Source organism: Amycolatopsis rubida (assembly GCF_900115345.1).
In the GTDB taxonomy this organism is placed as follows: Bacteria; Actinomycetota; Actinomycetes; order Mycobacteriales; family Pseudonocardiaceae; genus Amycolatopsis; species Amycolatopsis rubida.
This window is the reverse complement of sequence record NZ_FOWC01000004.1, coordinates 56,271-113,941: the sequence shown is the minus strand read 5'-3', so window position 1 is coordinate 113,941 and position 57,671 is coordinate 56,271. Positions and strand designations below refer to the sequence as shown.

Annotated in this window: 49 protein-coding genes and 2 tRNA genes (2 of these 51 cut by a window edge); 31 read left to right on the top strand and 20 right to left on the bottom strand. The window is 69.5% G+C overall.

The window, feature by feature from the left end; translation table 11 throughout:
• The 4 genes from BM362_RS18160 to BM362_RS18145 form a co-directional block, all read left to right on the top strand.
• Positions 1-754: the 3' portion of an ABC transporter ATP-binding protein gene (locus tag BM362_RS18160; RefSeq protein WP_067583170.1), read on the top strand. Its footprint begins 35 nt before the window's first position; the window shows 754 of its 789 coding nt (coding positions 36-789); its start codon lies beyond the left edge, outside the window; the stop codon is at positions 752-754.
• 16 nt (positions 755-770) lie between these two features.
• Positions 771-1,751 carry an ABC transporter substrate-binding protein gene (locus BM362_RS18155; protein ID WP_244287217.1) on the top strand — a complete coding sequence of 327 codons (981 nt, stop codon included), beginning with the start codon at positions 771-773 and terminating at the stop codon, positions 1,749-1,751.
• A gap of 210 nt (positions 1,752-1,961) precedes the next feature.
• On the top strand, positions 1,962-3,626 hold the full coding sequence (gene cimA / locus BM362_RS18150; RefSeq protein WP_093573936.1) for a citramalate synthase: 1,665 nt from the start codon (positions 1,962-1,964) through the stop codon (positions 3,624-3,626).
• Positions 3,627-3,904: 278 nt separating this feature from the next.
• Complete coding sequence (locus tag BM362_RS18145) at positions 3,905-4,675, top strand: fumarylacetoacetate hydrolase family protein (protein ID WP_067583162.1); 771 nt, start codon at positions 3,905-3,907, stop codon at positions 4,673-4,675.
• 539 nt (positions 4,676-5,214) lie between these two features.
• Here BM362_RS18145 and BM362_RS18140 read toward each other — a convergent pair.
• Positions 5,215-6,453, bottom strand: coding sequence for an FAD-dependent oxidoreductase (locus BM362_RS18140; RefSeq protein ID WP_067583159.1), 1,239 nt, complete (start codon positions 6,451-6,453; stop codon positions 5,215-5,217).
• Between the two features lie 1,284 nt (positions 6,454-7,737).
• Here BM362_RS18140 and BM362_RS18135 point away from each other — a divergent pair.
• From BM362_RS18135 to BM362_RS18125, 3 genes are all read left to right on the top strand, one after another.
• Entirely contained in the window at positions 7,738-8,484 is a 747-nt protein-coding gene (locus BM362_RS18135; protein ID WP_425285714.1) for an HAD family hydrolase, read from the top strand.
• 49 nt (positions 8,485-8,533) lie between these two features.
• Positions 8,534-8,605 (top strand) — tRNA-Gln (locus BM362_RS18130).
• Positions 8,606-8,693: 88 nt separating this feature from the next.
• Positions 8,694-8,766 (top strand) — tRNA-Glu (locus tag BM362_RS18125).
• 105 nt (positions 8,767-8,871) lie between these two features.
• On the opposite strand, the gene BM362_RS18120 is transcribed toward BM362_RS18125, so the two are convergent.
• Positions 8,872-9,927: an FAD-dependent monooxygenase gene (locus BM362_RS18120; RefSeq protein ID WP_093573934.1), complete on the bottom strand. Its 1,056-nt coding sequence runs from the start codon at positions 9,925-9,927 to the stop codon at positions 8,872-8,874.
• Between the two features lie 85 nt (positions 9,928-10,012).
• Here BM362_RS18120 and BM362_RS18115 point away from each other — a divergent pair, with 85 nt between their 5' ends.
• Positions 10,013-10,501 (top strand): TetR family transcriptional regulator, encoded by a 489-nt coding sequence (locus tag BM362_RS18115; protein WP_093573933.1) that lies wholly within the window; start codon positions 10,013-10,015, stop codon positions 10,499-10,501.
• Here BM362_RS18115 and BM362_RS18110 read toward each other — a convergent pair.
• The 6 genes from BM362_RS18110 to BM362_RS18085 form a co-directional block, all read right to left on the bottom strand.
• Positions 10,498-10,998 (bottom strand): MarR family winged helix-turn-helix transcriptional regulator, encoded by a 501-nt coding sequence (locus BM362_RS18110; protein WP_067583148.1) that lies wholly within the window; start codon positions 10,996-10,998, stop codon positions 10,498-10,500. The two genes, BM362_RS18115 and BM362_RS18110, sit on opposite strands and share 4 nt — an antisense overlap.
• Before the next feature lie 156 nt (positions 10,999-11,154).
• Positions 11,155-12,063, bottom strand: coding sequence for a glycine betaine ABC transporter substrate-binding protein (locus tag BM362_RS18105; protein WP_093573931.1), 909 nt, complete (start codon positions 12,061-12,063; stop codon positions 11,155-11,157).
• A 33-nt stretch (positions 12,064-12,096) separates the two neighbouring features.
• Positions 12,097-12,981 carry an ABC transporter permease gene (locus tag BM362_RS18100; protein WP_093573930.1) on the bottom strand — a complete coding sequence of 295 codons (885 nt, stop codon included), beginning with the start codon at positions 12,979-12,981 and terminating at the stop codon, positions 12,097-12,099.
• Positions 12,974-14,200, bottom strand: a complete 1,227-nt coding sequence (locus BM362_RS18095; RefSeq protein WP_093573929.1) for a quaternary amine ABC transporter ATP-binding protein — start codon at positions 14,198-14,200, stop codon at positions 12,974-12,976. The genes BM362_RS18100 and BM362_RS18095 overlap by 8 nt, the downstream gene beginning before the upstream one ends.
• A 762-nt stretch (positions 14,201-14,962) precedes the next feature.
• The gene (locus tag BM362_RS18090; RefSeq protein WP_093573928.1) at positions 14,963-15,583 is read right to left on the bottom strand and encodes an HU family DNA-binding protein; all 621 of its coding nucleotides are present in this window, start codon (positions 15,581-15,583) and stop codon (positions 14,963-14,965) included.
• A gap of 783 nt (positions 15,584-16,366) precedes the next feature.
• Positions 16,367-17,068, bottom strand: a complete 702-nt coding sequence (locus BM362_RS18085; protein WP_009074079.1) for an IclR family transcriptional regulator — start codon at positions 17,066-17,068, stop codon at positions 16,367-16,369.
• A 145-nt stretch (positions 17,069-17,213) separates the two neighbouring features.
• Between BM362_RS18085 and leuC the strand changes: the two genes are divergently transcribed.
• The 3 genes from leuC to BM362_RS18070 all read left to right on the top strand — a co-directional run bounded on the left by leuC (position 17,214) and on the right by BM362_RS18070 (position 20,147).
• Positions 17,214-18,638 (top strand): 3-isopropylmalate dehydratase large subunit, encoded by a 1,425-nt coding sequence (leuC, locus tag BM362_RS18080; protein ID WP_093573927.1) that lies wholly within the window; start codon positions 17,214-17,216, stop codon positions 18,636-18,638.
• Between the two features lie 23 nt (positions 18,639-18,661).
• Positions 18,662-19,264, top strand: a complete 603-nt coding sequence (leuD, locus tag BM362_RS18075; RefSeq protein ID WP_067583138.1) for a 3-isopropylmalate dehydratase small subunit — start codon at positions 18,662-18,664, stop codon at positions 19,262-19,264.
• 241 nt (positions 19,265-19,505) lie between these two features.
• On the top strand, positions 19,506-20,147 hold the full coding sequence (locus BM362_RS18070) for an HU family DNA-binding protein (protein ID WP_067583135.1): 642 nt from the start codon (positions 19,506-19,508) through the stop codon (positions 20,145-20,147).
• Between the two features lie 757 nt (positions 20,148-20,904).
• Here the strand turns inward: BM362_RS18070 and BM362_RS18065 are convergent.
• The 3 genes from BM362_RS18065 to cofC are packed head-to-tail and all read right to left on the bottom strand — an operon-like array spanning position 20,905 to position 24,924.
• Entirely contained in the window at positions 20,905-21,852 is a 948-nt protein-coding gene (locus BM362_RS18065) for an NUDIX hydrolase (protein WP_067583133.1), read from the bottom strand.
• Positions 21,849-24,236, bottom strand: a complete 2,388-nt coding sequence (locus BM362_RS18060; RefSeq protein WP_198545375.1) for an RNA degradosome polyphosphate kinase — start codon at positions 24,234-24,236, stop codon at positions 21,849-21,851. Before BM362_RS18060 ends, BM362_RS18065 begins: the two co-directional genes overlap by 4 nt.
• Before the next feature lie 55 nt (positions 24,237-24,291).
• A complete protein-coding gene (gene cofC, locus BM362_RS18055) occupies positions 24,292-24,924 on the bottom strand; it encodes a 2-phospho-L-lactate guanylyltransferase (protein WP_093573926.1) in 633 nt (210 codons plus the stop codon).
• A 116-nt stretch (positions 24,925-25,040) separates the two neighbouring features.
• Here cofC and BM362_RS18050 point away from each other — a divergent pair, with 116 nt between their 5' ends.
• From BM362_RS18050 to BM362_RS18040, 3 genes are all read left to right on the top strand, one after another.
• The gene (locus BM362_RS18050; protein WP_093573925.1) at positions 25,041-25,778 is read left to right on the top strand and encodes a lysophospholipid acyltransferase family protein; all 738 of its coding nucleotides are present in this window, start codon (positions 25,041-25,043) and stop codon (positions 25,776-25,778) included.
• Positions 25,778-26,803, top strand: a complete 1,026-nt coding sequence (locus BM362_RS18045; RefSeq protein ID WP_093573924.1) for an NAD(P)H-dependent glycerol-3-phosphate dehydrogenase — start codon at positions 25,778-25,780, stop codon at positions 26,801-26,803. The genes BM362_RS18050 and BM362_RS18045 overlap by 1 nt, the downstream gene beginning before the upstream one ends.
• 408 nt (positions 26,804-27,211) lie before the next feature.
• On the top strand, positions 27,212-27,694 hold the full coding sequence (locus tag BM362_RS18040; protein ID WP_067583121.1) for a cysteine dioxygenase: 483 nt from the start codon (positions 27,212-27,214) through the stop codon (positions 27,692-27,694).
• 30 nt (positions 27,695-27,724) lie between these two features.
• Here the strand turns inward: BM362_RS18040 and BM362_RS18035 are convergent, their stop codons facing one another.
• The 3 genes from BM362_RS18035 to BM362_RS18025 are packed head-to-tail and all read right to left on the bottom strand — an operon-like array spanning position 27,725 to position 29,914.
• Positions 27,725-28,711, bottom strand: a complete 987-nt coding sequence (locus BM362_RS18035; RefSeq protein WP_067583504.1) for an asparaginase — start codon at positions 28,709-28,711, stop codon at positions 27,725-27,727.
• A gap of 10 nt (positions 28,712-28,721) precedes the next feature.
• Complete coding sequence (locus tag BM362_RS18030) at positions 28,722-29,543, bottom strand: class I SAM-dependent methyltransferase (protein ID WP_093573923.1); 822 nt, start codon at positions 29,541-29,543, stop codon at positions 28,722-28,724.
• Positions 29,540-29,914 (bottom strand): VOC family protein, encoded by a 375-nt coding sequence (locus BM362_RS18025; RefSeq protein WP_067583115.1) that lies wholly within the window; start codon positions 29,912-29,914, stop codon positions 29,540-29,542. The genes BM362_RS18030 and BM362_RS18025 overlap by 4 nt, the downstream gene beginning before the upstream one ends.
• A 138-nt stretch (positions 29,915-30,052) precedes the next feature.
• Here BM362_RS18025 and BM362_RS18020 point away from each other — a divergent pair, with 138 nt between their 5' ends.
• Both BM362_RS18020 and BM362_RS18015 read left to right on the top strand, forming a co-directional pair.
• Positions 30,053-30,754 (top strand): response regulator transcription factor, encoded by a 702-nt coding sequence (locus tag BM362_RS18020; RefSeq protein WP_067583112.1) that lies wholly within the window; start codon positions 30,053-30,055, stop codon positions 30,752-30,754.
• Positions 30,751-32,202, top strand: coding sequence for a sensor histidine kinase (locus BM362_RS18015; protein WP_093573922.1), 1,452 nt, complete (start codon positions 30,751-30,753; stop codon positions 32,200-32,202). Before BM362_RS18020 ends, BM362_RS18015 begins: the two co-directional genes overlap by 4 nt.
• On the opposite strand, the gene BM362_RS18010 is transcribed toward BM362_RS18015, so the two are convergent.
• Positions 32,174-32,848: a pyridoxamine 5'-phosphate oxidase family protein gene (locus BM362_RS18010; protein WP_093573921.1), complete on the bottom strand. Its 675-nt coding sequence runs from the start codon at positions 32,846-32,848 to the stop codon at positions 32,174-32,176. The genes BM362_RS18015 and BM362_RS18010 overlap by 29 nt on opposite strands.
• A gap of 89 nt (positions 32,849-32,937) precedes the next feature.
• Between BM362_RS18010 and pdxR the strand changes: the two genes are divergently transcribed.
• The 4 genes from pdxR (at position 32,938) to BM362_RS17990 (ending at position 38,387) form a co-directional block, all read left to right on the top strand.
• On the top strand, positions 32,938-34,308 hold the full coding sequence (gene pdxR / locus BM362_RS18005) for a MocR-like pyridoxine biosynthesis transcription factor PdxR (RefSeq protein WP_067583105.1): 1,371 nt from the start codon (positions 32,938-32,940) through the stop codon (positions 34,306-34,308).
• Positions 34,309-34,413: 105 nt separating this feature from the next.
• Positions 34,414-35,700 (top strand): serine hydrolase domain-containing protein, encoded by a 1,287-nt coding sequence (locus tag BM362_RS18000; RefSeq protein ID WP_244287197.1) that lies wholly within the window; start codon positions 34,414-34,416, stop codon positions 35,698-35,700.
• Between the two features lie 131 nt (positions 35,701-35,831).
• Entirely contained in the window at positions 35,832-36,929 is a 1,098-nt protein-coding gene (locus tag BM362_RS17995; RefSeq protein WP_067583103.1) for a D-alanine--D-alanine ligase family protein, read from the top strand.
• A 117-nt stretch (positions 36,930-37,046) separates the two neighbouring features.
• Positions 37,047-38,387 carry an MFS transporter gene (locus tag BM362_RS17990; RefSeq protein ID WP_093573920.1) on the top strand — a complete coding sequence of 447 codons (1,341 nt, stop codon included), beginning with the start codon at positions 37,047-37,049 and terminating at the stop codon, positions 38,385-38,387.
• Here BM362_RS17990 and BM362_RS17985 read toward each other — a convergent pair.
• Both BM362_RS17985 and BM362_RS17980 read right to left on the bottom strand, forming a co-directional pair.
• Positions 38,368-38,907, bottom strand: a complete 540-nt coding sequence (locus tag BM362_RS17985) for a DUF3515 domain-containing protein (RefSeq protein ID WP_093573919.1) — start codon at positions 38,905-38,907, stop codon at positions 38,368-38,370. The genes BM362_RS17990 and BM362_RS17985 overlap by 20 nt on opposite strands.
• A 19-nt stretch (positions 38,908-38,926) precedes the next feature.
• Complete coding sequence (locus BM362_RS17980; protein ID WP_009074118.1) at positions 38,927-39,160, bottom strand: Lrp/AsnC ligand binding domain-containing protein; 234 nt, start codon at positions 39,158-39,160, stop codon at positions 38,927-38,929.
• A gap of 137 nt (positions 39,161-39,297) precedes the next feature.
• On the opposite strand from BM362_RS17980, the gene BM362_RS17975 reads away from it, so the two are divergent.
• The 5 genes from BM362_RS17975 to BM362_RS17955 all read left to right on the top strand — a co-directional run bounded on the left by BM362_RS17975 (position 39,298) and on the right by BM362_RS17955 (position 42,885).
• The gene (locus tag BM362_RS17975) at positions 39,298-40,257 is read left to right on the top strand and encodes a thiamine-phosphate kinase (protein ID WP_067583096.1); all 960 of its coding nucleotides are present in this window, start codon (positions 39,298-39,300) and stop codon (positions 40,255-40,257) included.
• A 20-nt stretch (positions 40,258-40,277) separates the two neighbouring features.
• The gene (locus tag BM362_RS17970; RefSeq protein WP_067583500.1) at positions 40,278-40,766 is read left to right on the top strand and encodes a GNAT family N-acetyltransferase; all 489 of its coding nucleotides are present in this window, start codon (positions 40,278-40,280) and stop codon (positions 40,764-40,766) included.
• Positions 40,767-40,783: 17 nt separating this feature from the next.
• Positions 40,784-41,314 carry a gamma carbonic anhydrase family protein gene (locus BM362_RS17965; RefSeq protein WP_067583093.1) on the top strand — a complete coding sequence of 177 codons (531 nt, stop codon included), beginning with the start codon at positions 40,784-40,786 and terminating at the stop codon, positions 41,312-41,314.
• A 31-nt stretch (positions 41,315-41,345) separates the two neighbouring features.
• Entirely contained in the window at positions 41,346-42,023 is a 678-nt protein-coding gene (locus tag BM362_RS17960) for a uracil-DNA glycosylase (protein ID WP_067583090.1), read from the top strand.
• A gap of 73 nt (positions 42,024-42,096) precedes the next feature.
• On the top strand, positions 42,097-42,885 hold the full coding sequence (locus BM362_RS17955) for an alpha/beta fold hydrolase (protein WP_067583087.1): 789 nt from the start codon (positions 42,097-42,099) through the stop codon (positions 42,883-42,885).
• 53 nt (positions 42,886-42,938) lie between these two features.
• On the opposite strand, the gene rpmB is transcribed toward BM362_RS17955, so the two are convergent.
• On the bottom strand, positions 42,939-43,130 hold the full coding sequence (rpmB, locus tag BM362_RS17950; protein ID WP_009074135.1) for a 50S ribosomal protein L28: 192 nt from the start codon (positions 43,128-43,130) through the stop codon (positions 42,939-42,941).
• A gap of 134 nt (positions 43,131-43,264) precedes the next feature.
• On the opposite strand from rpmB, the gene BM362_RS17945 reads away from it, so the two are divergent.
• Positions 43,265-44,851 (top strand): DAK2 domain-containing protein, encoded by a 1,587-nt coding sequence (locus BM362_RS17945; RefSeq protein ID WP_093573918.1) that lies wholly within the window; start codon positions 43,265-43,267, stop codon positions 44,849-44,851.
• Positions 44,852-44,853: 2 nt separating this feature from the next.
• Positions 44,854-47,007 (top strand): ATP-dependent DNA helicase RecG, encoded by a 2,154-nt coding sequence (recG, locus tag BM362_RS17940; protein WP_067583081.1) that lies wholly within the window; start codon positions 44,854-44,856, stop codon positions 47,005-47,007.
• 93 nt (positions 47,008-47,100) lie between these two features.
• Here recG and BM362_RS17935 read toward each other — a convergent pair whose 3' ends face one another.
• Positions 47,101-52,260, bottom strand: a complete 5,160-nt coding sequence (locus tag BM362_RS17935) for an RHS repeat-associated core domain-containing protein (protein WP_093573917.1) — start codon at positions 52,258-52,260, stop codon at positions 47,101-47,103.
• A gap of 292 nt (positions 52,261-52,552) precedes the next feature.
• On the opposite strand from BM362_RS17935, the gene BM362_RS17930 reads away from it, so the two are divergent.
• A complete protein-coding gene (locus BM362_RS17930; RefSeq protein ID WP_232791694.1) occupies positions 52,553-53,089 on the top strand; it encodes a GNAT family N-acetyltransferase in 537 nt (178 codons plus the stop codon).
• A gap of 593 nt (positions 53,090-53,682) precedes the next feature.
• Here BM362_RS17930 and BM362_RS17925 read toward each other — a convergent pair.
• Positions 53,683-54,315, bottom strand: coding sequence for a TetR/AcrR family transcriptional regulator (locus BM362_RS17925; protein WP_093573916.1), 633 nt, complete (start codon positions 54,313-54,315; stop codon positions 53,683-53,685).
• A 31-nt stretch (positions 54,316-54,346) separates the two neighbouring features.
• Here BM362_RS17925 and BM362_RS17920 point away from each other — a divergent pair, with 31 nt between their 5' ends.
• From BM362_RS17920 to BM362_RS17910, 3 genes are all read left to right on the top strand, one after another.
• A complete protein-coding gene (locus BM362_RS17920) occupies positions 54,347-55,564 on the top strand; it encodes an erythromycin esterase family protein (protein ID WP_093573915.1) in 1,218 nt (405 codons plus the stop codon).
• Between the two features lie 174 nt (positions 55,565-55,738).
• The gene (locus tag BM362_RS17915) at positions 55,739-56,671 is read left to right on the top strand and encodes a S8 family peptidase (RefSeq protein ID WP_093573914.1); all 933 of its coding nucleotides are present in this window, start codon (positions 55,739-55,741) and stop codon (positions 56,669-56,671) included.
• Between the two features lie 142 nt (positions 56,672-56,813).
• A protein-coding gene (locus tag BM362_RS17910; protein WP_093573913.1) for a pyruvate carboxylase crosses the window boundary here: on the top strand, positions 56,814-57,671 show its 5' portion. It continues 2,520 nt past the right edge of the window; only the first 858 of its 3,378 coding nucleotides appear in the window; its start codon is at positions 56,814-56,816; its stop codon lies off the right edge, out of view.

The following is a 57,671-nucleotide window of genomic DNA, read 5'->3' as shown; positions in this document are numbered from 1 at the left end:
GGCCGGTCGCAAGCTGGTCGACGACGTGACCCTCGAAGCTCGGCAAGGCCAGTTCGTCGGACTGCTCGGCCCGAACGGCAGTGGAAAGTCGACGACCTTGCGCGCCGTGTACCAAGTGCTCAAGCCGTCAGCCGGGGCTGTTCTGGTCGACGGCCGGCCGGTGGACGGCATGGCACCGCGGAAGCGGGCGCGCGCGATCGCCGCGGTTGCGCAGGAATCGCACGCGGAGTTCGACTTCACCGTCGCCGAAGTGGTGGCGATGGGTCGGATGCCGCATCACGGCCTGCTCGACCGCATGAGCGCAGCCGACCACCAGTTGTGCGCCGACGCGCTGGCTCAAGTGGGCCTGGCGCACCTGGCCGAGCGAGGCGTGCTCACCTTGTCCGGCGGCGAACGGCAACGTGTGCTGATCGCGCGCGCACTCGCGCAGCAGCCCCGGATCCTCGTGCTCGACGAGCCGACCAACCATCTCGACGTCCGGCACCAGCTCGAAGTCCTCGCACTCGCTCGCACCAGCGGACCGACAGTGCTGGCCGCGCTTCACGACTTGAACCTGGCCGCCGCCGTCTGCGACATGGTGCACGTGCTCGACCACGGCCGCCTCGTCGCGAGCGGAACCCCGGCTGAGGTGCTCACGCCTGCGCTGCTCGCCGACGTGTTCGGGGTGCGCGGGCATGTGGTGCGACACCCCGCCACGGGCCGCCCGCAGTTGTTGTTCGACCTGCTCGAGTCCCAGGAGGACAGTCATGCGTAGGACAGTCGCGTTGATCGTGACGGTCGCCCTCGTCGCCACCGGATGCGGCGCTCAAGTGCCGGAAGGGGAGGGCGGAGCTGCCCCGGCCGGGTTTCCCGTAACGGTGACCAACTGCGGTTCGTCATTGACCGTGTCCAAACCTCCTTCCCGGGTCGTGACGAATGACATCGGCATCACCGAGCTGATGTTCGCGCTCGGCCTGGGCGACCGGATGGCCGGTTACGTGGTCGACAAAGGACAGTCCGGCGGCGTGGCCTCGTCGCCATGGAAAACCGATTTCGCCAAGGTGCCCAAGCTCGCGGAGAAGATCAACCGCGAGGTGGTGCAGGGCGCGGGAGCGGATCTCGTGTTCGCGGGCTGGAACTACGGCTTCTCCGAAGGAACCGGGTTCACCCCGGACTCCCTCGCGAAGCTGGGCATCTCCAGCTACTTGCTCACCGAGGCGTGCCGCAACGGCAATGGCAAGCAACGGGGCATTATGCGACCGCTCGACGCGCTGTACACAGATGTGCGCAATCTAGGGAAAATCTTTGGGATCAGTGATCGTGCAGAACGTTTGGTCGAAGAGTACCGCGCACGGGTCGCCGCTGTCACGAACGCGGTGCCGGCCGGACGGCCGAAACCCAAGGTGTTCCTCTACGACGACGGCCGTGACCAGCCATTCACCTCCGGACGCAATGCGGGTCCGGACGAAATCATCACCAAATCGGGTGGTGCCAACATCTTCGCGGACCTCAACGACAGCTGGACCAGTGTCAGCTGGGAAGCCGTGATCCAGCGCGCCCCGGACGTCATCCTCATCAACGACTACGGCGGCGAGGTCGGCAGCGTGGCCGACAAGGAGAACTTCCTTCGTTCGCGTCCTGGCCTGCGCGACATCCCGGCAGTGAAGAAAGGACGCTTCTTCGCGCTGCCGTATGCGGCTTTGGTGGAGGGGCCTCGAAATGCGGCAGCGGTCGAGGAATTCGGCCGCTACCTGGCGAGTCTGCCCGGCTGACGGCTCTCAGAAGGTGGGATGCTTCGCCCGGCGCTTGGAAGCCGGGCGAAGCTGTGGCATGATGGCCGACATGACCGCCATCTCCGTCATTATTGCCTTGCGCGCCGGATAGACGCTCCACAAGAGCTACCGGCGCGCAACCTCTCGCACCCATGCGGGAGGTTTTTTTGTTGCCTGGACCAGGTTCTGCCCCGCCACAAGGAGAACACCGTGACCTGCACGGAACCCGCCGGCACGCCGCTCGGCGATGCCTTCCACCTCTATGACACCACTTTGCGCGACGGTGCTCAGCGCGAAGGAATCACCTATTCCGTCACGGACAAGCTGGCCGTCGCGCGGCTGTTGGACGAGCTGGGTGTCGGGTTCATCGAGGGCGGCTGGCCGGGTGCGTTGCCGAAGGACACGGAGTTCTTTTCCCGCGCGGCACAGGGAGAATTGCCGCTCAAGCACGCTGCGCTCGTCGCATTCGGATCCACGCGCAAGGCGGGAACTTCGGCTGACAAGGATCCGCAGGTCCGCGCGCTTGTGGACTCGGCGGCCCCGGTCGTGACCTTGGTGGCCAAATCGGACCTTCGGCACATCGAGCGGGCGCTGCGGGTCGACGTCGACGAGGCATGCGCGATGGTGCGCGACACGGTCGCGTTTCTCGTCGGCGAAGGGCGTCGCGTTTTCCTTGACGCAGAACACTTTTTCGACGGCTATGCCTTCTCTCCCGAAACCTCGCTGCGGGTGCTCGACGCGGCGGCGCACGCTGGTGCGGACGTTCTCGTGCTGTGCGACACCAACGGTGGGCAGTTGCCGCTAGGACTTGCCGAAACCGTAGGCGAGATCAAGGAAAAGACCGGATTCCGGCTCGGAATCCATTGCCAGGACGACACTTCCTGTGCCGTGGCGAATTCTGTCGCCGCGGTACAGGCCGGCGCGACGCACGTGCAGTGCACCGCGAACGGCTACGGGGAACGGGCAGGCAACGCTGACCTGTTCGCCGTAGCGGGAAACCTCGTGACCAAGCTCGGAATGGAGGTCCTCCCGACCGGAGGAGCCGCCGAGCTCACTCGCGTCTCCCATGCTTTGGCCGAAATCGCCAACCTCGCACCCGACACCCACCAGGCTTACGTCGGGTCGTCCGCTTTCGCTCACAAGGCGGGGCTGCACGCGAGTGCGATCAAGGTGGATCCGTTGTTGTACAACCACATCGATCCGTCTTCCGTCGGCAACGGCATGCGAGTACTGGTCACTGAGATGGCCGGCAGGGCCAGTCTCGAGCTCAAGGGACGTGAACTCGGGGTCGACCTTGCCGGCCGGCCCGACGCACTCACGAACGCGGTGCGGAAGGTGAAAGAACTCGAATCGGAAGGCTGGTCGTTCGAGGCGGCCGACGCGTCGCTGGGGCTGTTGCTGCGCCGCGAGGTCGAGGAGGTTTCCGGCGAAAAGTCGGATCCGCCGCCGTTCGAGCTGGAGTCGTACCGGGTGGTGCTGGACCACCGCCCGGACGGCGAAGTCGTTTCCGAGGCGACGGTGAAGGTGCACGTCGCGGGCGAGCGAGTCATCGCGACCGCCGAAGGGAACGGCCCGGTGCACGCCCTCGACGCGGCGCTGCGCCAGGCGTTGACGCCGTATCTGTCCTGGTTGGACAGCATGGAGCTGGCTGATTACAAGGTACGGATTCTGCCGTCGAATCCAGGTACGGACGCCGTCACGCGGGTCCTTCTCGAAACTAGTGACGGCGAACACGAATGGACGACGGTGGGCGTGCACGGCAACATCGTCGAGGCGAGCTGGCTGGCGTTGTGCGACGCGTTGGTCCACAAGAGCCTGGCGGTCGCGTCGGTACAGTCGGTGCCCGAGCTGGGGGTGGTTGCTGTGGGCGGGTGATTCCGGCTTTCCGGGCGTGCGGCGTTGGGCTTTCGCGTCCGGCCTTCGTGTGGTGGGTATTACGGCTCACAATCGCGGTCGCCGTCGGCGGTTCGCGCTGGTGCTGCGACTGGGTGCTCGTGTGGTGGTTTCTTGCGGGTGCGAAGGGTCCGTTCGCGCCAGTTGTGGCACGGCCGGTCAGCTGGTGCGAGGGGTCCATTCGTGCGGAATAGAGCGAGGGGGACTGTCGTGCGCGCGCGGGGTGCGCGACAGTCGGTGGGGGTACGTAGACTGGTGGCGTGCGTCTAGCTCGTATTGCTCATCCCAGTGGTGTCGCGTTCGCTTCGATCGAGGGGAACGGCGACGATGCCGAGGTCCTGGAGATCGCGGAACATCCGTTCGGCCAGCCGAACTTCACCGGCAAGCGCTGGCCGCTGGCCGACGTCCGGCTGCTCGCGCCGATCCTGCCGTCGAAGGTGATCGCGGTCGGCCGGAACTACGCGAAGCACGCGGCGGAGTTCGGCAACGAGGTGCCGTCCGCGCCGATGCTGTTCATCAAGCCGTCGACGACGGTGGTCGGGCCGAACGCTCCGATCCGCCGCCCGTCGGACGTCGGGCGCGTCGACTTCGAGGGCGAACTCGCGGTCGTCATCGGACAGCCGGTCAAGAACGTGCCCGCGGCCCGCGCGGCCAGTGCGATCCTCGGCTACACGGTCGCGAACGACGTGAGCGCGCGCGACCTGCAGAAGTCCGACGGACAGTGGGGCCGGGCGAAGGGGTTCGACACGTTCTGCCCGCTTGGTCCGTGGATCGACACGTCGATCGACCCGTCCGACCTGGCGCTCCGCAGCGAGGTCGACGGCGAGCTCAAGCAGGACGGCCGGACTTCGGACCTTGTGCACAAGGTGCCCGAACTGGTCGAGTTCGTGTCGCGGGTGATGACGCTCCTTCCCGGTGACGTGATCCTCACCGGCACGCCGGAGGGAGTCGGACCGATCGTCAACGGGCAGTCGGTGTCCATCACGATCGACGGCATCGGGACTCTGACGAACCCGGTTCAGGACCTCTGAGCTGGCTGTCGCCGTTTTGTGGCGACAGCGGCTTGGCAGGGTCGGTTCGGGCGTTGCCGTTTAGTGGCGAATCCCTGGTCGGGGCTGTTTTCTGGCCGCCGGGGTGATGCTGCGGAGGCTTGGGCTGTAGCCGCTCGGGGGCGACCGGGTGGCTAGTGCCGAGGTTGGTGGCAGCCGTTGCCGTTGCCGTTGAACGGCGAGAGGTGATCGTTGCCCGGGTGGGGGCGGCGGGCTCTGTTGCCGTTGAGTGGCGAATGGTGGCTGGCGCTTCGTTTGGTGAGTGGTCGGCGTTGTTGCCTCGGAGCGGCGAACGACGATCGGTGCTTGAGTCAGCTAGGAGTCGGCGCTGTTGCCGGTTGGTGGCGAGAGCGCAGCTGATGGTCAGGTGGCGAGTCGGTGGCGCTGTTGCCGCTGGGTGGCGAAAACGCGTCGCCGTTGTCTGGCCTCGGCCCACCGGCGGGTGATTGCCGGTGGGCGGGTGCGTTGGCGCAGGCGCGAGGTGCTCGGCGTTGCCGTTTGGTGGCGAATCCGGTGGCGGCTTAGCGACTGGCCGGTTCTGCTGGGCGGCGGGCGAAGGCCGGAGCAGATTCCCGCCGGATGCCTACGCCGATGAGGTATGCCGGAACTCGAGAGAGTTTCGGGAAACGCTTGAGCAGGGCGATCAATTCCGGCGGGGGACCGTCGGCTCGGCCGGTCATTACAGGGCCCATCACGCGGCGGTGGAGAAGGCGTTGCAGCCCTTGGACGGCGACGGTCGGCAGGAGGCGACGGCGGCGGACGGCGGTGAGGTCCTTCTCGGTCGGGTTGCCTCGGAGGAGCGGCTCGGCCAGTAGCCTCGCGGCGGCGACGGCGTCTTGCACCGCCAGGTTGATTCCGACGCCGCCGACCGGGGACATCGCGTGGGCGGCGTCTCCTATGCACAGCAGGCCGTCGACGTGCCAGCGGTGCAGGCGGTTGAGGCGGACGTTGAGGAACTTGACGTCGTCCATGGACTTCAGTTCGTGTACTCGGTCGGCGAATTCCGGGCAGACCTCGGCGACGTCGCGGCGGAAGCTGTCGATGCCGGCTTCTTTCAGGTCTTTGCCCTTCGTCGCGAGGTAGGCGATCTGGTAGTAGCCCTTGCGCGGCAACGGCACTGCGAAGCGGTGGTTGCGCATCCTCGGTGTGAGCGTGGCCTGCTGTTCTTCGGCCTTCCGGGAGAGGCGGAACCACCAGGCGTCGAACGGGGTGTAGTACTCGCGCGGGGTGAGGCCGGCTGAGCGGCGGGCCAGGGACCAGCGGCCGTCGGCGGCGATGACCAGGTTGGCTTCGAGTTCGCCTTCGGTGCCGTCGGCGGTGCGGTAGCGGACTCCGGTGACTCGGCGGCCCGAACGGAGCAAGCCGGTCATTTCGGTTTCGAGCCGCAGGGTGAAGGTCGGCTCTTTTTGCGCTGTCTCGGCGAGCAGGTCCAGGAAATCCCATTGGGGGACCATCGCTACGTAGGGGCGGGGGACGTTCAGCAGCGACATGTCGGCGAGGGTCAGCGTGTCGCCGTCGGGGGTGGGGATTCCGACCGTGCTCACCTTGGTGTGCGGCAGCGCTTCGAATTTCTCGCCCAGGCCCAGTTCGTCCAGGAGCCTGAGGGTGGACGGGTGGACGGTGTCGCCGCGGAAATCGCGGAGGAAGTCTGCGTGCTTCTCCAGCACGGTTACCTCTACGCCTGCTCGGGCCAGGAGCAGTCCCGTCACCATGCCTGCCGGTCCGCCGCCGACGATGACGCAGCCCGTGTGCTCGGTCATTTTCTCCAGCTCCCCTTTTATTCATCATCTGTTGAATAAGGTGAGGATGCACCGTGGGCGGAGGGTGCGTCAAGTCGGCCGATGGGGTGGGTTTGCGGCCCTGGACTGGGTGCGTGTTTGGGGGAGCGGCAGTCGAGGTCGGAGTTGGCGGAGTCTTCGGGAGGGGCTTTGCGGGGTGCGGTGGGCGGCCTGTCAAGGGGTGGCGGGGAGTGGCTGTGGCATTGAGGTCTGGGGTGGTTGGGGCGGTTTCGGCTTGGCGAGAGAAGCGGGAACGGGGGACGGCGGGGGCAGGGGAGAACGGGGAAAGGGCGGGCGAGGTCGGGGAAAGGAGAGCGAGGGAGGGCAACGGGGACAGGGAGGCGGGCCGAGGAGAGGGCGAGCAGAGAAGGAGAGGGCGGGGCAGAGAGGACGGGGCAGCGAGGACGGACGGGGAAGGGGCGGACGAGAGAAGGGGGCCAATGCGAGGTGAGGCGGGGGAACCGGAGATGGAGGCGGGAAGCCGGAGCGCGGAACAAGGAGCGGAGAGCGGGAAAGGGGTGCTTCAGGGGTGATAGGCAGCGAAGGCGGGACCGCGAGCATGTTTGCCCACTGCGGATCGTGGTGAGGATCGGCGGGTGTGGTGCTTTCGGAAGAGACGGGAAGGGATGGGAAGAGAAGGGAAGAGACGGGAAGTTCCACTGGCTGGTGCCGACAGCCGAGTTGATGTAGTCCGCGGGAGACCAGAATGTGGGGGAGTTTGCGTAACGGCACGTAGTGCACGCAGGTGGATCTCCGGCGGGATGAGGGGACGTCGCCATCTGGTCGGAAAGGGTGGGGCGGCGGTATTTCCGGAAAGGATTTCGGGTGGTTGGTTCGGTCGTGGAACTTATGAGTGATTGTTGGTGCTTTGAGGACGGCCGGGGCTGCGGGGGGGCATCGACTCTGTGGTGGGGAAAGGGTTGTGGCTAAAAGGTTTCTCGGCGGGGACACGGGGTGGCGGCGGTGCGGGCCGCGGTGGGGGTCGTTGGGAATTGGCTGGGTTTCGGGGGAGTGTGGAGTAAGCGGGTTTCACCCGCTCGGCCCTCCGGGGCGGTGGTGAACGTCACCGGGTGGGTACTTTGCGCACCGGGGGTAGAGCCGGTCAGCGGCAACGGCTCTGGGGTAATCACCTTTTTGGCCGCGTTGCGAACGCGGCGAGTGCCCTAGCCTCACGGGGTGGATTTCGCCCCGGCCGCTCTGTCGCGTGCTCGTCCTGCCCCGCCGGCCGCTGCCGGTCGCGAACCGTGGGCGCCTCCTGAGTTGAGTCTGGTTTGCCTCGACATCGATGACACGTTGATCGACTGCACCGCCGCGATCCGGCGCACGCTGCACGCGCTCACCGGGCGCGACGACCTTTGGCCGTTGTGGGATTTGATCACCGAGGAGCACGTCGCGCTCGTTGTCGCCGGGAAACTCGGTTACGACGTCATGCATCACCGGCGTACTGAATGTTTCCTCGCCGAGTTGGGGATCTTCGGCGACTCCGCGCAAGTGAGCGCGTTCGAGGCGCGCCGGCGGGAGATTCTGGCGCGGTCCTGGCGGTTGTTCGACGACGTTCTTCCTTGCCTGGAATGGCTGCGTGCCGCGGGGCTTCGGCTGGCCGCGGTGACGAACGCCTCAGGGGTCCATCAGCGGCGGAAAATCGCGGAACTCGGGCTCGCGCCGTTTTTCGATCATGTCGCGATCGCGGGCGAGGTCGGGGTCGCGAAACCCGATCCGGTCATGTTCGGTTCGGTGTGCCTGGCGCTGGACTGCCCGCCGGAGCGCACGGTGCATGTCGGGGACAAGCTCGACACCGACGCGATCGGCGCGTTCGACGCCGGGCTCGGCGCGATCTGGCTCGACCGCGACGGGACCAGCCGCACCGGCGAGCGGGCTCCGGAGGGGGTGCACACCGTGGCCGGGCTCGACGAGCTTCCTGAGCTGCTCGTTTCGGAGTACACGACGGTCGGCGTGCCTGCCCCGCGGGCGGCGGGGACCCCCGCTGCGACGGTCCGCGGCGGGATGTTCTAGTATTTCTTCTCGTGCGGCACTGACCTGGGCAACCGGGAAAGTACCTCACTGGGGTATGGTGTAATTGGCAGCACGACTGGTTCTGGTCCAGTTAGTCTAGGTTCGAGTCCTGGTACCCCAGCTGCGGAGAGGACCCCCTCTCGGAAGTGCGAAATCGCTTCTGGTAAGTTCTCTCGCAAGAAAAGCCCCGGAAACGGGGAAGTTCCTAAGCCCCCGTCGTCTAGCGGCCTAGGACGCCGGCCTCTCACGCCGGTAGCGTGGGTTCGAATCCCATCGGGGGTACAGCAAGCCCGGTTGATCATCACAGATCAACCGGGCTTTGGTGTATTTGCCGGGAAACCCGAAGTGCCGTGCGGTAAACCGGCGGCGGTGAGCGCAAAGCCGAGATCAATCCCGCGCGCCGCCGAACATCGCTGCCGCCGAACGGCCATTCGCCTGGTTTTCGGTCACGTACGGCCGGAGTTCGGCCTCGTACTCGGCGAACGCCTCCGGGTAAGCGGCGTCCGTCAGGTGCCGGGCCAGCGAACGGGCGCCGAGCAGGGCCTGCGAGGTGCCCATGCCCGCCGTGGGCGCGGCGCAGTACCCGGCGTCTCCCACCAGGGCGATCCGGCCAGTCGACCAGCGGTCCAGCTGTACCTGCGTGCTTGAGCTGAAGTAGAAATCCGAAGCCTCCGACATCGCCTCCAGCAGGCGAGGCGTGTGCCAAGCGTCACCGGCGAAGGCGGCGCGTGTCGCTGCTTCCTGGTCGGCGCGGGGGAGACGGTCCAGGGCTCCCGAAGTCGTTCCGAAGGACAGGCTCACGGTGAGACGGTCTGGGTCCGCTGAGCTGAACAGGTAGACCGCGGTGCCGTCGGCGGCGCGGAGGAGACCGCTGTGGTCCAGGTCCAGGAAGTTCGGCATGGTGAAGCCCGCGCCGGAGAGGCCCAGGTGCTGCAACACATCTGAGTGCGGGGCGAAGGCCAGCTGGCGGACCTTCGAGTACACGCCGTCCGCGCCGAAGACCAGGTCGTAGGTCTCCGTGGAACCATCGGTCAGTTCGGCGGTTACGGCGGCCTCAGTTTGCGTCAGCGACGTGATCGAGGTGTCGAAGCGGTACTCGACATGATCGGCAGTCAGGTCGTACAGCAGCTCGTTCAGGACGTGCTTCGGCACCTCCAGCTCGCCCGCGAAAGCTTCAGCGGGAAGCAGGTCTACCTGGACGCCGTCGCGGTCGACGATGGCGGTGCCGGTCATCTTCGTGTCGTGACGGCGGACGTCGTCGAGGATGCCCAGCTCAGACAGGACATCGAAAGCGGCGCCGCGGAAATCCACGGCGTAACCGGTGTGCCGGAGGGCGGGGGCGCGTTCGACGATCGTCACGCGGTGGCCGGAGCGGGTGAGGAGTTCGGCGAGGGTGGTGCCGGCCACGCCGGCACCGGAGATCAGGACGTTCGAGGAGGTCATGGGAGAGACCGTAGCCGAGGTTTGTCCATTTGGTCAAACCATCTGGATAAACCATCTGGACAAGAGATCGGCTAGGCTGTGCGCCATGGGTAATCGCGAGGATCTGCTGGCCGGGGCGAAGCGCTGCCTGATCGAGCGGGGCTGGGGCAACACGACGGTGCGCGACATCGCGGCCGCGGCGGGGGTCAGTCACGCGGCGATCGGCTACCACTTCGGGTCGCGGGACGCGTTGCTGACGCAGGCGCTGGTCGCGGCGGTCGACGAACTGGGCGGTCAGGTCGCGGATTCGTCGTTCGACCTGTCCGAGCAGGGGCTGAAACGGCTGATCGGCAGCTTCGGCGAGCACCGGGCGCTGTGGGTCGCGCAGCTTGAAGCGCTCGTGCGGGCCGAGCGGTCACCGGACGTGCGCAGGCATCTCGTGCGGGGGCTGCGGGAGGCGCGGGCCGGGGTCGGCGGGGCGGTGCAGAGCGCGTTGGTGATCGGGCTCATGGTGCAGTGGCTGCTCGACCCGGAGGAGGCCCCGTCGGCGGAAGAAGTGACCGCCGGGATGCGCGCGGTGGCGGCGGAGATCTAGACCCAGACGGCGTCGGCCGGGCTTCCGGCAGGCGGTTCGCCGCCGGCTTCGGCGAACGCGGTCAGCGCGCCGACCAGGCCGCGGCGGGCCGATTCGGGCATTTTCTCCACGATGGCGGCGATTTCGCGACGTCGCCGCTGAGTGACGACGCGGACGATCCGGTCGCCTTCCCGGGTGAGTTCGATGACGACCTCGCGCCGGGACGACGGATTGCCCAGCCGGGCGACCAGCGCGACGGCGACCAGGCGGTCGATCATCCGGCTCGCGGTGGACGGCGTGACGCCGAGATGGTCGGCGAGCGCGGCCTGTTTCAGCGGGCCGCGGGAATGCAGCACCACCAGCAGCCGGAATTGCGGCACCGTGACGAGGTCGCCCACGGAGGCGATGGACCGCGCGGACATCGCGACGAGCAGCCGGGAAGCGGTGAGCACGGCTTCGGTGACCGCGTCGACGTCGTCGGGTACGTCGGTGCGGGCAGAGATCGGCGCGCGAGACATGTGTCCAGTGTGCCGCATCGTGCGGTGGATTCCGCTCGATAACGGTGCTGGGCAACGAATCAAGGGGAATCGGGCCACCCCGACTGCCCCGCCGGGGGAAAAAGAAACGACCCCGCCCTCCCGGCGAACGGGAGGCGGGGTCGTTCCGCTGCTTGCTCAGAGACCGGCGAAAGCCTGGTCCACGAACTGCTTGTGCTGATCCGCCCACTGCTTGGCGGCGGCTTTTTCCTGGCCCTTCGGGGCCTTCTGGATCGCGTCCTCGAGCGAACCGAGGTCCTCGTCGGACATCTTCAGCTTCTTGGCCGCGCCGGCGAGCGCCGGGAAGTCCTTCTCGAAGCCCTTGCGGCCCAGCGCGTGGATCTGCTCGCCCTTGCCCATCGCGCCCTTCGGGTCCTGCAGATCCTTGAGCTGGTAGCGCGAGTACGCCCAGTGCGGGTGCCACAGCGTCACGACGATCGGCTTCTTCGCCTTGATCGAGCTGTCGAGCGCGGCCAGCATCGCGGTGGTCGACGAGTTCTGCAGGGTCATCGCGCCGTCGAGGCCGTACTGCGGGATCGCGTCCTTCTGCACGATGCCCGTCTCGCCCGCGCTCGCCTCGATGCCGGTGATCTTGCCGCCGAACATGCTCGCCTTGTCCTTGAGGTCGGCGATGCTGTTGACGTCGCTCACGTAGTCCGGCACGGCGAGGTTGAGCGTCGCTTTGTCGTACCAGACGCCGAGGTCTTCGAGCTGGTTGTGGTACTGGTCCCAGTACTGCTTGTGCGTCGCGGGCAGCCACGAGTCGAGGAACAGGTCGACGTCGCCCTTCGCGAGGCCCGCGTAGATCGGGCCGACGTCGAGCATCTGCGTCTTGACCTGGTAGCCCTTGTCCTCCAGCACCGCCTGGTACAGGTTGGTGAGGGCGACGTCCTCGTCCCAGTTGATGTAGCCGATCGTGACGCTCTTGGCTTCCTGGCTGTTGCCCGACTGGGACTCCCGGCCGCCGCACGCCGCGGTGAGGCCGACCAGGGCCGTCACGGCGGCGCCCATGGCGATGATCCGGCCGAAGCGTTTCGATGTGCGCACTCGTTCGTCCTTTCTCGTTGCGGTGGAGGGGGATCAGGCCGCGTCGGCCCGGCGGAGGGCGCGGCCCACCGCCGAGCGCGCCCCGAGCGAGGAGGTGAGCCGGTCGAGGTAGATGGCGAGCACCACGACACTGATTCCGGCGTTGAATCCGAGGTCCAGCTTGAGGCTCGTGACCGCGGCGTAGACCTCGGCGCCGAGTCCCGGCGCGCCGACCATGCCGGAGATCACGACCATCGACAGCGACAGCATGATGATCTGGTTGATCCCGGCCATGATCGAGGGCATCGCGAGCGGGATCTGGATCTCCCGCAGGATCCGCCGCGGCGGCGAGCCGAACGCCTCGCCCGCCTCGACCATTTCCGGGTCGACCTGGCGGATGCCGAGTTCGGTCAGCCGCACGCCCGGCGGCAGCGAGAACACGACGGTCGCCACCACTCCCGGCACCGCGCCGATCGAGAAGAAGAAGATGACCGGGATCAGGTACACGAACGCGGGCAGCGTCTGCATGAAGTCGAGGACCGGCTTCACGATCCGGCTCACCGTTTCGTTGCGCGCGGCCGCGATCCCGACCGGCACCGCGATCGCCACCGCGACCACGCCGGAAATCAGCACCTGCGACAGCGTCTGCATCGCGGAGGGGAATTCGCGCAGGCTGTCGATGAGCGCGAACCCGATCGCCGAGCCGAGGCCGAACTTCCAGCCGCGCAGCCACCAGCCGAGTGCCGCGAAAAGCACGAGCAGCACCGGCCACGGCGCCCAGGTCAGCGCTGAGGAAAGCCCGGTGATCGCACCGTTGACGACGGTTTCGACGAAGTCGAAGAACGGGCCGATGTTGCCCTGCAGCCAGTCGATGATCGCCTTGAACCAGGTGCCGACGGGAATCTGCGGCAGATCGCCGACGAGGACGTTGTCAGACACGGGCGCTCACCTCCTGTGCGTCGTTTTCTCCTGTGCTCAGCGCGTTCAGCAGCGCCTCGCGGGTCACCGCGCCGAGCAGCGCGCCCTCGGCGTCGACCACCGCGAGCGGCGCGGGCGCGGAAGCGGCGTGGCCGAACAGCTCGGCCATCTGGGTTTCCGGGCTGGTGCGCGCGGCGGAACGGTCGACGATTCCGGCGATCGTTTCCGTGCCGCGGTCGGCGGCCTCGCGCACCGTGCGGCGGTCGACCGCGCCGGCGAACTTGCCGTCTTCGGTCACCAGCACGCCGGAGAGTTCGTTCCGGCGCATCGTTTCCAGCGCTTCGGCGACGGTCGTGGCCGGGGTGAACGAGATTTCCGCGGGCGCCATCACGGCGGACGCGGCGAGGACCCGGCTGCGGTCGACGTCGCGCACGAACTTCGCGACGTATTCGTCGGCCGGTTCGGTGAGCATCTCCTGCGCGGTCGCGACCTGCACGATCCGGCCGTCGCGCATCATCGCGATCCGGTCGCCGAGGCGCATCGCCTCGTTGAGGTCGTGGGTGATGAACACGATCGTTTTGCCCAGCTGCCGCTGCAGCATCAGGAGCTGGTCCTGCATCTCCTTGCGGATCAACGGGTCCAGCGCGCTGAACGCCTCGTCCATCAGCAGGATCTCGGTGTCCGCGGCCAGCGCGCGGGCGAGGCCGACGCGCTGGCGCATCCCGCCGGAAAGCTGACCGGGCAACCGGTCCTCCCATCCGGTGAGCCCGACCATCTCCAGCGCTTCGGCGGTGCGTTTGCGCTGCCGCTCGCGCGGAGCGTTCTGCACGCTCAGCCCGTAGGCGACGTTCTCCGCGACCGTGCGGTGCGGGAAGAGCGCGAAGTGCTGGAACACCATGCTCATCCGCCGCTGGCGCAGCTCGCGAACTTCCGCCGCGGACTTGTCGGTCAGGTCGATGTCGTCCACCAGCACCTGCCCGGAGGTGGCCGGGAGCAATCCGTTCAGCGTGCGCAGCAGGGTCGACTTGCCCGAACCGGACAGTCCCATCACCACGAAAATCTCACCGCGCTCCACGGTGAAGGAGGCGTCGATCACCGCCGCGGTCACGCCGGGCAGCTCCAATTCGGCGCGGTCGGCTCCGTTCTCCAGCTTGCCGACCGCTTCTTCCGCCCGCCGGCCGAACACTTTGTACAGCTTCTCCACACGAACTATCGGCACAGTCGTCTCATGTTCTCGCATTCGGGGTCCTTGCCGGGCGACATGATTGCATAGACCAACACTGATCGGAGCCGATCGCGCGACCGGTTCACCGGCGACAGCCGGTTTTCGTGGCCCGGCACCCACTTTCGCCGGCACGGTGCGCGCGCTCGCGAGACACCGGTGCGGCAGCGGGGAAAGCCGGTGTGCGCTGGCGAAACCAGTCCGGATTCGCCGGTTCGCCCGACTGGATTACCGGTGGCGACAGTGCGTGGTTGTCACGTTCGCATAACAACCCGAAAGTCTGTTGTGGACCCTGCGTGGCCTGGGTGATCGCGGACACCTGCCGGCCACTCATGGTGCCGGGCCGGACACAGCAAGGAAACCCCGGAGCCTGCTTCGCGCGGGTGTTCGCAGTTGCCTGGGGGAACAGATGATCGACTGGAGACGGCTGCTAGATGGCCGGTGTGATCGGGAAAACGCTGCGGTGTTTCCTCGATTTCCTTCGCGCTGCGCGGGTGTGGTCCGGCGGGGACAATGCCGCCGTCGAGGCCCGGCGGCCGTGCTGGCTGCCCCTTCGCGGTCGGCGAGATCCGGGCGGGCAAGCGTGCCAACGGATCTTGGCGGCGGTCGGCCGGACGCTCCGCTGCCGCTTCGGAATCGGCGCGGGGGTCTTCCCCGGCGCGCTGGTTGCCCCGAATGCCGGGCAGCGCATGCGGCGCGGGAAAAAAGGGCAGAGATGCGGCAAGCCCCGCCCGGGGAGAAGCCGGGCGGGGCTTGCCGTCAGATTCCGGAGAACCGGAGTTACTTCTTCTTCGCGGCCGAGGTGCGCTTGGCCGGAGCCTTCTTCGCGGTCGCCGTGGTCTTCTTGGCGGCCGGCTTGGCGGCGGCCTTCGCCCGCGTGGTGGTGGCCTTCGGAGCCGCCTTGGCCGCGGTGGCCTTGGTGGCGGTCGCCTTGGCGCGGGTGGTGGCCTTCGCGGCGGTGGCCTTGGCGGGAGCCTTGGCCGCGGCGGCGCGGGTGCGGGTGGCGGCCGGCTTGGCGGCGGTGGCCTTGGCGCGAGTGGTGGTCGTCGCCGTGGCGCGGGTGGCGGTCGCCTTCGCGGTGCTGGCGGTCGCACGCTTCACGGCAGTCGCCTTCGGCAGCTTCTTGGAGCCGGAGATGACGTCCTTGAACGTGGTGCCCGCGCGGAACGCCGGAACGTTCGTCTTCTTCACCCGCACGGCTTCGCCGGTGCGCGGGTTGCGCGCGGTGCGGGCGGCACGAGCGCGCTTTTCGAAGACACCGAAGCCGGTGATGGTGACCTTTTCGCCCTTGTGGACGGTGCGGATGATGATGTCGACGAGACCGTCGACGGCTTCCGCGGCTGCCTTCTTGTCGCCGATGCGCTCCGACAGAGCTTCGATCAGCTGGGCCTTGTTGGCCATTCCAGTTCCTCCAACCAGAACTTGTTTTATACGGCCATACAGGCCGAACGCAGTCATTATCACCCATAGACTTCGCAAGTCCAATCGGGACCTGCCTTTTTCGTTGCCGTGTCGGGTAACCGGACGGCGGGCGAGCGGCCCGGAGCGCCGGATTCTTTCACTGGCCGGAAGACCCGCGAGAGTGCTTGCGGCACCGGCAAAGTCGCATGTAGACACCCGCTGTCCTGCGGTTTTGCCATTTCTTGAGGTTCCGTGGCCGGGTGGCGGGCGGCCGCTCGGACGACCCCTGCGGCGGCCGGACGGTCTACTGAGGACGATCGAAAACCACGCGAAAAAGACTGTCCCGCACGGGCGTGGCGGAGCGGGGGCCGGGCGGCAACGACGTTCCCGGGGCGCGTCGGCGGCGAGGAGGTCCGCCGGGCGGGCTTGCGTCCGGTGCGTTCGATCGGGCCGCTGTCGCGGCGACGGCTGTGCCGGAGGAATCGCGCGCCGGGTGAAGGCCTTCGCCCGGCTTCGCGTTCGACGGCGCTTTGGGCTCAGTCGCGGGGTGCGTTGAGCGGAGTGGGTTCGCGGTATGCCCCGTCGGCGGGGATCGTTTGTGCGAACGGCCGCCTTCCCCGGTGCGGTGAAGCGGCAGTGGGGACGGGCGCTTTGGGGCCAGCCGCCGCGTGCGTCGAGGCGATTGCGTTCGCGTCAGGTGAGCGGCGCGATGCGAAAAAAGGCCGCCTCCCGCCGGGGCGGCGGAGAGGCGGCTGGGGGTTGGCGCGTGGTGGGAGGCGGGCGTCAGAGGCGTTCCTGGAGCGCGTCGGCGGCGGCGAGGAGATCCGCCGCCCACCGGGCGCCGGGCTTGCGCCCTATGCGTTCGATCGGGCCGGAGACCGATACCGCGGCGACGACCGTGCCGGAGGAATCGCGCACCGGGGCGGAAACGCTCGCGACGCCGGGCTCGCGTTCGGCGACGCTTTGCGCCCAGCCGCGGCGGCGCACTTCGAGCAGGGTGCGTTCGCCGTAGACCGCGTCGGCGAGGATCGTCCGCTGCGTGTGCGGATCCGACCACGCGGCAAGGACCTTCGCGCCCGAGCCCGCCGTCATCGGCAGGCGCGAACCGATCGGAACCGTGTCGCGCAAACCGCTCGGCGGTTCCGCGGTCGAAACGCACACGCGCTGCACACCGTCGCGCCGGTAAAGCTGAACGCTTTCGCCGGTGATGTCCCGAAGCTTCGGCAGCACCGAACTCGCCGCGTCGAGCAACGGGTCGGTCGAGCCGCCCGCGAGTTCGGCGAGCGCGGTGCCCGGCCGCCAGCGCCCGTCCGGCCCTCGCCGCAACAGGCGATGCACTTCGAGCCCGACCGCGAGCCGGTGCGCGGTCGCGCGAGGAAGCCCGGTGCGCGTGCAGAGTTCCGCCAGCCCGCACGGGTCCTCGGCGACGGCCTGCAGCACGGCCACGGCTTTGTCCAGTACTCCGATACCGCTATGCTGTCCCACGACGCGATACTATCTTCCCGAACTGTGGGAAGTCCAGAATCTGGGAAAAACGAAACCCGGGGCCGCGGACAGCCGCGGCTGCCCCCTCCTCACCGGCACCGTCCGGGTTCCGTGCTCCCGGCCGATCCCGTGGAAGGAGCCGGAGATGACCAGCCCCACCGGCAAGGCTCGTACGCTGGCGGAGAAGGTGTGGGACAGCCACCTCGTGCGCCGAGGCGAAGGCGCCGAACCGGATCTGCTCTACATCGACCTCCACCTGGTGCACGAAGTGACCAGCCCGCAGGCGTTCGACGGACTGCGGCTGGCCGGGCGGCAGGTGCGCCGCCCCGACCTCACCATCGCCACCGAGGACCACAACGTCCCCACGGTGGACATCGACCTCCCGATCGCGGATCCGGTGTCCCGTACCCAGGTCGACACGCTTCGCCGCAACTGCAAGGAGTTCGGCGTCCGGCTGCACCCGATGGGCGATGCCGAACAGGGCATCGTGCACGTGATCGGGCCGCAGCTCGGGCTGACTCAGCCGGGCACCACCGTGGTGTGCGGCGACAGTCACACCTCGACGCACGGCGCGTTCGGCGCGATGGCGTTCGGCATCGGCACTTCCGAGGTCGAGCACGTGCTCGCCACCCAGACGCTGCCGCTGCGGCCGTTCAAGACGATGGCGATCAACGTCGACGGCACGCTCCAGCCGGGTGTCACCGCGAAGGACGTGATCCTCGCGGTGATCGCCAAAATCGGCACCGGCGGCGGGCAGGGCTACGTCCTGGAGTACCGCGGCAAGGCCATCGAAGAGCTGTCGATGGAAGCCCGGATGACCATCTGCAACATGTCGATCGAGGCGGGCGCGCGGGCCGGCATGATCGCGCCGGACGAAACGACCTTCGCCTACCTCAAGGGCCGTCCGCACGCGCCGAAGGGCCAGGACTGGGACGCCGCGGTGGCGAACTGGCGCGAACTGCGCACCGACGAGGGAGCGGAATTCGACGCCGAAGTCCACCTCGACGCGGACCAGCTGACTCCGTTCGTGACGTGGGGCACCAACCCCGGGCAGGGCCTGCCGCTGGGCGATTCGGTGCCGGACCCGGCCGCGATCCCCGACGAGAACGCGCGCTTCGCCGCCGAGAAGGCCCTGTCCTATATGGATCTGCGGCCGGGCACCCCGCTGCGCGAGATCGCGGTGGACACCGTGTTCCTCGGCTCCTGCACCAACGGCCGGATCGAGGACCTGCGCGCCGCGGCCGAGGTGCTGCGCGGGCGCAAGGTGGCCGATTCGGTCCGGATGCTCGTGGTGCCCGGTTCGATGCGGGTGCGCAAGACCGCCGAAGAGGAAGGACTGGACCGGATCTTCGCCGAGGCGGGAGCCGAATGGCGGCAGGCCGGTTGCTCCATGTGTCTCGGGATGAACCCGGACCAGCTCGCCCCCGGCGAGCGCAGCGCGTCCACCTCCAACCGCAACTTCGAGGGACGGCAGGGCAAGGGCGGGCGCACGCACCTCGTCTCGCCGCTCGTGGCCGCCGCCACCGCCGTGCGCGGGACGCTGTCCTCGCCCGCCGACCTGCCCGCCTGACCGCCCCGAGAGGAGCTCCCACCATGGAACCGTTCACCCAGCACACCGGGATCGGGGTCCCGCTGCGCAGGTCCAACGTGGACACTGACCAGATCATCCCGGCCGTCTACCTCAAGCGCGTGACCCGCACCGGATTCGAGGACGGGCTGTTCGCCGCCTGGCGCGGCCAGGAGGACTTCATCCTCAATCAGGAACCGTTCAGCAGCGGCTCGGTGCTCGTCGCCGGGCCCGACTTCGGCACCGGCTCGTCGCGCGAGCACGCCGTGTGGGCGTTGCTGGACTACGGCTTCCGGGTCGTCATCTCGTCCCGCTTCGCCGACATCTTCCGCGGCAACTCCGGCAAGGGCGGCCTCGTCGCCGCGCAGTGCGAGCAGTCGGATGTCGAACTGCTCTGGAAGCTGCTGGAGAACGAGCCCGGCACCGAGGTGTCAGTGGACCTCGAAGCCAAGACCGTGCGGGCCAAGGACTTCACCGCGCCCTTCCAGATCGACGACTACGTCCGCTGGCGGCTGCTCGAAGGACTCGACGACATCGCGCTGACTCTGCGCCACGCGGGGGACATCGGCTCGTTCGAGTCCCAGCGCCCTTCGTGGAAGCCCGCGACGCTTCCCGCCGCGACCTCCTGACCCGCACCGCCGGGGCCGGATTCCCTGCTCAGAAAGGGAATCCGGCCCTGGCGGGCCCCGTCTTCGCCCACGCCAAACGGCACCTCCCGAACCCGGAAACGGGTCCTTCGGGAGGGCGGAACCGTTCCCGCCGCAAGGGAAATTTCGCGTGCCGTTTGGAATTTGTGCTGTGTTGGTAATACCGTGTGCGTTAGTCGGCCGACCTGGCCGTGGACGAAGAGTTCTTCTTGGAGGGACTGGAATGGCCAACAAGGCCCAGCTGATCGAGGCGCTGTCGGAGCGTCTGGGCGACAAAAAGGTTGCTTCGGAGGCCGTCGACGGTCTCGTCGACATCATCATCCGGACGGTCAACAAGGGCGAAAAGGTGAACATCACCGGCTTCGGGGTGTTCGAGAAGCGCGCTCGTGCCGCCCGCACCGCGCGCAACCCGCGCACCGGCGAAGCCGTGCGGGTGAAGAAGACGAACGTTCCGGCGTTCCGCGCGGGCACCACGTTCAAGGACGTGATTTCCGGTTCGAAGAAGCTGCCGAAGGCCACGGCGGCGAAGCGGGCCACCGGCACCACCGCGCGCGCCACGACCACCCGCGCCGCCTCGACGACCGCCACGCGCAGCACCCGTGCCACGGCGGCGAAGCCCGCTGCCACGCGCACTCGCGCCACCGCGGCCAAGGCTCCCGCCAAGGCCGCCGCGGCCAAGACGACGACGCGCGCGACGGCCGCGAAGTCGACCACCACCCGCGCCAAGGCGGCCCCGAAGGCCACCACCACGCGGGCGAAGGCCGCCGCCAAGCCTGCCGCCAAGACCGCTGCGGCAGCGAAGAAGACCACGGCCGCGGCCAAGAAGGCCCCGGCGAAGCGCACCTCGGCGGCCAAGAAGAAGTAGCCCCGGTATTCGTTGCTTCGCGGCAGGGCCCCGACCTCACCCGAGGTCGGGGCCCTGCCGCGTTTCCTGAGCTTGATCGGCTGAACGGGCGGAGCGAGTGCGGTGGGCAGGGGTTGGCTGGCGGGGGGAGCGGTGCGGTGTTGCGGGGGCTGGGGTTTCGGCTGGCGGTGAGCAGGGGCGGGGTCGTGGTGCTGGCACGGTGGGTTGTGGGTGGCTGAGGGGCGCGCCCGGATTAGCGGACGGGCTGCGGCGGAGGGCGGCGCTGCGGGGGCGATTGCGGCGTCGACCTGCCGAGCGGCAGCAGGCGAGCGGGTTTCGAGGCTGGGCGAGCGGTGGAGCGGCCGGCCCCGTTGCGGTCGCAGGGTTTCCGGGCGAGGCGAGGCAGCGGGGCAGGCGAGCCTCTCCGGAGGTTGCTGGCCGGATGGCGCCGGGGCCGTGGGAAGGCGGCGTTTCCCGAGGTCGGCGGGCTGTTCGGGCTCCGGAAAGAACCCGCCGGATTGCTGATAAGACAACAGATTCGCGGCAGTCCGGGAAGGCAGTCGGATTCCCGGCCGCACCGTCCGGGAGGGCTAATCCGACGCTCGGAGATAAATCCCCGCCGCGGGTAATTAAACCCCGCGCGGCTGTCTCGGACGTCGGTTATGCCGGGAGCGGGGATAAGCGCTGAGCAATACCGGTCTCTATAGAATCCGCGGCCCGCCGAATGGAGACGAGAAGGGCCCGGCGCGCCGAAGCGACGCCAGGACCGGGCAAAAGATCAGCCTGCCGTAGGCACCGGAGCGGGCAGCGGGCTCGGGTAGTAATCCGCTCCCGCCAGAACCGGTCCGTCGTCGCCGGGGCAGAACGACAGGACCCACAGCGAGCCCTTCTTGCTCGGCACCACCCCGTCGCGGGCGGCGGGCAGTTCCAGGCCGTCCCGGTCCGCCAGCGCGCTCACCAGGTCCGGGATCACCCCGCCCTGGCTGCTGATCAGCGGGGTGCCCCCGTCGGCCGCGATCGCCAGCAGGCGGCGGATTCCGAGCAGCGGGTCGGGCCAGTAGCCCTCCTCCGACAGCAACGGCTCGTGCCGCACCTCGACGCCGAGTGCGTCCGCGACGCCGCCGACGGTCTGCACGCACCGCAGCCGCGGCGCGGAGAACACCCGGTCGGGGCCGAAGAGCGGCAGCAGGTCTCGCAGTGCGGCCGCCTGGCGTTGACCGGCCTCCGACAGCGGGCGGAGGTCGTCGTCGCCGGTCCAGTCCTCGCGTTTGCCCGCCTTGGCGTGCCGCACCAGCAACACCGTCGTCGGCGCGGGCGGGAGGGCGCAGAACTCGCGCAGCACCCGGACATCCGCCGGCCGGGTGAGCAGCTGCTCGGCCGCGATCGGGTCCAGCCAGCGCAGTTCGTCGACCTCTTCGTTGGGCGCAAAGGCTCCTGAAACGGCTTCGCCGCTGAAGTAGTCGACGCTCTTGCGCAGCAGCCGCCCGTTGTTCTTCGCGGGCACCTCGTACCTCGTCTGCGCGACATAGCGACCCAGCACCGCGCGGAAACCGGTCTCCTCGGCGATCTCGCGCACCGCGGTGGCCGCGATCGTCTCGCCGGGATCGACCTTTCCCTTCGGCAGCGACCAATCGTCGTAGCGGGGCCGGTGCACGAGGGCGACCTCGATCCCCGCCCCGGCACGGCGCCAGAGCACCGCGCCGGCGGCCCGGACGTCCGCGCTCATCCGACGGCCCCGTGCAGCTTCGCGAGTTCGAGCTGGTGGTCGCGCACCTGCGAACCGGCGGCCGGGAACGGCTGCCATTCGCCCGAGGAACTGAGCACCCAGCAGCGCGTGTGCGGGTCGAGCGCCGAATCGAACACCTCGTCCAGCTGCCGCGTCAGCCGCGGGTCCTTGACCCGCACCAGCGCCTCGATCCGGCGGTCCAGGTTGCGGTGCATCATGTCCGCACTGCCGATCCAGTGCGTCCCGCCCGCCCGGAAGTTGAACACCCGCGAATGCTCCAGGAACCGGCCGAGGATCGAGCGGACGCGGATGTTCTCGCTCAACCCTTCGACGCCCGGCTTCAGCGAGCAGATCCCGCGCACCACCACGTCGACCGGAACGCCTGCCTGCGAAGCGTGGTACAGCGCGTCGATCACCTGCTCGTCCACGAGCGAGTTGCACTTGATCCGGATGCCCGCGTCGAGCCCGGCGCGGGCGAGTTCGATCTCCTCGCCGATCGCGCGCACGATGCCGCGGCGGATGCCGTGCGGCGACGTGAGGATCGTGCGGTAGGTGTCCTGGCGCGAGTAGCCGGTGAGGACGTTGAACAGGTCGGTGATGTCCGCGCCGATGCTCGGGTCCGCGGTGAGCAGGCCGAGGTCTTCGTACAGCCGCGCGGTCTTCGGGTTGTAGTTGCCGGTGCCGATGTGGCAGTAGCGGCGGATGGTCGAGCCCTCCTGCCGCACCACCATCGACACCTTGCAGTGCGTTTTGAGGCCCACCAAGCCGTACACGACGTGCACGCCCGCGCGCTCCAGCGTGCGCGCCCAGGTGATGTTGGCCTGCTCGTCGAACCGCGCCTTGATCTCCACCAGCGCCACGACCTGCTTGCCCGCCTCGGCGGCGTCGATCAGCGCGTCCACGATCGGCGAATCACCCGACGTCCGGTACAGCGTCTGCTTGATCGCCAGCACCTTCGAGTCGGCCGCGGCCTGTTCGATGAACCGCTGCACGCTCGTGGAGAACGAGTCGTACGGGTGGTGCACCAGGACGTCGCCCTCGCGCAGCGTCGCGAACACGCTCTTGGGCGTCTCGCGTTCGCCGAACGCCGGATGCGTGGCGGGCACGAACGGCCGGTCCTTCAACTCCTTGCGGTCCACCGCCGACAGCTGGAACAGGCAGGTGAGGTCGAGCAGCCCGGGCACCTCGACGACGTCCTCGGGGTCGACTTCCAGCTCGCGCAGCAGCAGTTCGAGCATGTGCTCGCTCATGTCCTGCGCGACCTCCAGCCGCACCGGCGGGCCGAACCGGCGCTGCGCCAGCTCGCGTTCCAATGCCTGCAGCAGGTCCTCGTCGCGGTCTTCCTCGACCTCGAAGTCGGCGTTGCGGGTGACGCGGAAGACGTGGTGCTCGGTCACCTCCATGCCGGTGAACAGATCGCTCAGGTGCGCGGAGATCAGCTCCTCGAGCGGCAGGAAGGTCGCGGACCGGTTGCCGCGTTCGGTTTCCACGCGCATCAGCCGCGGCACGTTGCTCGGCACCTTCACGCGGGCGAACCGTTCGAGCCCGCCCTGCGGATCCCGCACCGTCACCGCGAGGTTCAGCGACAGCCCCGAGATGTACGGGAACGGATGCGCCGGGTCGACCGCGAGCGGCGTGAGCACCGGGAAGATCTGCTCGGAGAAGTAGCTCGACAGCCGCAGCTGGTCGGCCCCGGACAGGTCGGCCCAGTCGACGATCCGGATGTCCTGCTCGGCCAGCTGCGGGCGCAGGTGCTCCTTGAACGCGGCGGTGTGCCGCTCGACCAGGTCCTGGTTGCGCTTGGCGATGTAGTCCAGCTGCTCGCGCGGGGTGAGCCCGTCCGCGCTGCGCACCGAGAGGCCGGTGCCGTCGCGCCGTTTCAGCCCGGCGACCCGGACCATGTAGAACTCGTCCAAATTGGACGCGAAAATGGCGAGGAACTTGGCCCGTTCGAGCAGCGGCTGCGATTCGTCCTCGGCCAGCGCGAGCACACGGGCGTTGAAGTCGAGCCAGGACAGCTCGCGGTTGAAATAACGGTCGTCGGGAAGCGACTCGACAGCGGTGGGCGCGGACGTGACGGCGGGCGGGGCCGAGGGAACGGAGCGGAATTCCTCGCCGCTCTCGGTCGTGGTCCGGCGCGGCCGCGCGGCGGCCTTGGCGGCAGCGGGCGGTGCGGCGGTTTTGCGCTTGGCCGGTTTGGCGTTGTCTTCGGCCGGAGCCGCCTTGGGTTTCGCCCGACGGGCCGCCGCGGCGTCGGCGTTCCGGCGCGAGGCCGCCTTCCCGCCCGCGGTGCGCGGGGCCGGGGACGAGGGGGATGCGCTGCTGCCGCTCTTCACGCGCCGCCGGGCCGGAGTGCTGCCGTCGTCTGTGCTCACACTGCCCATTGTTCACTACGAAGCCGCGGTTTGCGCAGGCCGCGATGAAGGTCGAGTGAACACGTCAGCGCGATTGCGCCCGTTCGGCCGGGAGCAATGCCGCGGTGCGCTTGCCGAGACCGAGCTGCGCGGCGTGGCGCAGATCATCTTCGGTGTCGACGTCGCCGCGCAGCGACGGCAATGCCTGGGTGAGCGGAATCGCCCCGGACGTCCGATGCAGTTCCGCGGAGCCGGTGCCGAAGTGCGGGTCGAGCGGTTTCCCCGGCGCGGACAGCAACAGCGTGGTCCCGGTGCCCTGCCGGTCGAACACCGCCGCGCGGCGGCCCGCGGCTTCGGTCAGCGCCTGCTCCAGATCCACCGCGCGCAACGCCGGAAGATCCGCTTGGAGCGCGCCGACTACGCCCTCCGGCGCGTCCGCGCGCAGCAGCTCCGCACCGTGGCGCAACGCTTCGTTGAGCCCGCCGCCCGCCGGCTCGGCGACCAGCTCGACGCCGAGACCGGCCAATTCGGACAGCGCGGCCGGATCGGAGGTGACGACGAGCACGCGCCGGACCCTGGCGACCGACGTGACCGCGGCCAGCGTGTCGCAGGCCAGCGCCAGCACCAGCTCGGCGTGCCGGTGCGCGGCGACCGCGCCGCGCAGCCGGGACTTGCCCGCGCCCGGCGGTTTCAGCGGCATGACCAGGTCTGCGTCCACCTGTCCATCTTTACCCGAAACCGCTCGCGCGCGTGCGTGAGCGCACCCTCCCTGGACTGCGCGAACCGGCGCGCGGCAGGATCACCCGGAGCAGAGGCGACCCGAGGAGGAGAACTGTGGCACGGCGTGAGAAGGGCGGATTCTGGGTGGGGCTGGCCGCCGCCGCGTTCTACCCGCTGACCGCGATCGGCAAGCGGGTGTACCTCGGGGCGGAGAAAATCCCCCGGCAGGGGCCCGCGGTGCTGGTGATGAACCACATCTCGCACCTGGACCCGCCGGTCGACGCGGTGTTCGTGCACCGGCAGAAGCGGGTGCCGCGGTTCTTCCTCAAGGCGAGCCTCAAGGACGTGCCGGTCTTCGGCCGGATCGTGACCGGGTCCGGGCAGATCCCGGTGGCGCGCGGGTCGAGCGCGGCCGGCGACAGCCTCAAGGCCGCGCACCAGGCGCTCGAAGAGGGCAAGGTCATCGTGATCTACCCGGAGGGCACCATCACGAAGGACCCGCTGGGCTGGCCGAAGGAGGCCTACAGCGGCGCGGCGCGGCTGGCGCTGCAGAACGACGTGCCGGTGATCCCGATCGCGCGCTGGGGCACGAACCAGATCTTCAACGGTTACACCAAGAAGTTCACCCCGTTCCCGCGCAAGACGGTGACGCACCTGGTCGGCGACCCGATCGACCTGTCGGCGTACCGGGGCGGGAATCCGCGCAGCGCCTCGCTGCTGCGCGAGGTCACCGCGGAGCTGATGGACGAGGTGACCCGGCTGCTGGCCGAGATCCGGCAGGAGGAACCGCCGGCGAAGAAGCCGGAAACGGACGCGGCGGCGGAGACCGAGAAGCCGCAGGACGGTGCCTGATGGCGGGTTTCGCCGCCGACGTGCAGCGGGTCACCGTGCTCGGCGCGGGTTCGTGGGGCACCGCGTTCGCGAAGGTGCTCGGCGACGCGGGCCGGGACGTGACGATGTGGGCGCGCCGGGAAAGCGTCGCGGAGGAGATCCGGGAGCGGCACACCAACGAGTCGTATCTGCCGGGAACGTCGTTGCCGGAACGGATCACCGCGACGGCCGACGCGGCCGAGGCGCTGGACGGCGCGCAAGCGGTGATGGTCGGGGTGCCGAGCCAGAGCCTGCGCGCGAATCTCGCCGGCTGGCGGCCGCTGCTGCCGCCCGAGGCGATCCTGGTCAGCCTCGCCAAGGGCGTGGAACTGGGCACGCTCAAGCGGATGAGCGAGGTGATCGCCGAACTCGCCGGCGTCGATCCGGGCGAGATCGTCGTGGTGTCCGGGCCGAACCTGGCCCGCGAGATCGCCGACGGGCAGCCCGCCGCCGCGGTGCTCGCGTGCGCCGACCACGAGCGGGCGAAAGCGGTGCAGCAGGCGACGTCGAACCAGTATTTCCGGCCCTACACCAACACCGACGTGGTCGGCTGCGAGCTGGGCGGCGCGTGCAAGAACGTGATCGCGCTCAGCTGCGGGATGGCCGCCGGGATGGGCTTGGGCGCGAACACGACGGCGACACTCATCACGCGCGGTCTCGCCGAAATGGCCCGGCTCGGCGCGAAACTCGGCGCGGACCCGCTGACCTTCGCCGGTCTCGCCGGGCTCGGCGACCTGGTCGCGACGTGCTCGTCGCCGTTGTCGCGCAACCGCACCTTCGGCGAACGGCTCGGCCGCGGCGAGACGCTGGCGCAGGCACAGGCGGCGACCGGTGGGCAGGTCGCGGAGGGCGTCGCGTCGTGCTCGTCGATCCGCGAACTGGCGCAGCGGCACGGGGCCGACATGCCGATCACGGACGCGATGTACCGGGTGTGCCACGAGGGCGTCGACCCGCGGCAGGCGGGCGCGGAGCTGCTCGGACGGTCGCGGAAGCCGGAGTGGCGCTGAGGCTCGTGCGCGGCGGCCGGGCGGCGGGGTCGTGAGTGGCGGCGCCGGTGAGCACCGGGATTGCCGCTCACGAGGTCGTGCGCGCGAGGCTCAGCGGCGGCCCGGGCACCGCCTCGCCGCCCGTGCTGTCGCCTGCCGGCGCGCGGAGAACCGGGATTGCCGCTCACGAGGCGGCGCGGCGGGTTCGTGCGTGTGAATCCGCGCTCACCAGGGCGGTCCAGGGGGTGAGACGGGTTGACCGGGCAGTCCGGGGCTGGTTCGCTGGGCCGCATGCTGACGTGCGAGATGACGATGCGGCCGGGGTCTGCTGACCTCCGCCCCGTCATGGGCATGTCGTGTCGCTGTTGTCGGTGAATCTAGCCCCGGCCCAGTTCGACACCCATCTTCTTCCCGTGAGGACTTCTTTTCATGTTCGCCGTTCCGGACAACACCCTGCTGCGTCCCGAGAACCCCGCCCTGCGCCACCCGGTCCGCGTCGCCGTCGACGTGGCCGCCGACCGGGAACGCTGGGGCAGCCTGCTGCGCTACGACCCCGACGAGCGGTTCTCCGCCCTCGTCGAACGCACTGCGGACCAGGAGATCTGGCTGCTCAGCTGGCTTCCCGGGCAGCACACCGACCTGCACGACCACGTCTTCTCGACCGGCGCGTTCACCGTCGTGTCCGGGCGGCTGACCGAAACCGTCGCGCGGCGCGCCCCGGGCGGGCGCGCGGTGACCGAGGTGCACGGGCTGTCCGCAGGGCAGTCGCGCGTGTTCGGGCCCGGCTACGTGCACGAGGTGCGCAACGACGGCCCGGATCCGGCGGTCAGCGTGCACGTCTACCGCCAGGGCGGCAGGCAGATGCGGTCGTACCAGGCGAACCCGGTGGACGGGCCGGCACCGCGGTCGTGAGTGTCATCGCGGTGAGAACCGGGATGACACTCACGAGTCAAGATCGCCGCGCAACCTGAACTGCCGCTCGATCTCCTCCCGGCCGACCCCCGCCGCGAGCAGAACCTGCAGCAGGATCCGCGATTTCCGCGGGCACAGCCATCCGGCCATCGTCGCGCCCATCCGGATCAAGCTCGATTCGGACCCGGGGAACCCGTAAGTGCCGCGGAAAGTCGGGCCCGCGCCGGTCCGGGACGCGACGACAACCGGCACCTCCGCGGCCGCGATCACCTCCGCCGTCCCGGTCGAGACGTGTCCGACGCCGTTGGCGGCCACCACCACGCCGCGCGCGCCGCCCTTGAGGACCAGCGACAGCAATTCGCCCGAATCCTCGAGGCCCGATTCCAGCAGCGGAACGAGATCGACGGTTTCGGCTCCCGGCAGCACCGGCAGCCGCGGCGGCGACGGGTGGAAGTAATGCACCGCGCCCTCGGCGAGCATGCCCAGCGGACCCGCCGGTCGCGACGAAAACGTTTCGACGTGGCTGGAATGCGTCTTCCGCACCCAGCGCGCCGCGTGCACGTCGTCGTTGAACGCCACCAGCGCGCCCCGGCCGCGGCTGCGCGGATCGGCGGCGACGGCGAGCGCGGCGAGGATGTTCGCCTGCCCGTCCGGACTGGGCAGGCTCGGGTTCCGCATCGCGCCGGTGATCACCACCGGCGCGTCGGACGGCCACGTGAGGTCGAACAGGTACGCCGTTTCCTCCAGCGTGTCCGTGCCCTGCACCACCACGAGACCGTCCGCGCCCGCCTCGATCTGCTCGATGCCCCACTGCCGGGTCCGCGCGAGCGTCGCGTAGTCCATCGACGAACTCGACAGCCCGGCGAGCGTCGCCGCGGTGATCTCCATGGGCAGCCGGGAACCCAGTTCTCCCAGCAGGTCCTCGGCGCTCAGCCGCGGCACCACGCCGTCTTCGATCGAACGTCCGGGAGCCATCGAGATGGTGCCGCCCAGCGCGGCGACGGCGATGCGAGTCATGCCCCGCACTCTATGCGGGGCGCTGTGCCTGGAGGGTGTAGCTCGCGGCGATCCGGCGCGGGTTGTCCCGCAGCCGCCATTCGCCGCCCCCGGCCTCTTCCATCTCGTGCGGCAACGCGTTCCACGCCGTGGTGTCGTGCTCGGTCAGCCCGGTCAGGATCAGGCCCTGGCCGAGCAGTGCGGTCACGATCTCGCCGAGCGAATGATTCCAGCTGTGCGACGTGGTGGCGCGCAGCGTTTCGGAGGTTTCGACATAGGTCGCCGGTTCGCTGAAGACGAGTGGCTCGTCGTGCTCGAAGTAGTCGTACTTCGGCCACGCGCGTTCGGATTCGTCGTCGAGCGTCCACAACATCGGATGGCCTTCGCGCAGGAACAGCCGTCCGCCGGGCCGCAGCAGCCGCGCGACCACCTCGGCCCACGGCGCGATCTTCGGCAGCCAGCAGAGCGCGCCGATCCCGGTGTACACCAGGTCGAACGTGTTCTCGCCGAAGACTTCCACCGCGTCGTAGACGTTCGCCTCGTGGTAGTCGATGTCCGCGCCGGTGGCGTCGGCGAGCTTCCGCGCCTCGGCGAGCGACGCCGGGGAAAGGTCCAGACCAGAAACCTTGGCCCCGAGCCGGTGCAGCGACAGCGTGTCCGTGCCGATGTGGCATTGCAGGTGCACGGCGCGCAGCCCGGAAACGTCGCCGAGGCGCGGCTGGTCGAAGCGCACGATCTGGCTCAGGTGCGACGGATCGGCCTTGAACTTGTCGAACTCGTAGTACGGCGAGCGCGCGTGGATCGGGGCCCGGTCGTCCCAGTTGGCGCGGTTGATCTCGAACGAATCGGTCACGCCTTCTCCGCCGCGCTGCGCAGGACGCAGAACTCGTTGCCTTCCGGATCCCGCAAGACCGCCCAGCCGCTGCCGTCCTCGCGGCGATGGTCGGAATGCAGCGTCGCGCCCAGCTTGAGCAACCGCTCCACCTCTTCGTCGCGGGTCCCGTCGTCCGGCTTCAGGCAGACGTGCAGCCGGTTCTTGATCGTCTTGGGCTCGGGGACGGCGATGAACAGGAGGGTGAGGCCGGAGTCGAGCGTGATGCCGATCTCCTCCTCGCCCGGTTTGTCGTCCTCGCCGACCGGGCGGCCGGTCACCTTGGTCCAGAACTGGGCCAGTTCCCACGGGTCGGCGCAGTCGACGGTGATGTTGTCCACAACGGAAGTCATCGGGCTCCTCGGGCCAGGGTCGCTGTCGGTCCGGAGTCTGCCCGGAATGCCCGATGCACGCGAGAGGTTTCCTGTCGAGTCGCTGTCAGCCGGGGGTTCGGCTCGCGCGCCCGCGCGGCCGTCGCGGAGGATGGCGGGGTGGAGAACCCGAACCCGGTGCGGCTGCTCGTCGTCGACGACGAGCCGCACATCGCCGACCTGGTCGCGACCGTCGCCCGTTACGAGGGCTGGCAGGCCGTGACGGCCGGCTGCGGCGCCGACGCTCTCGCGCGCGCCGCGGAGTTCGCTCCCGACATCGTCGTGCTCGACCTCATGCTGCCCGATTTCGACGGATTCACCGTGCTCGACAAGCTGCGCGAGAAGCACGACGCGGTGCCGGTGGTTTTCCTGACCGCCAAGGACGCGACCGCCGACCGCATCGCCGGCCTCACCCGCGGGGGTGACGATTACCTCGTCAAGCCGTTCTCCGTCGAGGAGTTGATGGCGCGGCTGCGTGCGGTGCTGCGGCGGACGTCGGAGAAGCCGGATACCCGCACAGTGCTGCTGCAGGTGGGTGATCTCACCCTGGACGAGGAAACGCACGAAGTCCGCCGCGGCGGCCGGCTCGCCGAGCTGACGCCCACCGAGTACGAGCTGCTGCGCTACCTCATGCGGCGCTCGCCCGCGGTGCTCACGAAGGCGCAGATCCTCGACCACGTGTGGGAGTACGACTTCGGCGGACGGTCCAATGTGGTCGAACTCGCGATCTCGCGGCTGCGGCGCAAGCTCGACACCGAGGCCGAACCGCTGATCCACACCGTGCGCGGCGTCGGGTATTCCGTGCGGCGGGCGGGCCGGTGAACCGGATCGGGCGCTGGGCTCGGCGGTGGTACCGGGCTTGGCGCGCTTCCCGGCTCGGCACGCGGCTGGCGTTCGGGCTGGGCGCGTTGTCGCTGGTGGTGTTCGCGATCGTCGGCGCGCTGACGGTCGAGCTGATGCACGACTACCTCAACCGGCGGCTCGACGAGCAGCTCAAGACCAGCCAGGTCGCGCAGGTGCCGCACCTGCGCGAGTCGAAGGACAGTCCGGAAGTCGTCTACTCCTGGTACTCCGCGGTCTTCGCGGTGCGGGAGGGGCACGCCGTCCCGCAGCCGGGCAGCACGTTGCCGGACGACGTGCGGCCGTTGGCGCGGATCGCCGAAGAGGCGACCAGCGGCGACCTTTTCCGCACGATCGGTTTGCCCGGCCAGGGTTCTTATCGCGTGCGGGCGTGTCCGGTGGAGACTTCGCAGAACGGGACCGGCACCGTGTTGCTGAGTGCTGCCCCGCAGGCCGATCTCGACAACACCGTGCAGCAGCTGATGTTGATCGAAGTGATCGCATTCCTGATCGCGTTGGCGATTCTCGTCGTCGTGGGCCGGATGGTGCTGCGGCGCGGACTGCGACCGTTGTCGGACATGGCTGGCACCGCGCACGACATCGCTTCGCACGATCTCACGGCCACAGCGGACTTGCCGGTGCGCGCGTCCGGCACGGGCGGCGGCGCGGAGGTCGAGGAGCTGCGGACGGCGTTCAACTTGATGGTGAGCCACATCGAATCTTCGCTGGCCGCGCGCACCGAGGCGAATGATCGGCTGCGCCGGTTTGTCGCCGATGCTTCGCACGAGCTGCGGACACCGTTGACCTCGATCCGCGGCTACGCCGATCTTTTCCGCTACGCCGCTGCGAACGAACCCGAGGAACGCGAGGCACACCTGGAGAAGATCCGGGCCGAGACCGCGCGGATGAGCGTGCTGGTCGACGATTTGCTGCTGCTCGCGCGGCTGGACGCGCGTGATGTCGAACCGCCGGTGCGCCCGCGGCGGATGGACCTCACCGAGATCGCCGCGGCTGCCGCGGACGCGTTCCGGGCCGGTCGGCCAGGACATCCGCTGACGGTCTCGATTCCGGAGGAACCGGTGCTGCTGCACGCGGATCCGGCGCGGCTGCGGCAAGTACTGGACAACCTGCTCGCGAACGCCGCCGTGCACACCGCGGAGGGAACTCCGGTGGAGCTGGCGGTGACGGCGGCGGACGGGATGGCTGTCGCTGCCGTCACCGATGCCGGGCCGGGGATCTCCGCGGAGGATCAGCAGCGGATTTTCGACCGGTTCTATCGCGTCGACAACTCCCGGACCCGGGCCGCCGGCGGCACCGGATTGGGGTTGTCGGTGGTGCATTCGCTGGTGGCGGAGCACGGCGGGACGGTCTCGCTGGACAGCCGCCCCGGGCGGACGGTGTTCACCGTGCGGTTGCCGCTGCCTTCGTGACGCGTGTGGCGACGTGTTCGGGGACGGTCCAGCCCGGCGGCAGGTCGGCGGACGGCTCCGGTTCGCCGAACACCGTGTGCACCGGCAGCACCCCGGCCCAGGCGGCGTTCGCGGTGACGTCTTCGGGTTCGTCGTCCGGTCCTTCGGCGCGGAGTTTCACCGACGCTTCGGCGAGGTCGAGCGCGATGACCGACACCGCGGCGAATTCCTTCTTGTTCACCGCCCGGGCGTGCTCCCAGGAACCGGGGGAGAGGTGGTCGGTGAGCACGTGCAGGCCGCGCATCTTCTCGTCCGGGTCGGTCACCAGCCGCGCCTTGCCGAGGATCACCGCGCTGCGGTAGTTGACCGAGTGGTTGTTCACCGAGCGGCAGTAGACGATCCCGTCGAGCAGGGTGACCGTCACGCACACGTCGGTTCCCCCGGTCGCGGCTCGCAGACTGGCCGCGCCCGTGGAACCATGCAGGTACAGGGTGTCGCCGTCGCGGCCGTATCCGGTGGGCAGCACCAACGGGACGCCGTCGCGGACCACACCGAGGTGGCAGATCAGCGCCTCGTCGAGCACGGCGTGCAGTGCCGCGCGCTCGCTGGCGGCGCGGTGGCGTTTGCGGCCGAGCGTGGTGCGTTCGGTGGGCGAAAGGCTGCTCATGCGTTCAGTGTGCGGCGGGCAAGTGGCTACGTTGAATGTCCACTTCTTCTACACTTGAGAAGTCCACTTCGCTGTAACGGAGGTCCGCTGTGTCCTACGCCGACACCGCCCTGCCGGTCAGTCTCGACCGCGAAGCGGCCACCCCGCTGGCCGTGCAGCTGGCCGACGCGCTGCGCGAAGCCGCGGCCGGCGGACATCTCCGCGGCGGCGACCGGCTGCCGTCCACGCGCGCGCTGGCCGAACGGCTCGGTGTCTCGCGCACGGTCACTTCCGCTGCGTACGAGCAACTTCACGCGGAGGGCTGGATCGCTGGCCGGCACGGTTCCGGCACCTACGTGACCACTCCGCCGACCCGCGCCGCCGCGTCCGTCACGGCACCCGGTTCGCTGCTCGCCGAGGCCGAACAAGCCCCGTTGCTGGACCTCGCGCCGGGTACGCCGTGGGCGGACGGTCTCGACCGCGCGGCCTGGCGACGGGCATGGCGGGCCGCCGCCGATCCCGAGCCGCTCACGCGCGCGCACCGCGCCGGGTTGCCGGAATACCGCGCGACTGTGTCGGAACACCTGCTGCGCCACCGCGGTCTGGCCGCGGGCTCGGTGCTCGCGACCGGCGGCACGACCGCGGCTGCCGTGGAACTCGCCGCGGCCGTGCTGCGCCGAGGTGCGGTCGTCGCCTTCGAGGAACCGGGTTATCAGCGTGCGGTGCAAGCGTTCCGGCAGGCCGGGCTCACCGTCGTCGGCGTGCCGGTGGACGAGGAAGGCCTGCGTCCGGACGCGATTCCCGCCGGGGCGCGCGCGGTTTACTGCTCGCCCGCGCATCAGTACCCGATGGGCAGCCGGATGAGCGCGGCCCGGCGCGTGCAGCTCGTGGAACGCGCTCGCGCGGAAGGCATGCTGGTCATCGAGGACGACTACGACGGCGAGCTGCGCTTCGATGTCGCTCCGCTGCCGATGCTGGCCGCGCTCGCCCCGGACGTCGTCGTGCACCTCGGGACCACCAGCAAAATCCTCACCCCGACCCTCGGCGCGGGCTGGCTCGTCGCGCCCGCCGCGGTGGCCGATGCCATTCTGGCCTACCGGGATCTCACCGGCACCCGTCCGTCGCCGGCGGGGCAGCGGGTGCTGGTCGAACTCGCCCGGACCGGCGATCTGGGACGGCACCTGCGGAAGCTGCGCCGGGAAATGGCCGAACGCCGGACGGTGCTGGTGACCGCGCTGTCGAACGCCGGAATCCCGTTCGTCGGCGACGACGCCGGTGCGCATCTGGTGGTGCGGACGGGAAGCGCCGAGGCCGAGGCCGAGCTGATCGCCGCGGCGGAACGGCATTCGATCCGCCTCGACGGGCTGGCGCGGCATTTCGCCGGAACGCCGACGGTGCACGGCATCGCGCTGGGATACGCGGGCTGCTCACGGGAAGCGTTGACGGCCGCGGTGCCGACGCTGGTCGACCTCCTCCGCTGAGTACGGGGTCAGCCCTGCCTCCGGTCCGCCGGTCAGCTTCATGGTGCTGGATCCGCTGCTCCGCGAGGTTTTTGCCGATCGGTTCGGCGGGCGGAGGAGCGCGGGATGACTCGGCGGATCCGGGCGGCGGCGACAGCGACCGCGCTGCTGGCGGTGTTCGCCGCGCCGGGCTCGGCGCAGCCACCGGACCGGCCATCAGACGCTGCGGTCGCGCACCTGCGCGAAGAACTGGCGAGCGGACCGTCCTCGTCCTACGCGGTGGTGTCCGCGAACGGCAAGGCGACGACCGGCGCGGTCGGCTCCGACGTGCCGCCGCAGTCGCCGTTTCTGCTTGGCTCGCTGAGCAAATCGTTCACCGCCATGGCAGTCATGCAGCTCGTCGACGCGGGCAAAGTCGGCCTGGACACCCCGATCACCGCGTACCCGCCGTGGTTCCGCACCGCCGGAACCCCTGATCCGATCACCGTGCGGCAGTTGCTGAACCAGACCAGCGGCCTGCCGACCGAAGCGGGCACCGTCGACCTCTACGAACCGGAAACCACGCTGGAGCAGCGCGTCCGCGCACTCGCCGACGTCGTCCCGGTCGCTCGCCCCGGCACAGCTTTCCACTACTGCAACAAGAACTACGCGACGCTGTGCCTGATGGTCGAGCAGGTTTCCGGCCAGAGCTACGCCGCCTACCGCAAAGCCCACATCCTCGCCCCGCTCGGCATGAACCGCACCTTCACCAACCTCGCCGATACCCGTCGCGCGGGCCTGATCGAGGGTCCGTCGGTGCTGTTCGGCCTGAGCGTGCCGATGGAAACGCCGGATTCCCCCGGTGCGCTGCCCGAGGGCTACCTGGTCTCGACCGCCGAGGACCTCAGCCACTACCTGGCCTTCCAGATGACTGGCACCTACCACGGCGTCCGTCCGCTGTCCGCCGAAAGCCTGCGTCTGCTGCACGGCGCGGCAGTCCCGACCGGCGACGACCACTACGGATCCGGCTGGGGGACCGGCACTCTCCACGGCCAGCCGGTCGTCCAGCACGACGGCGATCTGACCCGCTACCACGCCAACCTGCCGGATCAGCGGGTCGGCCTGGTGGTGCTGACCTCGCGCGACCCGGTCCTGCTGGACAGCGGCGCGCCGTTCCGCCGCACCCTCGCGGGCGCACCGGCCCCGGAAACCGGCAACGGCTTCCTGCTGACCTGCGGCGTCGCCCTCCTGGTCCTCGCCGCGATGGTCTTGGCGACCCGCCGACAGATCCGTCGCGCACGAAAGCTGCCGGAGCTCTTGCGGGACAAGGGCTTCGGCCGGGTCGCGGTGCGCCCGCTGGCTGCCGGTGGACGTGGCGTTCCAGACGCTGCCGGACTTTCACCGTTTTCGTCCTGGCCGGAATGGCCTTCCTGACGGTGCGCGGGGCGACGTGGTTCGCGCTGGCCTCCGCGCGCACTCGCCGACCAGCGGCTCGACCCTCGCGACCAGCGCAGACACCCCCGGCGCGCGCTGTCGGCGATGCTCACCCGGTACCGTGACCGGCTATGAGCGCTGAAAAGATCCGGGTCGCGGTCGTGTTCGGTGGCCGCAGCAGCGAGCACACCATCTCGTGCCTGTCCGCGGGCAGTGTGATCTCGAACCTGGATCCGGATCGCTTCGAGGTGCTCCCGGTCGGCGTCACGCCCAGCGGCGGCTGGGTGCTCGGCACCGGCGACCCGGAGCAGCTCAGCATCCAGGGCCGCGAGCTGCCGTCGGTCGAGTCCGGCCGCGCGCTCGTGCTCGCCGGCGACCCGACCAGCCGCGAGCTGCGCACGGTCGACCCCGGCCAGGCCACCGAGGTGCTCGGCACCGTCGACGTCGTCTTCCCGGTGCTGCACGGCGCCTTCGGCGAGGACGGCACCATCCAGGGCCTGCTCGAACTCGCCGACATCCCCTACGTCGGCCCCGGCGTGCTCGCCAGCGCGGCGGCGATGGACAAGGAATACGCGAAGAAGCTGCTCGCCGCGGAGGGGCTGCCGGTGGGCACCTACGCCGCGCTGCGCCGCGGACAGTCCACTTTGGCCGGACAAGACCGGGAACGTCTTGGCCTGCCGGTGTTCGTGAAGCCCTCGCGCGCCGGTTCGTCGGTCGGGATCTCCCGGGTCTCCGGCTGGGCGGAGCTGGACGCGGCGATCGAGCTGGCCCGGCGTACCGACCCGAAGGTGCTCGTCGAGGCCGCGGTGCGCGGGCGCGAGGTCGAATGCGGCGTGCTGGAATTCCCGGACGGCCGCGTCGAGGCGTCGCTCCCGGCGGAGATCCGGGTGCTCGCCGAGGGCGAGGACGCCTGGTACGACTTCGAAACCAAGTACCTCGGCGAGGACGCCGAGCTGGACATCCCGGCCAAACTGGACGACGCGCTCACCGACCGGCTGCGCGCGATGGCCGTCGAGGCGTTCCGCGCGCTCGACTGCCAGGGCCTCGCCCGCGTCGACTTCTTCGTGACCGAGGACGGCGACCTGGTGATCAACGAGGTCAACACGATGCCCGGCTTCACCACGAAGTCCGCCTACCCGAAGATGTGGGAGGTCACCGGGGTGGACTACCCGACGCTCCTGTCGACGCTGATCGACACCGCGCTCGCCCGGGGCACCGGCCTGCGCTGACGAGCGGACCCGGGAACTCCTCGCCGGCGAAGCGCCGCAGGCCGGACAGACGAGGCGGGACGACCTTACGATGGCCCTCGAACAGACGGCACGTCCCCACCGTAAGGAAAACAGCGCGTGCAGATCGCATCCCGCCTCGACCGGCTCCCGGTCACCCGGAGGCACCGGTACTTCGTGGCAGTGGTCGGCATCGCGACCTTCTTCGACCTCTACGACCTGTTCCTCGCCGCGACCATCAGCACCGTCCTCACCAAGGAGTTCGGCGTCACCCCGACGACGCTGAAGTACGTCCTGGCGTCGGCGTTCGTCGGCGCGTTCGTGGGCGCGGTGTTCCTCGGCAGGCTGGCCGACCGGCTCGGCCGACGGCGCGCGTTCCTGCTCACCCTGGGCCTGTACTCGGTGTTCACACTGCTCGGCGCGTTCAGCACCGATGTGTGGATGCTGGTGATCTGCCGGTTCATCGCCGGGATCGGCATCGGCGCGGAGCTGCCGGTCGCGGACGCCTATCTCGCTGACCTGCTGCCCGCCCGAGCGCGCGGTCGCGCGACAGCCTGGGCTTACACGATCGGTTTCTGCGGCGTCCCCGCCGCCGGATTCCTCGCCCGCGCGCTCGTCGGCCACGCGCCGCTCGGCATCGACGGCTGGCGCTGGCTGTTCGTGATCGGCGCGCTGGGTGCGGCGGTGGTGTGGGCGCTGCGGTTCACGCTGCCGGAATCGCCGCGTTGGCTTGCGGCACAAGGAAGAACCGGCGAAGCGGACGAGATCGTGCGCAAACTCGAAGAGAGTGCGCCGCAGCCATTGCCCGAACCGGAGCCGGAACCGCCCGCGCCCGAACCGGTGCGTGCGTCGGCGTTGCTGCGTCCGCCGTGGTTCCGTCGCACGGCGATGCTGTACGTCTTCCAGCTGCTGCAGTCGTTCGGCTACTACGGTTTCGGCTCGCTGGTGCCGATTGTGCTGGCCGCCAAGGGTTTCGGCCTCGTCAGCTCGCTGACGTTCAGCGCGCTCACCTTCCTCGGCTATCCGATCGGCTCCGCGCTGTCCATCCCGATCATCGAACGGCTGGAACGCAAATGGCTGATCGTCGCGAGCGCGGCGGCGATGGCGGTGTTCGGGCTGGCCTTCGGCTACGCGACTTCCGGCGTGCTGATCGCGGTGTTCGGCTTCTGCTACACCGCCGTGAGCAACGTCTTCTCCAACGCCTTCCACACCTACCAGGGCGAGCTGTTCCCGACGTCGCTGCGCGGCACCGCCGCCGGTTCGGCCTACGCGCTGTCCCGGCTGGCGACGGCCGCGATGCCGTTCATCCTGCTGCCGGTCCTGCAATCGGCGGGCGCGACGACGATGTTCGCCGTGGTCGCGGGCGCGATGGTGCTGCTGATGATCGACGTGGCCGTGCTCGGCCCGCGCACCACCGGCGAATCGCTGGAAACGATCGCGGCTAGAACTGCAAAGGCTTGACCGGCAGCTTCGCCGCGATCGCGTCCGAAACGGCCTGAAGCGGACCGGTTCCCGCGTTCGCCGGAACGGTCAGCGCCAGGTAGACCGGCCGGTCGACGGCGTACCAGGTGGCCGAACCGCCCTGCTCGATCTGCAGCCACTGCACCTTGTCGACCACGCGCAGCTGCGCGGTCGGGGTGAGCTCGGGCGGGCGTTCGAGGCCGCAGCGCAGCACGACCGGATCCGGTTCGCCCCACGCGACGGTGGCCTTCGGCGCGGGCTCGGCGAGCGTGCGCGGCGACAGTTCCTTGCCGTTCGACGTGAGCGTGGCCGGGACCCCGGCGATCACCTTCGCGCAGTCCGCCGACCCGGCCCGCGGCGCGGGAACGGACACGAGCGCGAGCGGCTGGTTCGGATCGGGCTGTCCGGAGGAGCTCTTCGTCAGCGCGACGACCGCGACCGCGACCGCCAGCGCGGCCACGAGCAACGACGCGGTGACGAGGACGACCTTCGGCGGAGCCCCGGTGTCGGTGTCTGCCACCGCCTCAGTGGACCACGGCTCAGAGATGCACGACCGGGCAGGTCAGCGTGCGCGTGATCCCTTCCACGTTCTGCACGCGGGCGACGACGAGCTGGCCGAGCTGGTCCACTGTGTCCGCGGCGGCGCGCACGATCACGTCGTACGGGCCGGTGACGTCCTCGGAGCTGGTCACGCCCGGGACCCCGGCGATCTCCGCAGCCACCGCGGCCGCCTTGCCGACCTCGGTCTGGATGAGGATGTATGCGTGGACCACGGCGTGCCCTTTCGTCGGTGGCGATCGAGTCGAGGTAGGAACGGTGTAGGCAACGTAGCGCCAGCCCTGGGAAAAACCTAGGGGATCCGATAGTCGGTGGCCGATCCGACACAGGCAAGGGAAACGGGAGGTGACCGGTGTCACCGGACGAGCACTCGGTGGCCGCGACAGGCGAGTTCGGCCTGATCCAGCGGGTCACCGAAGGACGCGCGCAGCCGCCGTCGACACTGCTGGGCCCGGGCGACGACGCGGCGGTTCTCGCCGCGCCGGACGGCCGCGTGGTCGTGACGACCGACGTGCTGGTCCACGGTGTGCACTTCCGGCTCGACTGGTCGAGCCCGGAGCAGGCCGGGCGCAAGGCGGTCGCGGTGAATCTGTCCGACATCGCGGCGATGGGAGCGAAACCGACCTCGGTGGTCGCCGGGCTCGCGTGCCCGGCGGATACCCCGGCGCGGGTCGTGACCGAGATCATGGACGGGATGTGGGCTGAGGCGCGTGCGGTAGGCATCGGGGTGTCCGGCGGCGACCTCGTGAGCGCGGACCAGCTCGTGATCAGCGTCACCGCATTGGGCGACCTCGAAGACCGCGAACCGGTGACCCGTTCCGGCGCGCGCCCCGGCGACGTGCTCGCGGTGTGCGGGCGGCTCGGCTGGGCCGCGGCCGGGCTCGCGGTGCTGCGCCGCGGATTCCGGTCGCCGGTCGGGGTGGTGAACGCGCAGCGCTGCCCGGAACCGCCGTACGCGGCCGGGCCGCAGGCCGCGCTCGCCGGCGCTACCGCGATGATGGACGTCTCGGACGGGCTGCTGGCCGACCTCGCGCACCTGGCCGCGGCTTCCGAGGTCGGGCTCGACGTGCAGACCGCGTTGCTTGAGGTGTCGACGCGGCTGAAGGAGGTCGGCAGCGCGCTCGGCGCGGACCCGGTGCAGTGGGTGCTGACCGGCGGCGAGGACCACGCGCTGGTCGCGACGTTCCCGCCGTTCGACGACCTTCCCGAGGGCTGGCGCAAGATCGGCGTGGTCACCATGCCCGGCTCCGGGGTCACCGTGGACGGCGAGGCGTACGACCAGCAGGGCGGTTGGGAGCACTGGCAGCAGTGATTCATCATCAGGCTGACGGCGTGGACATCCGCGTCGTCGCCTTCGACCATCCCGACGCCGCCAAACTGATGGCCGAGGTTCAGCTGGAGTACGTGCGCCGCTACGGCACCGAGGACGAGACCCCGATGGACCCCGCGGAGTTCGCGCCGCCGCGGGGCCTGTTCCTGGTCGGGTACCTGGACCGCGTGCCGGTGGCGTCCGGCGCGTGGCGCGCGCACGACGGTCCCGAGCCGACGTTCCGGCCCGGCGACGTCGAGCTGAAACGGATGTACGTGATCGAATCCGCGCGAGGCCGCGGGTTCGCCCGCGCGATGCTCGCCGAACTGGAACGCACCGCGGTCGCCGCCGGACGCCGCCGCGTCGTGCTGGAGACGGGCACCGAGCAGCCGGAAGCCATCGCCCTCTACCGTTCGTCGGGCTACGCCGAGATACCGGCTTTCGGCTATTACGGCGATATGCCCGAAAGCCGGTATTACGGCAAGGCTCTCGTCCACGACCGACGACACTGAACGATTCGGAGGCGGCATTGGCCATCTACGCGCTCGGCGACCTGGTCCCGGCCATCCACCCGGACGCCTACGTCCATCCCGACGCCACCGTGATCGGCGACGTCCGGATCGGAGCGCGCGCCTCGGTCTGGCCGCAGACGGTGCTGCGCGGCGACCACGGGTACATCGAGATCGGCGAACGCTCGAACGTGCAGGACGGTTGCGTCGTCCACTGCACCGCGCGGCATCCGACGATCGTGGGCCCGTCCTCGGCGGTCGGGCACGCGGTGCACATCGAGGGCGCGAAGATCGGCACCGGCTGCCTGATCGCGTCGGGTTCGGTGGTGCTGAACGGAAGCGTGATCGAGGACGGCGGCATGGTCGGCGCGGGCGCGGTGCTGTCCTACGAATCGACGGTCGGCACTGGCGAGATCGCATTGGGAGTTCCGGCGAAAACGCGGCCGAACAAGTCGTTCTCCGAAGACCAGATCGCCGCGGTCGTGGATTCCTACGTTCGGCGCGGAGCCCGGTTCCGGGCCGAGTTGCGCAGGCTGGACCCGCCACAGTGACCTCGGGCACGTGGCGCTAGGCTCGCGGGCCGTGACTGGACGACCGCTGGACGAAATCGTCGAAGCCGGCTGGGCGAAAGCCCTTGAACCAGTGGCGCCGCAGGTCGCCGCGATGGGGGAGTTCCTCCGCGCCGAGATCGCCGCGGGCCGCACCTATCTCCCCGCGGGCGAGCACGTGCTGCGCGCGTTCAAGCAGCCGTTCGACGCCGTCCGCGTGCTGATCGTGGGCCAGGACCCGTACCCGACCCCGGGGCACGCGGTCGGCCTGAGCTTCTCGGTGGCCCCGGACGTGCGGCCGATCCCGAAAAGCCTGATCAACATCTACCAGGAGTACTGCGAGGACCTGGGGCACCCGGCCCCGTCCAACGGAGACCTGACCCCGTGGGCGGAGCAGGGCGTGCTCCTGCTGAACCGGTCGCTCACCGTGCAGCCGCACAAGTCGAACTCGCATCAGGGCAAGGGCTGGGAGCAGGTCACCGAGCAGGCGATCAAGGCGCTCGCCGCGCGCGGCGGACCGCTGGTGGCGATCCTGTGGGGCCGCAACGCGCGGAACCTGCGGCCGATGCTCGGCGAGGTGCCGTGCCTCGAATCGGCGCACCCGAGCCCGCTGTCGGCGCGCAACGGCTTCTTCGGGTCGCGTCCGTTCAGCCGGGCGAACCAGCTGCTGGTCCAGCAGGGCGCGGAACCGCTCGACTGGAAACTTCCCTGACGCGGCGTGTCCAGTTCCGGCGATCGGCGCCGACCACCAGGGTAGGCGCCGACTGAAACCCTGGAGGGAAGCGATGACCGCCACCGTCAAGTCCGCCGACGGCACCCCGATCGCCTTCGACACCTACGGCTCGGGTTCTCCGGTGCTGCTGGTCGGCGGCGCGGTGAACGACCGCACGACCGTCGCCGGGCTCGCCGCGGTGCTGGCCGACGCCGGTTTCACCGCGATCGCCTACGACCGGAGAGGCCGCGGCGACAGCGGCGACGCGCCGGTCTACGCGGTCGAGCGCGAGATCGACGACCTGGAAGTGCTGATCGAGGCCGTCGGCGGCTCGGCCGCGGTGTTCGGGCACTCGTCCGGCGCGATCCTGGCCCTGGAAGCGGCGGCGCGCGGGCTGACGATCACGAAGGCGGCGGTGTACGAGCCGCCGTTCATCGGCGACGACCGGCCGCGTCCGGCGGAAGACCTGGTGGACCGGGTCAGCACCTGCCTCGCCGACGGCGACCGGGACAGGGCGGTCGAGTTGTTCCTGGTCGAGGGCACCGGGACCCCGGCGGAGATCGTGGACTCGATGAAGTCCGCGCCGGTGTGGGGCTGGTTCGTCGGACTGGCGCACACGCTGCCGTACGACCTGACTGTCTGCGGCCGCGGCAACTACCTGCCGACGGACCGGCTGGCGGCGATCACCGTCCCGGTGCTGTCGCTGTCCGGCGGTGCGGGGGAGGCGTGGATGACGTCGTCGGCCAAGGCTGTCGCGGCCGCGGTCGCGCACGGGCGGCACGAGGAGGTCCCGGGGCAGGATCACGGGGTGCTGAACGCGCCGGAGTCCCTGCGGGACGTGCTGGCGAACTTCCTGCGGTGACGAAAAAGGGGCGGGTGCTTCAAGCACTCGCCCCTTTCCGAAAGCTGCTGAACTCAGCCTCGCACGACCTTGCCGGCCTTGATGCACGAGGTGCAGGCGTTCAGGCGCTTGCGCTGGGACACGCCGACCTTCGCGTGCACAACCTGGATGTTCGGGTTCCACCGGCGGTTGGTACGCCGGTGGGAGTGCGAGACCGACTTGCCGAAGCCGGGTCCCTTGCCACAGACGTCGCACACGGCAGCCACGTCGAACTCCTCTGGATATGGGACAAAGAATGCGCGCCCGAACGTGCCGGGCAACTCCACCATAGTAACGAGTGGTCTGGGTGGCCTTGCCGCGGGGTCGTTACCCTCGCGGGGACCGGCTAGGAGGTTACGGGGTGCGGGTGCTGGACGCGGCGGCGGTGTCGGGCTGGGCGGCGGCCTCTGTGCGCAGCTTGGACAGGCTGCGCACGGCCATCGACGGGATCAACGTCTATCCGGTCGCGGACTCCGACACCGGCTCCAACCTGCTGTACACGATGACCGGCGCGCACGAGACGCTCGCCGATGCGGAACCGGCCGACGCGGCTGAGGCGCTGGCGGTACTGGCGCGCGGGGCGGTGGCGCACGCGCGGGGCAATTCGGGCGTGATCCTGTCCCAGGTCGTGCGGGGGATGGCCGGCTGGGCGGCCACCGGCGGGGACCTGGACGGACCTGGTCTCGCCGCTGCGCTGGGGCAGGCGGACCAGGCCGCCACGGGCGCGGTCAGCAGGCCGGTCGCCGGGACGATGCTGACTGTCCTGCACGCCGTGGCCGCCGCGGTTCGAGGCACGACGCGGACGTTGCCCGAGGTTGCGCGCGAGGTCGTCACCGTGGCCGCGAAAGCGCTGGAGGAGACGCCCAAGCAGTTGCCCGCGCTGGCCAAGGCGGGAGTCGTCGACGCCGGGGGCCGCGGGCTGGTCGCGGTGCTCGACGCGCTGGCGGGGGTGATCACCGGTGAACCCGAGGACCCCGGGCACGACCTGAAGGCGGTCGCTTCGCTGCCGGAGCAGGTCCCCTACGCGTGGGAGGTCATGTACTTGCTGGACGAGATCGACGAGGCCCGGCTGCCCGCGTTGCGGAAGGAACTGAGCGGGTTCGGCGACAGTGTGACGGTGGCGGGCGACGGTTCGGGCAGCCACGCGGTGCACGTCCACTGCGCGGACATCGGCGCGGCCATCGAAGCCGGGCTGCAACTGGGCAGGCCGCGCAAGATCCGGGTCGAACCGCTGATCACCCCGACGCCGATCGAATGGGACACATCGATCGACCGGTCCGTGGTCGCGGTGGTGCGCGGCGGCGGCCTGGCCGAACTGCTGCGGGCCGAGGGCGTCGCCGTGCTGGCGGTGCCCGAGGGCGAGACGCCCAGCGTCGAGGACATGATCGGGTTGTTCAACGAGGCGGCCGGACAGCACCTGAGCGTGCTGCCGGGCGGGCCGGACCTGACTGCGGCCGCCGACGCCGCCGCCGGGCATCCGATGGCGGGCGAGCGCGACGTCGTGGTGATCCCGTGCGCGTCGCCGGTGCAGGTGCTGGCCGCGCTCGCGGTGCACGACAGCGAGCGCCGGGTCAACGACGACGTGGTCGCGATGGCCGAGGCGGCGGCCGCGACCAGGCGTGGCGAGCTGCGGATCGCGGACGAGGAGTCGCTAACCTGGGTGGGCCGGGCCCAGTCCGGCGACGTGATCGGCCTGGTCGACGACGAGGTGGTGCTGATCGAGCCCGCCCCGGCGTCGGCGACGAATCTCGTCGCGGCCGCGGTCAGCGTGCTCAACCGGATGCTGGCGCTCGGCGGCGAGCTGGTCACCGTCCTGAGCGGGGCGGACGCTCCGCCGAGGGTGGCCGCCGAACTCGCCGAACAACTGCGGCTGGAGCACCCCGAGGTGGAGTTGACGAGTTACGCCGGCGGTCAAAGCGACGCTGTGCTGCTGATGGGGGTCGAATAATCATGGCCGGGCTTCGCGACAAGCTCCCGCTGCTGCTGGGCGCGAAAACGGCGAAGGCGCTGTCGAGTGCGCTCGACATCGAGACGGTTTCCGACCTGCTGCGCCACTATCCGCGTCGTTATGCCGAACGCGGCGAGCTGACCGACATCGCGGGGCTGGAACTCGGGGAGCACGCGACCGTGCTGGCGCGGATCGAGAAGATCAGCAAGCGCCGGATGAAATCCCGCAACGGCACCATCCTCGACATGGTGATCACCGACGGCAAGCGGCGGCTCGCGTGCGCGTTCTTCAACCAGGCGTGGCGCGAGAAGGAGCTGGCCCCCGGCAAGACCGGGCTGTTCGCGGGCAAGGTCACCGCGTTCCGGGACACGCTGCAGCTGGCCAACCCGGAGTACGAACTGCTCGACGCCGAACGCGAGGCCGAGGCGGTCGACAATTTCCTCGCCGAGATCATCCCGGTTTACCCGGCGGCGCAGGGCATGCCGACCTGGTCGATCGCCAAATGCGTGCGGCAGGTGCTGGACGTGCTGGAGGTCGGCGACGACCCGATGCCCGGGGAACTGCGCCAACGGCACGGGCTGCCCGGCCTTGAGCGCGCGCTGCGCGGCATCCACCGCCCGGAGGACTGGGCGCACCTGGAGACCTCGCGGCACCGGCTCAAGTGGGACGAAGCGATGGCCGTGCAGCTGATTTTCGCGCAGCGGCGGCATTCCGCGGTGTCGCGTCCGGCGAAGGCGAGCCCGCACGTCGACGGCGGCCTGCTGGACGCGTTCGACAAGCGGCTGCCGTTCGACCTCACCGCGGGCCAGCGCGCGATCGGCGACGAGATCGCGGCCGATCTGTCGACCGAGCATCCGATGAACCGGCTGCTGCAGGGCGAGGTCGGTTCCGGCAAGACGGTGGTCGCGCTGCGGGCGATGCTCCAGGTCGTCGATTCCGGACGGCAGGCGGCGATGCTCGCGCCCACCGAGGTCCTGGCCGCGCAGCACGCGCGCTCGCTGCGCGAAATGCTCGGCGACCTCGGGATGGCGGGCGAACTGGGCGCGGCCGAGAATTCCACCCGGATCACGCTGCTCACCGGGTCGATGGGCGCGAAGGAACGCAAGAAAGCGTTGCTGGAGACGGTAAGCGGCGAGGCAGGCATCATCGTCGGCACGCACGCGCTGATCCAGGACACTGTGCAGTTCGCCGATCTCGGGCTCGTGGTCGTGGACGAGCAGCACCGGTTCGGCGTCGAGCAACGGGACGCGTTGCGCTCGCGCGGGGCCGATTCGACGAGCCCGCACGTGCTGGTCATGACGGCGACGCCGATCCCGCGCACGGTCGCCATGACCGTCTACGGCGACCTGGAAATCTCGGCACTGCGCGAAATGCCGGTCGGCCGCTCGCCGATCAAGACGACGGTCGTGCCGGTCGCGGAGAAACCGGCGTGGTTCGACCGGGTGTGGCAGCGGGTCAGCGAGGAAGTCGGCAAGGGACACCAGGCCTACGTCGTGTGCCCGCGCATCGGCGACGAACCGCCGTCGGACAAGAGCGACAAGCGGCCGCCGCTCGCGGTGCTGGACGTCGCGCCGGATCTCGCCAACGGCGCGTTGAAGGGCTTGAAGGTCGCCGCCCTGCACGGCCGGATGCCGACGGACGAAAAGGACGCCGTCATGCAGGCGTTCGGCGCGGGGAAGGTCGATGTCCTGGTCGCGACGACCGTGGTCGAGGTCGGCGTGAACGTCCCCAACGCGACGGCGATGGTCATCCTCGACGCCGACCGCTTCGGCGTGAGCCAGCTGCACCAGCTGCGCGGCCGGGTCGGGCGGGGGAGCGTGCCCGGATTGTGCTTGCTGGTAACGGAAACCTTGGACGGTACGGCCACGCGCGAACGGCTCGCGGCGGTCGAGTCCACAACGGACGGTTTCGAACTGTCCCGGTTGGACCTGGAACTGCGCCGGGAAGGCGACATTCTGGGTGCGGCCCAGTCAGGCAAGCGGTCTGGGCTGAAGCTGCTGTCGTTGCTGCGGGACGAGGACGTGATCACTGAGGCGCGAGCACAGGCGCAGGAGATCGTGACGGGCGATCCGGAGCTGGCTTCGCTGCCGGGGCTGGCGCAGATGGTCGCCGATGTGGTCGATCTGGAGCGGGCGGAGTACCTGGAGAAGAGCTGATCTGCCTTCGTTCGGCTGAGTGTGTCGAGGCGTGGCCCGGGGTTTCCCGGGCCACGCCTTTTTAGCTGAGTCGCTGCGGGTTTTCGCGGGGCGTCAGGCGTCGTAGATGTCGTCGTCGGAGTCGTAGCCGTGGTTCCTGCGGCTGCTGCTGCCGCCGCCGTAACTACCTCCGTATCCGCCGCTGCCGTACCCGCCGCCATGGCTGCTGCTGCCGCCGCCGCTGTATCCGCCATGGCTGCTACTGCTGTATCCGCCGCCGCTGTACCCGCCGCTGTATCCGCCGCCGCCGTAGCTGCCGCTGTACCCGCCGTGGCTGGAACTGCCGCCGCTGTACCCACCGCTGTACCCGCCGTAGCTGGCGCTGGAGCCTCCCCTGTAGCTGCTGGAGCCGCCTCCGTACCCGCCGCCGTGGCTGCTGGAACCGCCGCCGCTGTATCCGCCGCTGTATCCGCCGTGGCCGCCGGAGGACGTGCTCGGCTTAGGCCGCACCAGGTCCCAGTCGGCATCCGGGTTGCCGACGTAGCCGGGTTGGTTCTGGTCCCAGTAAACCCGGTTGCCGCGCCGCGGGGTCGGAGCGTCGTAACCGGGTTCCTTGGACCCGCTCGCGGCGGAGTCTTTCGCCGGTTCGAGGTGCTTGAAGATCCTCACGTCGGAGTTGTGCGCGAAGTTCTGGCCGGGCGTCTGGTGGATGCCCGTCTGGTTGAAGTGGGTGCCGGCCGACGGGTTGTGGCCCATCACGACATTGCTGTGGCCGCGGACGATACCGGTGGGATTGCCCTGGTAGTCGTGGGTCCGGTAGCGCCGGTTCGGGTCCATGTACCACTTGGTGTCGTCCCCGCGCTTGCGGAACTTCGGCGGCGGCGACACCGCGTTGCGCTCGAACAGCGGCCGCATCTTGGAGTGCTTGTGCGAGAGGTTCTTGTAGCCGTAGTGCTCGCGCCTGCGCGCGCCGGCCGCGACTGTCGGCGGTCCCTCCTGGTACACCCGCCCGCCGGGTGACCGCATCCGCCGCTCGCCGTTCGGGCCGGGGCTCGGGTCGCGGGAGAGGCCCCGGCCGCGCTGAGAGCCACCGGAGCCCTGTCCGCTGCCGGAGCCCTGTCCGCTGCCGGAGCCCCCGCCGAGTTTGCGGCAGGGCCGCCCGGTGAGGCCGAGCGGGTCGACCGAGACGTGCGGGTTGCTGACGTAGGCGTGCGGGTCCAGTCCGCCGCCGAGCCCGAGCGGGTCCGGGCTGAGGTACCGGGCGAGCACCGGGTCGTAGTACCGGTGGAAGTTGTAGTGCAGCCCGGTTTCCTCGTCGAAATACTGGCCCTGGAACCGCAGCGGGGTCCCGGAGCCGCCGGACTCGGCGAGCACGACGCCGAACAGGCTGCTGCGGGCCTGCCAGGCGATCTCGCCGCGGTCGTCCAGCAGTTCGGTCGGCGTGCCGGACGGTTCGGCCACGATGGCGAAGAACTGTTCGTCGATGCGCTTCTGGTCCGCGGAACCGCTGCGCCGGCGCTGCAGCAGCGGCACGAAGGTTCCCGGTTCGTAGTCCCACACCGCGGTTTCGGCGGCGCCCGGGCCGGACCTGGTCGCCTCGGCCAGCGTTTCGCCGTCCCACGCGAAGTCGACGCGTTCGAGCGGAGTCGTCCCGTCGGAGGCGAAGTGCTCCTTGCGGATGCGGCGGCCCAGCGGATCGTAGGTGTAGCGCCAGGTCGTGGCGTCCGGGACCTCGACCGCGACCAGCCGGTTCAGCGGGCCCCAGGTGTAGGTCCAGGTCCGTCCGTCCTCGTGCCGCCGGGTGCGCATCCGGCCGGACTGGTCGTAGGTGTAGCGGACGCCGCCCGCCTCGGTGATCACCGAGGCGGGGCCGGTCCGCCTGCCGCGCCGGTCCTCTCCCTCGGGCGCGGGCCAGTCGGCGTCGACGAGCCGTCCGGTCGGGTCGTAGGCGTACTGCTCGTTCCAGTCCCGGGCGCGCACCGAGGTCACCCGGCCCCGGACGTCCATCGCGAGCCAGCGCGACCCGGCCGTCCCGTCGTCGATCCGGTCGGGCAGGCCGTCGGGCCGGTAGTGGTACTGGCGGTCCTGGCCGAATTCGCCGGTCGCGGACCGCACCGCCTGCCGGGCGAGCCGTCCGGCCGGGGTCCAGGAGCGGACGATCGCCGCGTCCTGGCCGAACGCGCGGAGGGTTTCGCGGCCCGCCCGGTCGTACTCGAACCGGGTGGTGCGGCCCGCGGCGCGCACCGCGGCCGGGACTCCGGCTTCGCTGTATTCCCAGACGCTTTCCGCTCCGGACGGCGTCTGCCGCCGGACCTGGTTGCCCGCGGAGTCGAATTCGGAGCGGACGGTGCGCCCGTTGACCGTTTCCTCGACGATCCGGCTCGCCGCGTCCCGGGTGTACTCGACGCGGGTCGTCCCGTCGTCGAGGGCGACGAGTTCGCCGAGGACGTCGTACTCGAAGCGGGTGCGCAGAGTCCCGGACGGTCCTTCGACGATCTCCTCGACGATGTTGCCGCGCACGTCGCGGCGCAGGGTGACGACGTCGCCTTCCTGGTTGCGGATTTCGGTCAGCTCGCCGGCGGCGTTGTAGCCGTAGGACGAACTGGCGCCGCCGAAATCGGTCTCGCGGGAGAGGTTGCCCGCCAGGTCGTACTCGTAGCGCCAGACCTGGCCTTGTTCGTTGGTCACCGCGGTGAGCCGGAGTTCGGTGTCGTAGGAGTATTCGAGCCGGGTGCCGTCCGGCCGGATCTCGGCCGCTACCAGGTCGAAGTGGGTCACCTCCTGCTGGGTGATCGCCGAGGAGGCGTCGGCGTGCAGGCGGTTGTTGCCTTCTCCGTCGTAGAGCCATTCCTCCGTCGATCCGTCCGGAAGGCGGTGCCAGGCGAGCGCGCCGTCGACGGTGTAGCCGAACTCCTCGGCCGCGCCGTTCGGATCGACGATCGCGGTGACCCTGCCGAAGCAGTCGTAGGTGTAGGCGGTCGTCGCGCCGCTGGGGTCGGTGACGGTGATCGGGTTTCCGGCGTCGTCGGACACTACGGTCAGGGTCGAGCCGTTCGGACCGGTGACCGACGCGACGTGCCCCCACTCGTCGTAGGTGTAGCTGGTGGTCCCGCCGCCCGGTTCGACTACGCGGGTCACGTTGCCGCGTTCGTCGTATTCCCACCGGGTTTCGACACCCGGCGCCTCGACCATGCGGACGGCCTGGCCGAAGTCGTTGCGCTCGATGGTCAATCCCGTGCCGTCCGCCCGCTGGAGGGCGACCAGGTTGTTCCTGTCGTCGTAGCGGTAGATCCGCCGCCTGCCCAGTTCGTCGGTTTCGCCGACCAGGCGGTCCAGCGCGTCCCATTCGTAGGCGCGTGCCGCGCCCGTCGGGTCGACCTCGCGCACGACCCGGCCGGTTTCGTTCAGGTGGTAGGCATTGTGCCGGCCCAGCGAGTCGACGACGTGGGTGATCCGGGCGGCCAGGTCGTATTCCATGGTGACGGTGAGGCAGTCGCCGGAGCCTTCGGTGCGCACGACCCGGCCCTCGCGGTCGTAGTGGAAGCGGTACCACTCGCCGTTGCGGTCCGTCCATCCGACGATCCGCCCCATGCTGTCGTAGGCGTAGCGGAACGGGAGGCCGGATTCGTTCGTGATCTCGGTGAGATTGCCGTCGGTATAGCCGTAGCGGACCAGCGGCACTTCGGCCCCGTCCTTGGTGACGGTGGACAGCCCGGTCACGAGCCCGCCCTCGGTGGCGATCTGGATCAGGTGGCCTCCGCTGTGCCGCATCGCGGTCGGCGTGCCGCGCTGGTCGCGCTGGAAGAAGATGTGCTCCTTGCCCCGGCCGCTGATCGAACGGATCGGCCGGACCGGGCTGGTGCCTCGTTCGAAGGTCAGCACCCGCTCGCCCTCGCGGTCCTCGAGGACGAATCCGCCGCCGGGCTCCTCGGCGAGATACCGCGCGGGCCCGTGCTCGGCGGCGACCCACTGGTCGCCGCGGGGCCGGGGGAACACCTGGACGATCCCGTCCGCGCCGGCGAACCACACCTGGTCCTCGTACACCTCGATCCGCTCGTCCAAAGTGGACACCCAGGCGGGGCCGAGCCAGCCGCCCGCGCGGAACGACGAGAAGTGCGTGCGCTCGAAAACCATCGGCAACGCGCTGAGGAAGGTCGCGTCGGTCTCGGCCATGACCATCTGGCCGCTCGCGACGTCGATCGGGTCGCCGGTGGTGCAGATGTTGTCGAGGGAGCGCGAGTTCTCGCCCTGTTTGTCGAGCGAGCGCGAGTCGCCCCCGTTTCCCCTGGCCCCTCCCGCGGAGGAACTGCCGGCGGCCGACGTGTGACCGCCCGATCCTCCGCTGCCGCCGTGCTCGCCGCCGCTCTCGTGGTTGCCGCTCGGCTGGGTGGTGCCGTGGTGCCCGCTGTCTCCCCCGGCGCTGGAGGCGTGCGTGCCTTCGTCCTCGCCGGGGTGGGACCTCGTGCCGTTCCCGGACTTGACGTTGATGTCCTGGGGAGTGTGCGTCGGCGCTCCCTTGCCGCCCTTGAGCCCCTTCAACGCCTTGCCGGCGTCTTCGAACAGCACGCCCGCCTTTTTCAGCAGCGGGACCAGCGCCTTGAGCGCCTTGACCAGCTTCGAGGTGACCTTCGCGATGGTCGACGCGGTCTTGGCGACGGCGGTGACGACCTGCGGCACCACCCAGGCCATCCCGATCCCGGCGGTGAACAGCACCTGCAACGCCCAGGAGATCAGGTGCCCCACCAGGTCCGCGATCGTGTCCCGCACCAGCGACCGGACCGCCGCGACGATCTCGCCCGCCGTCTTGACGCCGCTGGCCGCGCCCGCACTGCCCTTCTGCGCGCTGGCGATCAGCGCGGAGGTGTCCTCGGCCTTTTTGCGGTAGGTGTCGGCCGCTTCGCCGTTCCAGTCCTGCAGATCCTTCTTGACCAGCTCGGTCAGTTCGGCCGAAACGCCTTCGAGTTCCTTGGCGACATTCGTCCAGGTCTCCGCCTGGGACGCGATTTCGTCCGCCTTGCCGGTAAGCGCGTCGAGCGCCTCCTTGAGCGGCCCGACGTGCTCCATCAGCCACCCGACCCCCGCGGCGAAGATCGCGCCGAAGGGATCCATCACCGCGGTGAGCACGTCGAGCGCGGTCCCCACCGCCCCGATCGCGACGGCCGCCCAGTTCTTGCTCTCGATCGCGGTCTTGAGGCCGGTCGCGTCCTCCAGCAAAGGAATCCCGGACATCGCGGTCGTGGAGTCCTTCACCGGCGCGATCAACGGGTTGGTCATCGATTGTCCCATTTCCTGGTGCGCACGGGCATGACGAACGAGCGGAGCCTGATCCGCCAATCCGACGAGGCTATCGGCTGGAGGACCGAGGAGCCTTCCGGGCGGGGCGGCGATGCCTGAACTCCCGGAACCCTTGCCCGAACACACTCGCCGGTCGCTTTTCGGCCCCTTTGCCCAGCTCCGCGGCCTGACTGTCCTTTGTGGTCACTCCGGTAAACCGCATGCGGGCAGGCGGGCTTCTGTGCTGAACTGCCCGCAGCCGATCGTCGCCTGCCGAGTCGCTGGAGGAATGGTGCCCGACCTCGTGATCCGCCCCGCGACCCCGGAAGACGCGGCAGGCATCGCAGCCGTCCACGTCGGTTCCTGGCAAGCGGCCTACGCGGGGTTGCTGCCGGACGAGTTCCTGTCCGGCCTGTCGGTCGAGACGCGGGAACAATCCTGGGCATCGAGCCTGGCGGACACTTCGCGCCCCCACACCGTCCTGGTGGCAGGCGCCGGCGAGAAGATCACCGGTTTCGCAGTCTTCGGCCCCAGCCGAGACGACGACGCCGCCCCGAACACGGGCGAACTGTCGTCGATCTACCTCCTCCCGTCCGAATGGAGCCGGGGAATGGGCCGAGCGCTGCACGAAGAGTGCGTGCGCGGTCTGTCGACCCAGTTCGGCGCGGCGACGCTGTGGGTGCTGTCGACGAACACGCGAGCCCGGAAGTTCTATGAACGAGCTGGCTGGGTTGCGGACGGAAAGACCAAGGTAGAGACGATCTCCGACGGGACGGTGACCTTGGAAGAGGTCCGGTACCGGTTGCTGTTGGGTAGGCTTCTTCCTTAAACTTCGCCGTTCGCCGTTCGCCGTTCGCCGTTCGCCGTCTAGCGGCGACTGCCTGTTTTCGCCGCCCCTGACGTTCGAGCTCGTCGCCGTTGGGCGGCAACTTGCCTCGGAGGCTGCTGGCCAGCTCGCTCGGTCTGTTGCCGTTGAGTGGCGACTGCCTGCTCAAGCCGGTCAGCACTCCTGCGCGTGCGTTGCCGCTTGACGGCGACTTTCTGCGCACTCTCGCGCGCCAGGGTCGCTCCGCACGCCGCCCGTTGGCAACTATCGCCGGTGCCCGGTGCCCGGTGCCCGGTGCCCGGCTTCGCCTGGCTGGTGACTGCGTCGCTGTGAGCGTCTGACCAGCCCCATCTCTCAGCCGGAGTCTTTTTCGCCGTTCCGTGGCGAAAGCGAAGCTAACGGGCCAATCGCCCGCTCTGCCTGTCGCCCGGCGTCTGGCTTCGCTTGGCTGGTCACTGCGTCGCTGCGAGCATCTGGCCAAACCCATCTCTCAGCCGCGCTCTGCTTTCGCCGTTCCGTGGCGAAAGCCGAACCCACCCATCAACCGCCCCGCTCCACCCGTCGCCGTTTTCCGGCAACAAGCTCCCACCCCGCAATCACCCCCCGTCGCCATTCCCCGGCAACCGCCTGCTCAGCACCCCGGCCCGAGCAGCCGCGGCCCCAGCCTCCGCTGCGATCTCAGCCGTCTCCTCCGACACCGGTTCCCGCGACACGAACAAACGGTAGAACACCGGCCCGCACACCGTCCGCGTCACCTCGTCCGGATCGGTGTCGGCCGGCACCTCTCCGCGCGCCGCCGCCCGCTCCACGATCAGCGCGGCCCGGGCATGCCGATCCTGATAGAAATCCCGCAACGCCTCGGCCGCCCGTTCCGACTGGAAGGCCGCCAGCACCGCGGCGGTCGGCAGCTCGCGTTGGCCCGGGGTGGTCAACGCGTGCACCACGTCCAACGCCATTCGCCGCAAATCGGCGACAAGCGAACCGGTGTCCGCCGGGCTCCACGGCTCGCCTGCGCCGAACCGCAGTGCGGCCGCGACCAGTCCCTCGCGCGATTCCCATCGCCGGTAAACCGTCGTCTTGTGCACGCCCGATCGTTCGGCGACGGCCTCGACCGTCAGATCGCTGAACCCGACCTCCGCCAGCAGATCGAGCGTCGCCCGCAAAACGGCGACGCGCGTGCGTTCCGTGCGCCCGCCCGGTCTGCTGGTGCCCGGTAACTCAGTTGTCAATCGCTACCCCTGTTGCATTAGTGTCCGCAGTATGACACCGCTGAGCACCCGTTCGCCGCTGGGCGGCGACGTCGCCTCGATCACCGGCCTGATCGGCGACGCGCGCATCGTCGCGATCGGCGAGAACAACCACCACATCCGCGAGTTCGGCGAACTCCGCGCCCGGTTGCTCCGCCGCCTCGTCGAGGACCACGGATTCACCGTGCTCGGCTTCGAATCGGGATTCGCCGAGGGCGACCTGGTGCAGCAGTGGCTGAACGGTGGTCCCGGCACGGTCGCCGACGTCGGGCGAGAAGGATTCACCTTCTCTCTCGGCGAGTCGGTCGAGGTGCGCGAGATGCTGACGTGGATGCGCCGCCACGGCGGCGTCCGCTTCGCCGGACTCGACCTGCCGAGTTCGAGCGGTTCGCCGCAGCCGGCGTTGCGGATTGTCCGAGGTTTCGTGGAAGAGGTCGATCCGGAGGTTCTTCCGCTGGTCGACGCCGCGATTACCGCGTCCGAGCCGTATTCGGCGGTCAGCAGCGCGGTCGCGCCTGGCCGTTATGCGGCAATGGCCGCCGCGGAACGGGACGCGGCCACGGCTGCGTTGACGACTCTCGTAGCGCATATTCGTTCTCTGTCGCCAGTTTATCGGCAACGGAGCGAGCCGGCTCGGTATGCGATCGCCGAACACCATGCGGTCGGTGCACTTCGCGTTGACGCGTACTTGCGTGAGCTGAGCGCAATGATGGCGGGAACGGCACCGTCGCTCCAGGGGTCGTCTCGCGACACGTACATGGCCGCAACCGTGAAGCTGCTTCGCAAGCTGTACGGCGAAGGCGAGAAGATTGTGGTGATGGTCCACAACGGACACCTGCAGCGAGTGCCGTTCGCCGCTTTGCCGACCATGACGTTCCCTTCCGCGGGCACCCACCTCGCCGAGGAGTTCGGCGACGACTACTTCGCTCTCGGCCTCACTGCGGGCGCTGGTACGACCACCGGCCTCGAACCGGACGAGAGCGAGCGCCTCGGCTTCCGGGTCTACGAACAGGAGTTGGAGCCGCCCGCCGAGGGCAGTGCCGAAGCGGCATTGGCCGGCGCGGATCCGTGCGTGGTCGATCTGCGGCAAGACCGAGCGCAGGGCCTGGCCGGACCGTCGAGCATGCGGCACGCGCACATGTTCACGAAGGTCGACGTCGTGCAAGCCTTCGACGCGCTGGTGTATTTGCCGACGATGTCGGTGAGCGCGCACGTCCCGGCGGCGAAGTAGGCGAAGTAGCTGTCGGCCTGTCAACGGGTGGTCGCGTGGCGGCGAACGGAAAGAGGCGCGGCTCATCGTCGTTCGGTTCCCAGTATGTCCGGACGGCCGGGTGCTGGACCCGCGACCAGCCCATCGTGTGACGTCGAGTTGCCGCTGAACGGCCACCGGGATACGACCGCAGACATGCGGAACCGAGCGGCGCGTGGCCTTTTTTCGGCAACTCTGACATTTCTGCTGGTCGCCGGGGTGCAACCGGTCGCGCTGGCGGCGAGCGGGACGCAGGCCAACCCGCCGAGCTGGGCGCTCGACCGGATCGACCAGCGAACCGGTCTCGATCAGAAGTACCACTACGACTCGGACGGCTCCGGCGTCACCGTCTACGTGATCGACAGCGGCGTCGACGCCAAACACCCGGATCTGCAGGGCCGGGTCATGCCCGGCAAGGAATTCCTCACCACCGGTACAGACACGTCGGACACCAACGGCCATGGCACGCGCGTCGCGGGAATCGTTGCGGGACACAGCTACGGCGTCGCCAAAGCCGCGCAGATCTTCCCGGTCCGAGTGCTCGACAAGGCAGGCGGCGGCGCGACCGACACGATCATCGCCGGGCTGAACTGGGTAGCCCAGAACGCACACCAACCAGCGGTCGCGGTGCTGGGCATCGGCGGCGTGCCGAACGAGCAGCTCGACAACGCGGTCAAGGGAGTCGCCGCGGTGATGCCGATCGTGGTTCCGGCCGGGGAGGGCAGCACCGACGCCAGCCAGAGCTCGCCTGCCCGAGTGCCGGAAGCACTCACCGTGGGCGCGACCGACGTCCAGGACCAGGTCGCGCCCTTCTCGAACTTCGGCACGCCGCTCGACCTGTACGCACCAGGTGTCGACATCCCCGCGCCGATCGCCGGAACAGCCGATGTCGGGACGCTGTCTGGCACCTCGATGGCCGCCGCGGTGGCCGCTGGCGCGGTGACCCTCTACCGGTCCGCGCACCCCGACGCCGCGCCCAATGCGGTCGGCGAAGCAATTGTGCAGGACGCAACGCAGAACGTGGTCAAGAATGCGCCCTCCGAAACCGCGAACAGGCTCTTGTGCACACTGCCTGCGGGAACACCCTGACGGTTGCGGCGCGGCGGCTCGGCCAGCATCATGCATGCAGGTCGGCGTGCATGATGTCCATCACTTGGACTACGGCTCCCGCACTGCGGGACAAACCGGGTAACGTGCCTTCGATACCGATCCGAAAAGGGAAGGACCGGGCATGTTCCGCAAAGTGCTGGTGGCCAATCGCGGCGAAATCGCGATCCGGGCGTTCCGCGCAGGCTACGAACTGGGCGCGGGCACAGTCGCCGTGTTTCCGCACGAAGACCGCAACTCGCTGCACCGGCTGAAGGCCGACGAGGCCTACGAGATCGGCGAACCGGGCCATCCGGTCCGCGCCTATCTGTCGGTCGAGGAGATCGTCAAGGCCGCCAAGAAGGCGGGCGCGGACGCGGTCTATCCAGGCTATGGCTTCCTGTCGGAGAACCCCGACCTGGCCATGGCCTGCGAAGAAGCGGGGATCACCTTCGTCGGCCCGAGCGCCGAAATCCTCGAACTGACCGGCAACAAGGCGCGCGCGGTCAAGGCGGCGCGCGAGGCCGGGGTTCCGGTGCTCGGCTCGTCAGAGCCGTCCAGCAACGTCGACGAACTGGTCGCGGCGGCCGACGAACTCGGCTTCCCGGTGTTCGTCAAGGCGGTCGCCGGCGGTGGCGGCCGAGGCATGCGCCGCGTCGAGGACCCGGCTTTGCTGCGCGAGTCGATCGAGGCCGCCGCGCGCGAGGCCGAGTCCGCGTTCGGCGATCCGACTGTGTTCCTGGAGAAGGCCGTGGTCGAACCGCGGCACATCGAGGTCCAGATCCTCGCCGACGGCGAGGGCAACGTGATCCACCTCTTCGAGCGCGACTGTTCCGTGCAGCGCCGCCACCAGAAGGTCGTCGAGCTGGCCCCCGCGCCGAACCTCGACCCCGAACTGCGCGACCGCATCTGCGCCGACGCGGTGAAGTTCGCCCGGCAGATCGGCTACCGGAACGCGGGCACCGTCGAGTTCCTGCTGGACCGGCAGGGCAAGCACGTGTTC

Coding starts and splice junctions, on each gene's coding strand:
- BM362_RS18140 (WP_067583159.1), bottom strand. CDS start 6,453: ATGACCGAGCACACGGGCTGCGTCATCGTCGGCGGCGGACCGGCAGGC.
- BM362_RS18120 (WP_093573934.1), bottom strand. CDS start 9,927: ATGACCTCCTCGAACGTCCTGATCTCCGGTGCCGGCGTGGCCGGCACC.
- BM362_RS18115 (WP_093573933.1), top strand. CDS start 10,013: ATGGGTAATCGCGAGGATCTGCTGGCCGGGGCGAAGCGCTGCCTGATC.
- BM362_RS18110 (WP_067583148.1), bottom strand. CDS start 10,998: ATGTCTCGCGCGCCGATCTCTGCCCGCACCGACGTACCCGACGACGTC.
- BM362_RS18095 (WP_093573929.1), bottom strand. CDS start 14,200: ATGCGAGAACATGAGACGACTGTGCCGATAGTTCGTGTGGAGAAGCTG.
- BM362_RS18090 (WP_093573928.1), bottom strand. CDS start 15,583: ATGGCCAACAAGGCCCAGCTGATCGAAGCTCTGTCGGAGCGCATCGGC.
- leuC (WP_093573927.1), top strand. CDS start 17,214: ATGACCAGCCCCACCGGCAAGGCTCGTACGCTGGCGGAGAAGGTGTGG.
- leuD (WP_067583138.1), top strand. CDS start 18,662: ATGGAACCGTTCACCCAGCACACCGGGATCGGGGTCCCGCTGCGCAGG.
- BM362_RS18070 (WP_067583135.1), top strand. CDS start 19,506: ATGGCCAACAAGGCCCAGCTGATCGAGGCGCTGTCGGAGCGTCTGGGC.
- BM362_RS18065 (WP_067583133.1), bottom strand. CDS start 21,852: ATGAGCGCGGACGTCCGGGCCGCCGGCGCGGTGCTCTGGCGCCGTGCC.
- BM362_RS18060 (WP_198545375.1), bottom strand. CDS start 24,236: ATGGGCAGTGTGAGCACAGACGACGGCAGCACTCCGGCCCGGCGGCGC.
- BM362_RS18045 (WP_093573924.1), top strand. CDS start 25,778: ATGGCGGGTTTCGCCGCCGACGTGCAGCGGGTCACCGTGCTCGGCGCG.
- BM362_RS18040 (WP_067583121.1), top strand. CDS start 27,212: ATGTTCGCCGTTCCGGACAACACCCTGCTGCGTCCCGAGAACCCCGCC.
- BM362_RS18035 (WP_067583504.1), bottom strand. CDS start 28,711: ATGACTCGCATCGCCGTCGCCGCGCTGGGCGGCACCATCTCGATGGCT.
- BM362_RS18025 (WP_067583115.1), bottom strand. CDS start 29,914: ATGACTTCCGTTGTGGACAACATCACCGTCGACTGCGCCGACCCGTGG.
- BM362_RS18010 (WP_093573921.1), bottom strand. CDS start 32,848: ATGAGCAGCCTTTCGCCCACCGAACGCACCACGCTCGGCCGCAAACGC.
- BM362_RS18000 (WP_244287197.1), top strand. CDS start 34,414: ATGACTCGGCGGATCCGGGCGGCGGCGACAGCGACCGCGCTGCTGGCG.
- BM362_RS17995 (WP_067583103.1), top strand. CDS start 35,832: ATGAGCGCTGAAAAGATCCGGGTCGCGGTCGTGTTCGGTGGCCGCAGC.
- BM362_RS17955 (WP_067583087.1), top strand. CDS start 42,097: ATGACCGCCACCGTCAAGTCCGCCGACGGCACCCCGATCGCCTTCGAC.
- recG (WP_067583081.1), top strand. CDS start 44,854: ATGGCCGGGCTTCGCGACAAGCTCCCGCTGCTGCTGGGCGCGAAAACG.
- BM362_RS17935 (WP_093573917.1), bottom strand. CDS start 52,260: ATGACCAACCCGTTGATCGCGCCGGTGAAGGACTCCACGACCGCGATG.
- BM362_RS17920 (WP_093573915.1), top strand. CDS start 54,347: ATGACACCGCTGAGCACCCGTTCGCCGCTGGGCGGCGACGTCGCCTCG.
- BM362_RS17915 (WP_093573914.1), top strand. CDS start 55,739: ATGCGGAACCGAGCGGCGCGTGGCCTTTTTTCGGCAACTCTGACATTT.